44 protein-coding genes, 3 tRNA genes and 1 pseudogene are annotated in these 45,033 nt (G+C 38.8%); 10 read left to right on the forward strand and 38 right to left on the reverse strand.

Annotation, left to right across the window (positions count from 1 at the left end):
• The coding region (locus V757_RS22350) for an ATP-binding protein (protein WP_023951323.1) at positions 1–1,277 on the reverse strand (1,277 nt) is incomplete at its 3' end.
• Positions 1,278–1,624: 347 nt separating this feature from the next.
• Between V757_RS22350 and trxA the strand changes: the two genes are divergently transcribed.
• Both trxA and rho read left to right on the forward strand, forming a co-directional pair.
• Entirely contained in the window at positions 1,625–1,951 is a 327-nt protein-coding gene (gene trxA / locus V757_RS22355) for a thioredoxin TrxA (protein ID WP_023951325.1), read from the forward strand.
• Positions 1,952–2,018: 67 nt separating this feature from the next.
• Positions 2,019–3,275: a transcription termination factor Rho gene (gene rho, locus V757_RS22360; protein WP_023951327.1), complete on the forward strand. Its 1,257-nt coding sequence runs from the start codon at positions 2,019–2,021 to the stop codon at positions 3,273–3,275.
• Positions 3,276–3,434: 159 nt separating this feature from the next.
• Here rho and V757_RS22365 read toward each other — a convergent pair whose 3' ends face one another.
• The 6 genes from V757_RS22365 to V757_RS28940 all read right to left on the reverse strand — a co-directional run bounded on the left by V757_RS22365 (position 3,435) and on the right by V757_RS28940 (position 8,680).
• On the reverse strand, positions 3,435–4,400 hold the full coding sequence (locus V757_RS22365; RefSeq protein ID WP_023951329.1) for a Bug family tripartite tricarboxylate transporter substrate binding protein: 966 nt from the start codon (positions 4,398–4,400) through the stop codon (positions 3,435–3,437).
• 114 nt (positions 4,401–4,514) lie between these two features.
• The gene (locus V757_RS22370) at positions 4,515–5,438 is read right to left on the reverse strand and encodes a hydroxymethylglutaryl-CoA lyase (protein ID WP_023951331.1); all 924 of its coding nucleotides are present in this window, start codon (positions 5,436–5,438) and stop codon (positions 4,515–4,517) included.
• A 30-nt stretch (positions 5,439–5,468) separates the two neighbouring features.
• On the reverse strand, positions 5,469–6,659 hold the full coding sequence (locus V757_RS22375) for a CaiB/BaiF CoA transferase family protein (RefSeq protein WP_023951333.1): 1,191 nt from the start codon (positions 6,657–6,659) through the stop codon (positions 5,469–5,471).
• A gap of 143 nt (positions 6,660–6,802) precedes the next feature.
• Positions 6,803–7,708, reverse strand: coding sequence for a LysR family transcriptional regulator (locus tag V757_RS22380; protein ID WP_023951335.1), 906 nt, complete (start codon positions 7,706–7,708; stop codon positions 6,803–6,805).
• A 98-nt stretch (positions 7,709–7,806) separates the two neighbouring features.
• Complete coding sequence (locus V757_RS28935) at positions 7,807–8,319, reverse strand: DMT family transporter (protein WP_218184497.1); 513 nt, start codon at positions 8,317–8,319, stop codon at positions 7,807–7,809.
• A 37-nt stretch (positions 8,320–8,356) separates the two neighbouring features.
• Positions 8,357–8,680, reverse strand: coding sequence for a DMT family transporter (locus V757_RS28940; RefSeq protein WP_218184498.1), 324 nt, complete (start codon positions 8,678–8,680; stop codon positions 8,357–8,359).
• Between the two features lie 114 nt (positions 8,681–8,794).
• Here V757_RS28940 and V757_RS22390 point away from each other — a divergent pair, with 114 nt between their 5' ends.
• Positions 8,795–9,277 carry a YbaK/prolyl-tRNA synthetase associated domain-containing protein gene (locus tag V757_RS22390; RefSeq protein ID WP_023951337.1) on the forward strand — a complete coding sequence of 161 codons (483 nt, stop codon included), beginning with the start codon at positions 8,795–8,797 and terminating at the stop codon, positions 9,275–9,277.
• A 151-nt stretch (positions 9,278–9,428) separates the two neighbouring features.
• Here the strand turns inward: V757_RS22390 and V757_RS22395 are convergent, their stop codons facing one another.
• Together V757_RS22395 and clpB are read right to left on the reverse strand one after the other, a co-directional pair.
• Positions 9,429–9,671: an accessory factor UbiK family protein gene (locus V757_RS22395; RefSeq protein WP_023951339.1), complete on the reverse strand. Its 243-nt coding sequence runs from the start codon at positions 9,669–9,671 to the stop codon at positions 9,429–9,431.
• A gap of 61 nt (positions 9,672–9,732) precedes the next feature.
• Entirely contained in the window at positions 9,733–12,306 is a 2,574-nt protein-coding gene (clpB, locus tag V757_RS22400; RefSeq protein WP_023951341.1) for an ATP-dependent chaperone ClpB, read from the reverse strand.
• A 169-nt stretch (positions 12,307–12,475) separates the two neighbouring features.
• Between clpB and V757_RS22405 the strand changes: the two genes are divergently transcribed.
• A complete protein-coding gene (locus V757_RS22405; protein WP_023951344.1) occupies positions 12,476–13,078 on the forward strand; it encodes a PIN domain-containing protein in 603 nt (200 codons plus the stop codon).
• A gap of 34 nt (positions 13,079–13,112) precedes the next feature.
• On the opposite strand, the gene ftsB is transcribed toward V757_RS22405, so the two are convergent.
• The 8 genes and pseudogenes from ftsB to V757_RS22435 form a co-directional block, all read right to left on the reverse strand.
• A complete protein-coding gene (gene ftsB, locus V757_RS28025; RefSeq protein WP_023951346.1) occupies positions 13,113–13,556 on the reverse strand; it encodes a cell division protein FtsB in 444 nt (147 codons plus the stop codon).
• A 3-nt stretch (positions 13,557–13,559) separates the two neighbouring features.
• The gene (gene eno / locus V757_RS22410; protein WP_023951348.1) at positions 13,560–14,846 is read right to left on the reverse strand and encodes a phosphopyruvate hydratase; all 1,287 of its coding nucleotides are present in this window, start codon (positions 14,844–14,846) and stop codon (positions 13,560–13,562) included.
• Positions 14,847–14,892: 46 nt separating this feature from the next.
• The gene (locus tag V757_RS22415; protein ID WP_023951350.1) at positions 14,893–15,177 is read right to left on the reverse strand and encodes a DUF1330 domain-containing protein; all 285 of its coding nucleotides are present in this window, start codon (positions 15,175–15,177) and stop codon (positions 14,893–14,895) included.
• 24 nt (positions 15,178–15,201) lie between these two features.
• Positions 15,202–16,063 (reverse strand): annotated as a pseudogene (gene kdsA, locus V757_RS22420) (3-deoxy-8-phosphooctulonate synthase).
• Positions 16,060–17,703, reverse strand: a complete 1,644-nt coding sequence (locus V757_RS22425; RefSeq protein ID WP_023951352.1) for a CTP synthase — start codon at positions 17,701–17,703, stop codon at positions 16,060–16,062. The pseudogene kdsA and the gene V757_RS22425 overlap by 4 nt, the downstream one beginning before the upstream one ends.
• Before the next feature lie 77 nt (positions 17,704–17,780).
• Entirely contained in the window at positions 17,781–18,737 is a 957-nt protein-coding gene (locus V757_RS22430) for a phosphatidate cytidylyltransferase (RefSeq protein WP_023951354.1), read from the reverse strand.
• Positions 18,730–19,668 carry a lysophospholipid acyltransferase family protein gene (locus tag V757_RS29775; RefSeq protein ID WP_023951356.1) on the reverse strand — a complete coding sequence of 313 codons (939 nt, stop codon included), beginning with the start codon at positions 19,666–19,668 and terminating at the stop codon, positions 18,730–18,732. The genes V757_RS22430 and V757_RS29775 overlap by 8 nt, the downstream gene beginning before the upstream one ends.
• 3 nt (positions 19,669–19,671) lie before the next feature.
• Positions 19,672–20,322: a CDP-alcohol phosphatidyltransferase family protein gene (locus V757_RS22435; RefSeq protein ID WP_023951358.1), complete on the reverse strand. Its 651-nt coding sequence runs from the start codon at positions 20,320–20,322 to the stop codon at positions 19,672–19,674.
• Positions 20,323–20,473: 151 nt separating this feature from the next.
• On the opposite strand from V757_RS22435, the gene V757_RS22440 reads away from it, so the two are divergent.
• The 3 genes from V757_RS22440 (at position 20,474) to V757_RS22450 (ending at position 22,869) form a co-directional block, all read left to right on the forward strand.
• Positions 20,474–20,695, forward strand: a complete 222-nt coding sequence (locus V757_RS22440) for an HP1242/YdcH family protein (RefSeq protein WP_023951360.1) — start codon at positions 20,474–20,476, stop codon at positions 20,693–20,695.
• 242 nt (positions 20,696–20,937) lie between these two features.
• The gene (locus tag V757_RS22445) at positions 20,938–21,801 is read left to right on the forward strand and encodes a LysR family transcriptional regulator (protein WP_023951362.1); all 864 of its coding nucleotides are present in this window, start codon (positions 20,938–20,940) and stop codon (positions 21,799–21,801) included.
• Positions 21,802–21,810: 9 nt separating this feature from the next.
• Entirely contained in the window at positions 21,811–22,869 is a 1,059-nt protein-coding gene (locus V757_RS22450; protein WP_023951364.1) for an NAD(P)-dependent alcohol dehydrogenase, read from the forward strand.
• A gap of 57 nt (positions 22,870–22,926) precedes the next feature.
• Here V757_RS22450 and V757_RS22455 read toward each other — a convergent pair whose 3' ends face one another.
• On the reverse strand, positions 22,927–23,175 hold the full coding sequence (locus V757_RS22455) for a DUF2798 domain-containing protein (protein WP_023951366.1): 249 nt from the start codon (positions 23,173–23,175) through the stop codon (positions 22,927–22,929).
• 168 nt (positions 23,176–23,343) lie between these two features.
• On the opposite strand from V757_RS22455, the gene V757_RS22460 reads away from it, so the two are divergent.
• Entirely contained in the window at positions 23,344–25,167 is a 1,824-nt protein-coding gene (locus tag V757_RS22460; protein WP_023951367.1) for a monovalent cation:proton antiporter-2 (CPA2) family protein, read from the forward strand.
• On the opposite strand, the gene V757_RS22465 is transcribed toward V757_RS22460, so the two are convergent.
• From V757_RS22465 to scpB, 16 genes are all read right to left on the reverse strand, one after another.
• A complete protein-coding gene (locus tag V757_RS22465; RefSeq protein ID WP_147628865.1) occupies positions 25,164–25,541 on the reverse strand; it encodes a hypothetical protein in 378 nt (125 codons plus the stop codon). The two genes, V757_RS22460 and V757_RS22465, sit on opposite strands and share 4 nt — an antisense overlap.
• Positions 25,508–27,004: a Na/Pi cotransporter family protein gene (locus V757_RS22470; RefSeq protein WP_052019343.1), complete on the reverse strand. Its 1,497-nt coding sequence runs from the start codon at positions 27,002–27,004 to the stop codon at positions 25,508–25,510. The genes V757_RS22465 and V757_RS22470 overlap by 34 nt, the downstream gene beginning before the upstream one ends.
• Before the next feature lie 105 nt (positions 27,005–27,109).
• Positions 27,110–27,185: transfer RNA gene (locus tag V757_RS22475), tRNA-Asn, on the reverse strand.
• Positions 27,186–27,206: 21 nt separating this feature from the next.
• Positions 27,207–27,282, reverse strand: a tRNA-Asn gene (locus tag V757_RS22480).
• Between the two features lie 169 nt (positions 27,283–27,451).
• Positions 27,452–28,345, reverse strand: a complete 894-nt coding sequence (locus tag V757_RS22485; protein ID WP_081710679.1) for a polyphosphate kinase 2 family protein — start codon at positions 28,343–28,345, stop codon at positions 27,452–27,454.
• 84 nt (positions 28,346–28,429) lie between these two features.
• Complete coding sequence (locus V757_RS29610; protein ID WP_023951371.1) at positions 28,430–28,564, reverse strand: hypothetical protein; 135 nt, start codon at positions 28,562–28,564, stop codon at positions 28,430–28,432.
• 81 nt (positions 28,565–28,645) lie between these two features.
• A complete protein-coding gene (locus V757_RS22490) occupies positions 28,646–29,185 on the reverse strand; it encodes a hypothetical protein (RefSeq protein ID WP_023951373.1) in 540 nt (179 codons plus the stop codon).
• A gap of 234 nt (positions 29,186–29,419) precedes the next feature.
• Complete coding sequence (typA, locus tag V757_RS22495; protein ID WP_023951376.1) at positions 29,420–31,243, reverse strand: translational GTPase TypA; 1,824 nt, start codon at positions 31,241–31,243, stop codon at positions 29,420–29,422.
• Positions 31,240–31,992, reverse strand: a complete 753-nt coding sequence (gene truB, locus V757_RS22500) for a tRNA pseudouridine(55) synthase TruB (RefSeq protein ID WP_023951378.1) — start codon at positions 31,990–31,992, stop codon at positions 31,240–31,242. Before truB ends, typA begins: the two co-directional genes overlap by 4 nt.
• Before the next feature lie 39 nt (positions 31,993–32,031).
• The gene (gene rbfA / locus V757_RS22505; RefSeq protein WP_023951380.1) at positions 32,032–32,445 is read right to left on the reverse strand and encodes a 30S ribosome-binding factor RbfA; all 414 of its coding nucleotides are present in this window, start codon (positions 32,443–32,445) and stop codon (positions 32,032–32,034) included.
• A 7-nt stretch (positions 32,446–32,452) separates the two neighbouring features.
• A complete protein-coding gene (gene infB, locus V757_RS0114325) occupies positions 32,453–35,023 on the reverse strand; it encodes a translation initiation factor IF-2 (RefSeq protein WP_390621560.1) in 2,571 nt (856 codons plus the stop codon).
• Complete coding sequence (locus tag V757_RS27585) at positions 34,986–35,384, reverse strand: translation initiation factor IF-2 N-terminal domain-containing protein (protein ID WP_031274652.1); 399 nt, start codon at positions 35,382–35,384, stop codon at positions 34,986–34,988. Before V757_RS27585 ends, infB begins: the two co-directional genes overlap by 38 nt.
• Before the next feature lie 52 nt (positions 35,385–35,436).
• Positions 35,437–36,909, reverse strand: a complete 1,473-nt coding sequence (nusA, locus tag V757_RS22510) for a transcription termination factor NusA (protein WP_023951382.1) — start codon at positions 36,907–36,909, stop codon at positions 35,437–35,439.
• Positions 36,906–37,376, reverse strand: coding sequence for a ribosome maturation factor RimP (rimP, locus tag V757_RS22515; protein WP_023951384.1), 471 nt, complete (start codon positions 37,374–37,376; stop codon positions 36,906–36,908). Before rimP ends, nusA begins: the two co-directional genes overlap by 4 nt.
• A 239-nt stretch (positions 37,377–37,615) precedes the next feature.
• Positions 37,616–39,244, reverse strand: a complete 1,629-nt coding sequence (gene rluB / locus V757_RS22520) for a 23S rRNA pseudouridine(2605) synthase RluB (RefSeq protein WP_023951386.1) — start codon at positions 39,242–39,244, stop codon at positions 37,616–37,618.
• A gap of 37 nt (positions 39,245–39,281) precedes the next feature.
• Complete coding sequence (gene scpB / locus V757_RS22525) at positions 39,282–40,064, reverse strand: SMC-Scp complex subunit ScpB (protein ID WP_023951388.1); 783 nt, start codon at positions 40,062–40,064, stop codon at positions 39,282–39,284.
• Positions 40,065–40,139: 75 nt separating this feature from the next.
• Here scpB and V757_RS22530 point away from each other — a divergent pair.
• A tRNA-Met gene (locus V757_RS22530) sits at positions 40,140–40,216 on the forward strand.
• Between the two features lie 306 nt (positions 40,217–40,522).
• On the opposite strand, the gene V757_RS22535 is transcribed toward V757_RS22530, so the two are convergent.
• Genes V757_RS22535 through V757_RS22545 form a run of 3 tightly spaced genes read right to left on the reverse strand, consistent with a single transcriptional unit; the run spans position 40,523 to position 43,350 of the window.
• The gene (locus tag V757_RS22535; protein WP_036694517.1) at positions 40,523–41,521 is read right to left on the reverse strand and encodes a DctP family TRAP transporter solute-binding subunit; all 999 of its coding nucleotides are present in this window, start codon (positions 41,519–41,521) and stop codon (positions 40,523–40,525) included.
• 51 nt (positions 41,522–41,572) lie between these two features.
• Entirely contained in the window at positions 41,573–42,871 is a 1,299-nt protein-coding gene (locus tag V757_RS22540) for a TRAP transporter large permease (RefSeq protein WP_023951392.1), read from the reverse strand.
• Positions 42,868–43,350, reverse strand: a complete 483-nt coding sequence (locus V757_RS22545) for a TRAP transporter small permease (RefSeq protein WP_023951394.1) — start codon at positions 43,348–43,350, stop codon at positions 42,868–42,870. Before V757_RS22545 ends, V757_RS22540 begins: the two co-directional genes overlap by 4 nt.
• 285 nt (positions 43,351–43,635) lie before the next feature.
• Between V757_RS22545 and V757_RS22550 the strand changes: the two genes are divergently transcribed.
• Positions 43,636–44,529, forward strand: a complete 894-nt coding sequence (locus V757_RS22550) for a LysR substrate-binding domain-containing protein (RefSeq protein ID WP_023951396.1) — start codon at positions 43,636–43,638, stop codon at positions 44,527–44,529.
• Here V757_RS22550 and V757_RS22555 read toward each other — a convergent pair.
• Positions 44,513–45,033 (reverse strand): FAD-dependent oxidoreductase (locus V757_RS22555; RefSeq protein WP_023951398.1); only part of this gene is annotated, 521 nt, incomplete at its 5' end. The two genes, V757_RS22550 and V757_RS22555, sit on opposite strands and share 17 nt — an antisense overlap.

Below are 45,033 nucleotides of genomic sequence, written 5' to 3' on the forward strand. Positions count from 1 at the left end.
ACTTCGGTACGAGTGACATCACTTGACTCACAATCGGTTAACTTACCGGGTAAAACAGCCACCCCAGAGCTTTTTCTTTTTTCTACTTTTTGCGCTGACTTAGAACGAGCTTGAGCTTGTGCAATCGCAAACTCAGCCAGTTTCTTGCCGTAATCAACATGCGAATTTAACCATAACTCAAACGCAGACTTAACAAAACCACTGACTAATTTAACGGCATCACGACTATTTAAACGCTCTTTAACTTGCCCCTGAAACTGTGGATCAAGTACTTTAGCCGATAGAACAAAACTAGCACGTGAAAAAACATCCTCTGGTAACAGTTTAATGCCTTTCGGAAGTAAATTATGCATACCAGCAAACGCATTTAAGGCATGAAACAAACCCTCACGTAGCCCTGACTCATGTGTCCCGCCATTAACTGTTGGAATTAAGTTCACATAAGACTCTCGCACAACATTGCCTTCTGTTGTCCAAGCAACTACCCAAGCAGCACCTTCTCCCTCAGCAAATTGCTCATGATGGGCTCCTGCATATTCTTGACCATTGAACAAAGGGATTAACAAATCCACATCATTCAATTCTTCTTTAAGATACCCCGCCAAACCGTCTTCATAAACCCATTTACGCGTATCTCCCGTTTTTTCAATCGTCAAGCTAACTTGAACACCTGGCATTAACACAGCTTTACTACGCAGTAAATGAATCAACTCTTGTTGAGGAATAGTAGCTGAATCAAAATATTTAGCATCTGGCCAGACTCGAACACGCGTACCAGACTTACGCTTAGGTGCCGTATCAATCACATGCAATGGCGTTTGTACATTACCACCATCGGCAAAAATAAGCTCATTCACCTGTCCATCACGTGTTACGGCTACCTCTAATTTGGTGGATAAAGCATTTGTCACTGATACGCCTACACCATGTAAGCCACCAGAAAACGCATAGGCACCACCCGCTTTTTTATCAAATTTACCACCCGCATGGAGTCGGGTAAAGACAATTTCTACTACAGGCACTTTCTCTTCTGGATGCAATCCTACAGGAATACCACGACCATCATCCTCAACCGTAATACTTTGGTCTGTATTTAATGTGACTTGAATCTTTTTGGCAAAACCTGCTAATGCTTCGTCAGCCGCATTATCAATCACTTCTTGAATGATATGCAAGGGATTATCTGTACGGGTGTACATACCTGGACGCTCGCGCACAGGCTCTAAGCCTTTTAGAACCCGAATCGAGCTTTCATCGTAATTATCTTTACTCGCCACCTGAAAATCTCTACTGTGTAAAAAATCAGTATTTTATAGCCTTTTCCACTACCTCTGGGGAATAAGCTAGGTCTTAAGGAATTTTTTTTAATATTTTTTTTATGGCTTTTAACCATCAGAAAAAAAAAAGTTGTACAATACGGTACATCAGATAGATTAGACCACTAAGATTGATGACTATGAGAAAAATCTACCATCTGGTCTTATCCTCGTAACACTAATTCTAGTTCCCTCACTAATTTCCCAACAAGCTTTATTGGTGAATACTTATACGACTTATACAAAATATGTTGATAGGCAGGGACTTTCATATTTTATTTTTTTACTCTCACTATGAGGTAACAACAATGAGCGATTTAATTAAACATGCTACGACAGACAGCTTTGATGCTGATGTTTTACAGTCTGGTAAACCTGTATTAGTAGACTACTGGGCACCTTGGTGTGGTCCATGTAAAATGATTGCCCCTCTTCTAGATGAAGTGGCTAATGAGCTAGGTGAAAAAGTTCAAGTCGTTAAAGTTGACGTTGAACAGCACCCTGAAATTGCCGCTAAATTTGGCATCCGCGGCATCCCAACACTGATGATTTTCAATGAAGGTAAAACAGTAGCGACTAAAGTCGGCGCTGTGAATAAATCTGATTTGACTAAATTTGTTGAAAGTAATATCTAATAAACTCTCGTCGCGTGGGCTATTTCTTTAGCCCACCACACTTTTAATCCTCCATATTCATAACATAATGCATTTAAACGAATTAAAAACATTGCATGTTTCGGCTCTGTTAGACATTGCTGCAGGCCTAGAAATCGAAAACGCTAACCGCTTCCGTAAACAGGAACTCATGTTTCAAATTATGAAGCGTCGTGCAAAATTAGGTGAACAAATCTTTGGTGATGGTGTACTTGAAGTATTACCTGATGGCTTTGGTTTTCTACGCTCTCCTGATTCATCCTATCTAGCAAGTACTGACGATATTTATATTTCTCCTTCTCAGATTCGCCGTTTTAATTTACATACAGGTGACTCTATTGAAGGTGAAGTCAGAGTCCCTAAAGATGGTGAACGTTACTTTGCTCTGGTCAAAGTAGAAAAAGTAAACGGCATTGCACCAGAAGCGATGAAACATCGCATTATGTTTGAAAACTTAACGCCTTTACACCCTGACCAACCACTTATTCTAGAACGTGATATCAAGAGTGAAGAAAACCGTACGGGACGCATTCTTGATATTTTTGCTCCTATTGGTAAAGGTCAACGTGCTCTTATCGTAGCAAGCCCTAAATCAGGTAAAACTGTTATGATGCAGCATATTGCTCATTCTTTAACTACTAATTATCCTGATGCCACGTTAATCGTATTACTCGTTGATGAGCGTCCTGAAGAAGTAACAGAAATGCAACGCACTGTCCGTGGTGAGGTGGTCGCATCCACCTTTGATGAACCAGCTACACGTCATGTACAAGTAGCGGAAATGGTGATTGAAAAGGCAAAACGTTTAGTTGAGCTAAAAAAAGATGTGATTATTCTGTTAGACTCTATTACTCGTTTAGCGCGGGCGTATAACACTGTTGTTCCATCATCAGGTAAAGTCCTAACCGGTGGTGTTGATGCAAATGCACTACAGCGCCCCAAACGTTTCTTTGGTGCCGCACGTAAAATTGAAGAAGGTGGATCATTAACCATTATCGGCACAGCACTGATTGAAACAGGTAGCCGTATGGATGATGTAATTTATGAAGAATTTAAAGGCACAGGTAACTGTGAGATCCATTTAGAACGTCGTTTAGCAGAAAAACGCTTATACCCTGCTATTAACCTTAACAAATCTGGCACTCGTCGAGAAGAACTGTTAATGAAACCTGAGACATTACAAAAAACGTGGGTACTTCGTAAGTTTATTCATGAAATGGATGAAGTGGAAGCGATGGAATTTATCTTAGATAAAATTCGCTCAACCAAAACCAATGACGAGTTCTTTGAACTGATGAAGCGATAACGCTAGATTAAGAATAAACAAAAACATCAATTGTTTAAATCTTAATGAATTATTGCCTAAAAAAACTCGGTAAAGCTATTAGCCTTACCGAGTTTTTTATTTTTGTATTAAAACAAGCCATTCTTTGTTAAGCTTGTCTGCCGTTTTCAATACAGGAAATTACTGCTGTTTAATTCCTGCTGCATCCACTACTTTTTTCCAACGATTAACTTCTTGTTGGGTATACTTGCCTAACTGTTCTGCATCCATATACTCTGCTGTTGCTCCTAAAGTTTGTGCTTTCGCTTTGTACTCTGGTGTTTCCATAATTTTATGAATTTCTGTGGTTAACTTTTCAACCACTTCTTTTGGCGTATTTTTTGGTGCATACATAGCAAACCAAGAAGATACCTGAAGATCTGGCAATCCTGCTTCAGCCGCTGTTGGTACTTCTGGCAAGCTATCTAATTTTGTATTACTCGTCACAACTAATGGTTTAATACTACCTGCCTTAATATGGGCTAATAGGGGTGGAGGTGTAGTCACGGTAAAGTCAATCAAACCACCTAACAAGTCTGTTAAAGCAGGACCTGTGCCATTATAAGGTACATGAGTTGTCTCAATTGAAGCCATTTGATTGAGTAATTCTGTGGTGACATGCTGCAAAGAACCATTACCTGAAGAGGCATAATTCAATTTGCCTGGATGAGCTTTTGCGTACTCAATTAAGTCTTTCATTGAATTTACGGGTAAGTCTTTTTTTACCACGAGCACTTGTGGCGCAGACAACACATTGGCAACAGGGGCAAAATCTTTTACCGGATCCCATTGTACTTTCATAACACTAGGAGTAATCACTTGGTAACCTGAGTATTGCAATAATAGCGTATAGCCGTCTGCTTTACTTTTAAGTAACTGTTGTGCAGCAATATTGCCTGCTGCACCTGGTTTATTTTCTACCACTACAGACTGGCCTAATGCTTTACTTAAGGGTTCAGCTACCATGCGTGCAGCAATATCGGTAGTACCTCCTGGCGCCGCCGATACAATTAACGTAATAGGTTTAGTTGGATACGTTTCTGCATAAGCAGAATGCATGGCTAAGGCACAAGTCAATGTAGATAAGGTCAATGTTTTTAATGTCATACTGCTGTCTCCATTTAAGTAGGTCTACTATGGTTATCTAAAAATAATTAAAATTTACTCATTGTTGTGATGATGATTCACTATTTTTTAATAAAATCTATTCTGTTTAAAAAATTAAATAGTCTGGATATAATCAGGTGCTGGATATAGCCTAGATCGAGGTCCAGCTTTACTCACTTGGCTTGAAATATCATGCTGAATCAATCGTGGTAATTGTTGGGCTAATGCACATATTTTGGATAAATTAACGCCCGTATCGTAACCATTTAATGCAAGCATATGGACTAAATCCTCCGTACTCACATTACCTGAAGCACCTGGAGCATAAGGGCATCCTCCTAACCCACCCAAGGAAGCATCAAACCGTATAATCCCCTCATCTAAAGCCGCCATAGTATTAGCAAGCGCCATTCCTCGTGTATTATGAAAATGAGCGGTAATATCCGTTTCTGGAAAATGTTTTTTTACTTGTGCAAACAGATCTTGCACTTGTTTAGGATAGGCCATCCCTGTCGTATCACATAAGGTAAATTTATTCACCCCAATATGGCTAAATTTCTCTATCCAGGCTAGTACATCACTAACGGCAATATCACCTTCCATGGGGCAACCAAATACAGTAGAAAATGATACATTAATCGATACTTTATCTTGATAAGTATCAATCACTGTTTTTAATTGTTCGAACGAGCCTTCTCGGCGCATGCGTAAATTGGCACGATTATGCGTTTCACTCAGTGACATCACCAAATTAAACTCTTGAACCTGTGAATCATACGCTCTTTCAGCCCCTCGTAAATTGGGTACTAGTGCCGTATACACAACGTCTGGATTTCGATGAATTTCATGCATCACCACTTCTGCATCTTTAAGTGCCGGTATCGCTTTTGGTGAGGTAAAGGACGTCACTTCTATCTTGGCGTAACCACTTTCTGATAGTGTATTAATAAACGAAATTTTTTCGTCTGTGGGAATAAATACTGCTTCATTCTGAAAACCATCTCTAGAAGCAACCTCATTAATATATACACGTGTCATTATTAATCACTCTCTTGTTCTTAACCGTTATTAAATGATGCCCTTCGCTTTCCAATCCGCCTGTGTTGTTTCTGAAATACCTAATGATTGCAAGACAGCATGTGTATCCTGTCCCAACGTAGGCGCTGCTCGCTCAACACTGCCCGGGGTTTCACTCAGCTTAGGCAAAATACCTGGCAATATTGCTGGTGTACCGTCTTCTAATTGGCCCTCAATCAACATATCACGTGCCTTATAATGCGGATCGTTAACAATATCTTCAATATCATAAATTCGACCTGCTGGAATGCGTTGTTCATTCAATGCCGTCAACACATCTTCTAATGAATGCTGTGCAGCCCAATCACCAATTACACCGTCAATGAAGGCGGCTTCCTTGGAACGACCGTCATTATGAGCAAAACGCTCCTCTTGTGCTAAATCTTCTCTTCCGATTAGCGTCATTAATCGTTTAAAAATACTATCGCCATTGCCTGCAATTAATGCATACTTGCCGTCTTTGCAGCGATAGGCATTACTCGGTGTAATACCAGGCAAACTACTACCTGCGGGTTGACGAATTTCGTTAAAAACTGAATATTCGGCGACCATACTCTCCATCATATTAAAGACTGATTCATAAAGCGCAACATCAATTACTTGACCACTACCATTTAAGGTTTCACGATTTCGCAAGGCTAATAACACCCCAATCACACCATGCAACGCCGATAAAGAATCACCGATAGAGACGCCTACACGTACTGGTGGACGACCAGGCTCACCACTTAAATGTCGTAATCCCCCCATAGCTTCACCAACCACACCAAATCCAGGTAAATCTTTATATGGTCCTGTTTGTCCATAACCAGACACGCGTAACATAATTAACTTAGGATTAATTTTTTTAAGCTCTTCCCAACCTAATCCCCATTTTTCTAAGGTTCCTGGACGAAAGTTCTCTACTAAAACATCTACTGTAGGAATAATTTTACGTATGACTTCCTGTCCTTCTGGCGTATGTAAATTTAAGGTGACTGATTGTTTATTCCGAGATTGAGAAGCCCACCACACTGATGTTCCATTATGCAATAGTCGCCATTTACGTAATGGATCGCCTGTTTCAGGTGGTTCAATTTTGATCACTTCCGCACCAAATTCAGCCAACATTTTGCAGGCAAATGGTCCTGCAATTAATTGACCTAATTCTAAAACTTTAATTCCATCTAATGGCTTTGCCATACTTCACCTCATTGCTATTGTTAATCTATATTGCAATAAGGTTACTGTGTTGTGAATCGGTAATTTTTGAATAACCCTTTCCTAATTTTCAAGGCTTAACTTTGTACATCCATACAAAAGCGGTAATCCATTGATAATTAACGTTATTTTATTGTGGGCGTATTTTTGAGAAACTGTAATAGACTGAGAGCATCTGGGGTAAGTCCCAATAGAGATCGAACACCTATCCAAAGTGTTCGCATTGCCCATGGCTCATTGAGTGGAATATAAATTAAACGCTTACCAAGTATTTCGGGAGGAACGGATTGTAAGGGTAAGATACCAATTCCTAAACCAGCTTCGATCATACGACAAATAGCATCAAAGCTATTAACTTGTACACGTAATTTTAACGGTATTTGTGCTTGTAATGAGGCATCTTGTAAACGTTTTAATAGCGAAGCCCCCTCAGATAACCCCACCAAATCATAGGCTAGCACATCAATAAAGTTCAGCTGTTGCTTGAGTGATAATGGATGCTGAACGGGGACTAATACCACTAACTCGTCTTGACGATAAAGAAATTTCTCAATAGATGGGCTAGGTACATTATCGGCAAAAATACCTATATCTATTCTTCCTTGTGTTAAAGCAGTGATAATATCAATACTATTTCTTTCTTCTAAATTTAAATGAATATCTGGATGTTGTTGTGAAAATAATGCCAAGTCCTTGGGTAGAAATTGAATAATGGAAGACGTATTAGCCCATAATCTAACCTGACCTTTTAAACCCAAAGCATAGTCTTGCATATCGGCACTCAGCCGATTAATCGCAAATAACACTTTTTCTGCATGACTAATCAACCCTCTTCCTGCCGCCGTTAATTCTAATCCTCGTGCCTGCCTCACAAACAATGAGCAACCAAGCTCTTTTTCCAGCTCACTAATGCGTTTACTCACTGCTGACAATGTCATATGCATCTCAGCAGCCACTTTGGTCAAATTTAAGGTACTTGCTGCAGCTAGAAATAATCGAAGTGTTAAGGGATCAAACCGTGATAAATTCATAACAATCAACTATATTGATTTGCCAAGACAATACTGTCCATTAAGTGCTATTACACACCTTATTTTATACTTTCTCTATCGACTAAAAAGATTAATGTCTATTGTTGCTGTGAAGCTGGTTTTAAATACCTTGTTAAAAGACTAGACCCAATCGTTGAAAGCATAATAAGAGCAATCCCTGACCATGATAATAACGATACTTTTTCACCTAATAAAATCATGGCTAAAATCACACCAAAAATTGGCTCTAAAGCCGTTAAAATCCCTGCCACATTACTATCGGTCTGAGGCAAACCTTTGTTCCATAGTACATAAGCCAGCCAACTACATCCTATACCAAGATAAAGCAAACCAAATAAACCAGTCCAACTAAAATGGATAGTCCAACTCTGCGTTAATACTAGGCTGAATGGGATACAGGTAATCATGCCAAGTACAATAGAGATAGGCGTATAGGCTGCTGAACCTATTGTATTTAGCATTCGTTGTGTAATACGTAAACAAAAAGCAAACACAGAGCATGAAATAAACATTAATGCACAACCCAGTAGTGAAATCTCTCCACCTGTTGTATCACCCTTAACCAATAAAGCTACCCCAATAAAGGCCACTAGTCCAAATAGCCAATGAAACCAGCGTGCTTTATCTTTATAAAAAAAGTGTACCTATAAAGACAACTAATAGTGGTTCAAGTCCAATAATCGTGATAGCACTAGAGGCTGAAGTAAAGCTCAACCCTAAATACTGTAATATCCCCACCAAAGGATAATTTAAAAAGCCTAACAACCATAACCTTGGTCGTAACGATTTATCGACTTTTCGCCAATGCTTAATAAAGACAGGCAATAAAATAATACTAATAATAATAAAACGTGACTGCACCGTTAAGACAGGATCAAGCATTTCAAACGCCGCTTTACCTGCGACAAAAGAACTACTCCAGATGAGTAAGGCAAGAATAAGATACCACATAGATTTTTAAATAATAATCATGCAAAATAGCACTAAATAGCTTGAACATCTTAAACTAATTACACGACTTATAGCTTATTTTCTTTTAATTTTTCAGATTTACCCTTTGCTTTTATGTCAGAACATACTTATCAACAATTAATTTCCCTTTTAGAACAACAACATGCTAGCTTTCAAGCCCTTGAACACCCCTCTGCTGGAAAGTCAGAAGAAGTGGCAAAAATCCGTGGTACAGAAGTCGGTCAAGGTGCTAAGGCACTGGTTTGCAAAATAAAAGGCAATGGTATCAAGCAATATGTGCTCGCCGTACTTCCTGCCGATCAACAAGCTAATTTACAAAAAGTAGCCCTTGCTTTAGGAGGAACTCGTGCTTCTCTCGCTAGTCCTGATGAAGTTACCCGCTTAACCGATTGTGTCTTTGGTGCAATCCCTCCTTTTAGTTTTCATCCTGAGTTAATGTTAGTCGCCGATCCAAGTCTATTACAACGCTATCCTGAGCTGGCTTTTAACGCGGGAACATTAGAAAAATCCATTGTCTTGAAAACCGCTGATTATGCAAAAATTGCCCAACCTAAATTAATAGAATTCATTAACTAGACAAAGAAAAACCCCAACCTAAAGTAGGATTAACCATAAAAAACCAGTTAATACATAATAGGATGGGGTATATTTTTAACACTAACTATTTTGTAGCAAGTGTAAAAACAAACAATACGGATATAGCCATTCTCACAACTGTTTGAATGAATTAAGCTTTATCTTTTTCCTCAAGTACAGCCACAGCAGCTTCTAACTGCTCTACTCGGTTACGTAAGCTATCCACTAATGCACGCTGGATATCAAACTCTTCTCGAGTAACCAAATCCATTTTAGCGAAACCTTGAGCCATAAATGCTTTGACATTTTTCTCAATATCCGCCGCTGGACTTTTAGCAATGAGTTCCTGAACATTTTTCTGAAACTCTTCAAACATTTCATTTGGTTTAAACATAAAGCATATCCTTAATAATTACTACCAATTTAATCATATTGTACTTGATTGTGGCGATCTCTTACGCACCTTTTTTAGTGAAGGTAAAATTATCACCATCCACACCCACAACAATCGTATCATTGGCACCAAAATCACCTTCTAAAATACGTTTAGATAAGGCATTTTCCAAATATTGTTGAATAGCACGTTTTAATGGACGCGCACCAAACACTGGATCAAAACCATTTTCAGCAATTTTCGCTAAAGCCTCTTCAGAAACTTCTAAATGCATTTCTTGAGAAGCTAATCGTTGCTCTAAACGTGATAATTGAATACGAGCAATATTGGCAATGTGTTTATTATCTAAGCCATGGAATACCACTACTTCATCAATACGGTTTAAGAACTCTGGACGGAAAGATTGTTTTAACTCTTCCCATACCACTGTTTTAATCGTTTCATAAGGTTCGCCACTCAAAGACTGAATTTGTTGTGAACCAATATTTGATGTCATGACAATCACTGTATTTCTAAAATCAACAGTACGACCTTGACCATCAGTTAAACGACCGTCATCTAGCACTTGTAGCAATACATTAAACACATCTGGATGTGCTTTCTCAATTTCATCCAATAGAATGACGCTATAAGGTTTACGACGTACAGCTTCTGTTAAATAACCACCTTCCTCATAACCTACATATCCAGGAGGCGCACCAATTAAACGAGCAACTGAGTGTTTTTCCATAAACTCACTCATATCAATTCGGACAAGATGATCTTCAGAATCAAATAAGAAGTTTGCTAATGCCTTAGTCAACTCTGTTTTACCTACCCCAGTAGGACCTAAAAACAAGAACGAACCATAAGGTTTGCTTGGATCAGATAAACCCGCTCTTGAACGACGAATCGCATCAGACACCAAACGTACCGCTTCGTCTTGACCAACCACTCGTTTGTGCAATTGCTCTTCCATGCTTAATAACTTAGCACGCTCGCCTTGCATCATTTTTGAAACAGGAATACCTGTCGCACGTGATACTACCTCTGCAATCTCTTCCGTACCTACTTCCGTACGTAATAAAGTATTTTGAGTTTCACTTGATTCTGCTGTTTTTAAACGAGCTTCTAATTCAGGCAATTTACCGTATTGCAGTTCAGATAATTTTCCAAATTCACCTTTACGTTGATAATCTGCCATTTGAGCACGGATTTTGTCAATTTCTTCTTTGATAGATTGAGCACCTTGTACAGAAGCTTTTTCTGCTTTCCATACTTGTTCATAATCATCATATTCACGTTGAAGCTTACCTAGCTCTTCTTCAATATGTTGTAGACGACGTTTAGATGCATCATCATCCTCTTTACGAACAGCTTCGCGTTCGATTTTTAGCTGAATAATACGACGATCTAATTTATCCATCACCTCTGGTTTAGAGTCAATTTCCATTCTGATACGGGCAGCGGCTTCATCAATCAAATCAATCGCTTTATCGGGTAAAAATCTATCTGTAATATAACGATTACTTAACTCAGCTGCTGCAACAATCGCAGGGTCAGTAATCTCTACGCCATGGTGAATCTCGTAACGTTCTTTTAACCCACGTAGAATCGCAATAGTCGCTTCAACATCAGGCTCATCCACTAAGACTTTTTGGAAACGACGCTCTAAGGCCGCATCTTTTTCTATATATTGACGATATTCGTCTAATGTTGTAGCACCAATACAATGTAATTCACCTCGTGATAAAGCTGGTTTTAGCATATTACCGGCATCAATCGCACCTTCTGCTTTACCTGCACCAACCATAGTATGAATTTCGTCAATAAAAACAATATTTTGTCCTTCATCTTGTGCAAGCTCTTTAAGCACGGCTTTTAGACGCTCTTCAAACTCACCACGGTATTTTGCACCTGCTAATAAAGAAGCCATATCTAATGATAAGACTCGTTTACCACGTAAAGATTCTGGTACTTCGTCATTTACAATACGTTGTGCTAACCCTTCAACAATTGCTGTTTTACCTACACCAGGCTCACCAATTAATACTGGGTTATTTTTACTACGACGTTGTAAAATCTGAATAGCACGGCGAATTTCATCATCACGACCAATTACGGGATCCAACTTGCCTTTACGAGCACGCTCAGTTAAATCAGTGGTAAATTTTTTCAATGCTTCACGATTTGATTCACTTTCTTGATCAGTCACAGGACTTCCTCCACGAACCGCTTCAACAGCGGCACTTAACGCTTGTTTTTGTAAACCAGAACTACGTAATAATTCACCAATATCAGTCGTATCTTCTGCCAATGCAATTAAAAATAACTCCGTAGCAATAAAGGTATCACCTCTCTTGGCTGCCTCTTTATCTGTACGCAATAAAATTTGATTGAGTACACGACTAATCTGTACCTCAGCTCCCCCTTCTACTTTCGGGAAGCCATCAATTGCTTTTTTTAGCTTAGCTTGTAAGGCTGGTACTTGCACACCAGCTCTTGATAATAAACTGGCTACACCTGACTCGGGATCCGCTAGCATAACCGCCAACACATGATGAGGTTCAATATATTGATTATCATTGCGAGACGCTAGGCTTTGGGCATCACCTAAAGCAAGCTGAAATTTGGTTGTTAATTTATCCATTCTCATAATCTTAATCCTTTACACAACACCACATATAGAAGCTTATTGCCCTTCATTATGTGGATAATTTTCTATACTCACTATATTAGGGACAGATACTGATTTTCAAGAGATTTTTTTTTGAATTTTTCTTTAAACTATGCTCTTTTAGTATAAAAAAGAAAAACAATTTTTTATGACACAGGCAAAGCCTACAACGTTACCTATTTCACTAATCACCTTAGATACATGCGTACTCATGCATAGCTTTACTCGCCGTCTATTACTCAGACTTTGTGCGAGTAATAATTGCAGCCCTGCATGGAGCGATAATATTGGTGAGGAATGGCTAAGAAATGCCCCTAGAATTTGGCGTGTTGCACACGATGTTGTACTAACAGAGTGGCTATCTATGCAAGCCCAATTTCCTCAAGCAAATATGGGGAAGATTGAAGAAATTCCTGCCCTTTTTGGCAGAATTGATAAAAAAGATCGCCACGTAGCTTGGTGCGCCGTAAAAGCTCAACAACATTTTAATGTAACAGCTAGTATCTTATTAACGTGGAATACCAAGGATTTTCACAAAAGAGAACTACGTGAACAAGGTATCAGTTTATTTACTCCTGACCAATATTTAGTGCAATATTGGCAGCAAAGTCCAGATACTCTTTTACCCCAATTAGAGCAAGGATTAGCAGAGCATATTTCATTAGGGCTACCTGAGTATTCACTTGTTGAACTATTAAAACGAGACAAATTATATCGCCTCGCCAAACTAGTATCGTCATTAAACGCCTAGCACATAAGCAAAAGCGACAACATTATTATTTCACTTATTGTGTGCGAAGTTTTGGCTGAGTGACAGGCTTAGCATTATTAGCATTGTTAGGGTCTTTCGTTTTGCTAGCGTCTGTTGTTGATGTGGTAGGCACAGGGGCAACTGGTTTCGCCTCTTTTTGTGCCTCTTGTGCACCAATACGAATAGGTGCAACTGGCACTTCTTCATTAGGTGGCAAGACACGAACAAATACTTCGTTACTAGCCACCATACTCATTTCCGAGCGAGCATAATCCTCTAGTGCTTGTGTCCCTGACTTCAGGTCTTCAATCTCCGCCTGCATAGCGTTATTACGCGCTGTCATCGCTTTATTTGTTTCACGCTGAGCTTGTAACTGTTGATTGAGTTCATCAACTCGTTTATAACCAGACGCTCCCAAACGTAAGGGATATTGAATAGCGATACACGCAATCACAAGCACCAAAAGGATTAATTTCATTTTTTATACCAAGTTATAAAACGCATCACGACCTGGGTATTGTGCTACTTCGGCTAATTCTTCTTCAATACGTAATAACTGGTTGTACTTAGCCATACGATCAGAACGAGATAACGAACCTGTTTTGATTTGCATTGCGTTGGTAGCTACGGCAATATCAGCAATCGTTGAGTCCTCTGTTTCACCTGAACGATGAGAAATAACCGCTGTATAACCAGCACGTTTAGCCATTTCAATAGCGGCAAACGTTTCTGTTAATGTACCGATTTGATTAATTTTGATCAGGATTGAATTACCAATACCTTGTTGGATACCTTGTTTTAAAATTTTAGTGTTAGTCACAAATAAATCGTCACCTACTAATTGAACACGTTTACCCAATAAATCAGTCAGTATTTTCCAACCTTCCCAATCATTCTCAGCCATACCATCTTCAATACTAACAATAGGATATTTATCACACCAAGAGGCTAATAAGTTGGCAAACTCAGCTGATGTTAATGAAATACCACCCTCTCCAGCCAAGTGATACTTACCATCTTTATAAAATTCAGAACTTGCGCAATCAAGACCTAGAACAATATCCTGACCTGCTACATAACCAGCATTTTCGATAGCACGTAAAATTAATTGAATCGCTGCTTCATGATTTTCAACATTTGGCGCAAAACCACCTTCATCACCAACAGCTGTTGACATACCAGCATCGTTAATAATTTTCTTAAGTGCATGGAAAACTTCTGCGCCCATTCTTAGTGCTTCACGGAAACTAGATGCACCCACAGGTAAGATCATGAATTCTTGTAGATCTAATGTATTGTTCGCATGAGCACCACCATTGATGACATTCATCATTGGTACAGGCATACTCATTGGACCACTACCACCAAAATAACGGTATAGTGATAAACCAGACTCTTCTGCTGCTGCTCTAGCGACAGCCATACTAACAGCTAAAATCGCATTAGCACCTAAACGTGCTTTATTTTCAGTGCCATCTAAATCAATCAGAATATTATCAATAAAGGTTTGCTCTTGAGCATCTAAGCCACGGATAGCCTCAGCAATTTCAGTATTAATATTCTCTACCGCTTTTAATACACCTTTGCCTAAATAACGTGTTTTATCGCCATCACGTAACTCAATGGCTTCACGAGAGCCTGTTGACGCACCTGACGGTACAGCTGCACGCCCCATGGCACCAGATTCTAATAATACATCACATTCTACCGTGGGATTACCACGTGAATCCAAGACTTCACGTCCAATAATATCAACAATTGCACTCATCTTTATTTCCTAATAGTAAAAAACTTGTTTACGTCGTAATGACTGATTAAATTCCTTGGATAATGCTCATATCCACAATGGCAGCACCTTCTCTCGCATTACGTGCACGACGATATTGTGGTGAATTATAAAAATTTTGAGCGGCTTTGACTGAAGGAAACTCCATGATAACAGTACGTTTCATACCTTTTCCTTCCAGAACAGTTTCTTCACCCCCACGCACTAATAACTTCACATCATGTGCTTTCATGGCAAGTGTGGATAATATTTTGTACTGTTCATACTGACTTGGGTTTGTTACATCAATATGAGCCACAATATATGCTTTCATCTTGTTTTCCTTAATAAAAACAACCTAATCGTTAAACGTATTTTCTAAGAATGCCTGAGATTTCACCGTGCTATCAATCGCCTTCAAGGTCTGTAATAACGCTTGCATATGATGAAGCGGTACAGCATTGGGACCGTCAGATAATGCCTGACAAGGATTAGGGTGCGTTTCCATAAATAATCCAGCAACACCCACAGCAACGGCTGCACGAGATAATACAGGGACAAACTCACGCTGCCCACCAGAAGACGTTCCTTGTCCTCCCGGTAATTGAACTGAATGAGTCGCATCAAATACAACAGGACATTGCGTTTCACGCATAATAGCTAAAGAACGCATATCTGATACTAAGTTGTTGTAGCCAAAAGAGGCTCCTCTCTCACATACCATGATATTCTGTCCATCACCACCCGCAGCAATGGCTGCCTCTTTAGCTTTATTCACTACTTGTAGCATATCATGAGGCGCTAAAAACTGTCCTTTTTTAATATTGACAGGCTTTAAACTAGCCGCACATGCTTGAATAAAATCGGTCTGACGACACAAAAAAGCTGGCGTTTGCAAAACATCTACTACACTAGCCACATCCGCTACCTGAGAGGTCTCATGTACATCGGTTAGGACTGGCACTTTATAATGGTCCCTAACATCAGCCAGAATCTGTAATCCTTGCTCCATGCCTAATCCTCGGAAGGACTTGCTAGAACTACGATTAGCCTTATCAAAAGAGCTTTTATAAATAAAAGGAATATCTAATGCTTTGGTAATTTCTACCAAATGACCACACACATCAAATGCCATGTCACGTGACTCAATCACACACGTCCCTGCGATAAAGGAAAAAAGGTTTGTCTAAGCCAATCTCAAAATGTGCTAACTTCATTATTTTTTATCCGCTTGATACGCAAGAGCAGCTTTTATATAACTATCAAATAGTGGATGACGTGATCTAGGAGTAGACGTAAACTCTGGGTGGAACTGTACGCCTAAGAACCAACGGTGATTTGGAATTTCCATAATTTCAGGTAAATTCTCTGTCGGTGTACGAGCACTAATCACCAAGCCAGCTTCTTCTAAACGACGGACATAAACATTATTCACCTCATAACGATGACGATGACGCTCAGTTACTTCATCACCATAGATAGCGTGTGCTAATGTACCTGGTTTGATAGGCACAGTTTGAGCACCTTTTCTCATCGTGCCACCTAAATCAGAACTCTCTGTACGAGTTTCCACTTTACCTTCTTTACCAATCCATTCTGTGATTAACGCTACCACAGGATGAGGTGTTGAAGGATCTAATTCTGTACTATTTGCTCCGCCTAATTGAGCGACATTACGTGCATACTCAATAGTGGCCAATTGCATACCTAAACAAATGCCTAAGTAAGGAACATTATTTTCACGGGCATAACGGATAGCCTTAATTTTACCCTCTGTTCCACGCTTACCAAAACCACCTGGCACCAGAATAGCATCCAAATCTTTGAGAATATCCGTACCATGTTTCTCAATTTCTTCTGAATCAATGTAATCAATTTGGACGTTTGTTTTGTTATGAATACCAGCATGATTTAATGCTTCAATCAACGATTTGTATGACTCGGTTAAATCCACATATTTACCTACCATACCAATCTTGATACTATGCTCTGGATGCTCCAAATCGTTAATGATTTTATCCCAAGCTGATAAGTCAGCTTCTGGTGGGTTGATACCTAAGGCATCACACACCAGCTGGTCTAAACCTTGCTCATGTAGCATCTTAGGAATTTTGTAAATCGTGTCCGCATCCCAAACAGAAATAACCGCATCTAACGGTACATTTGAGAATAGTGAAATTTTGGCTTTCTCATCCTCAGGAATTGGACGATCGGCACGGCATAATAAGGCATTTGGATAAATACCGATTTCACGTAATTTTTGTACTGAGTGTTGTGTAGGTTTGGTTTTTAACTCTCCAGCTGAAGCGATAAATGGTACCAATGTTAAATGGATAAATGCAGCCCCATTACGACCTAAGCGCAAACTCATTTGGCGCACAGCTTCGAGAAACGGTAATGATTCAATATCCCCTACGGTACCACCAATTTCCACAATCGCTATATCTGCCTGCCCATCATACGCTTGGCTAGCACCCTTAGCAATAAAGGCTTGAATTTCATTGGTAATATGAGGAATCACCTGAACTGTTTTGCCTAAATAATCACCACGGCGCTCTTTACGTAACACAGACTCATAAATCTGACCTGTGGTGAAATTATTGGACTTATGCATACGAGCAGAGATAAAGCGCTCATAATGACCTAAGTCTAAGTCCGTTTCTGCACCATCTTCGGTAACAAATACTTCACCATGTTGGAGTGGGCTCATCGTGCCAGGATCCACATTGATATAAGGATCTAGCTTCAACATTGTGACACGTAAACCGCGAGATTCTAAAATAGCAGCTAAAGACGCGGCAGCAATCCCTTTGCCTAAAGAAGATACAACACCGCCGGTAACGAAAACATATTTTGTCATGGAATTAATTGCCCTACACGGGCTCAGTAGGAAAGTAGAATTATAACAAAGTTTTTACCTATAGTTTAGCTTATCCATTAAAAATAGGTATAGCGAACGACGTGAAAAAAAACAGGTGCCGCAAACAACACAGAATCTATTCTATCCATAACTCCCCCATGGCCAGAAATCATATGCCCCCAATCCTTCGCTCCTAAACTTCTTTTCACGGCAGATAGCGATAAGCCACCAAAGAAGCCACAGATAACAATAATAAAGGAGAATAATGCAGCATACCCCACACTAAATGGCGTAATCCACCATAAACTGGTCCCTACGGCAATAGCCATTAAACTGCCTCCAATAAAGCCTTCCACCGTTTTATTAGGGCTAACATTAGGAGCTATTTTCTTTTTACCCACTAATTTACCCACGATATATTGGAATACATCACTCAACTGTACGACCACTAGTAAATAGAGTAATAGCATCAGACCTTGCCCTTCATACTCTACATTAGTCAATAATAGCAGTGCGGGCGCATAACTTAGGCAGTAAATAGTCAGCATCATCCCCCATTGAATTTTGGCAGTACGCTCAAAGAATTGCTCAGTATTGCCTGATAGAGCAAGAATAGTAGGAATAATAATAAATCCATATACAGGGATGCCAATGACAAACATACCATACCAGTCTGTGCTAATTAGAATATATTGCAATGGAATAATCAAATAGAAACACAACACTAACGCCCAGTAATCTGAACGATCTGTAGGAGTCAGCGTCATAAACTCTCTCAAGGCAAGAAATGATAAAACAGCATATAGTATGAGTGTCGCTGTCTTACCAAAAATAAAACAGGCCACTAAGACAACTACCATTGCCCACCACGCATTGATGCGCTGATTCAAATTGACAATCACTTCTGAATTATTTTTGGCTAATAATCGTCTACCAATTAGCGTTGCAATAGACAAAATAACAGCTATACCTAAGAGAACCCACCAAAATTTATCCGGGACATTCACAAACAACTTTTGCCAAAAACTAAACATTTTCTTTCTCCGTTGCGTTGTCTTTCTCACTGATTAGATGAGAATCATCATGATGTTCAGCATGCTCTTTGCCTTTGATAATAGCAATTCCCTTATTAAGCAAATGCTCTAGCGATCCTTCTTGATCTGAGCCTTCTTTCGCTATATGTGCTACTTCTGGCGATAATACATTGCTATTTAAGACGATATTGCTCACACCATCTACTGGTGATTCGACTATATTTGTCCTAGCTTGCTCAGTTATTTCCTCGGCTGTCGCATTAAGCTCCTCAATCTGTGCATGATTTTGAATCTCAATGACATCCTCTTCATCCTGTTGCCCTAAAAGACTTTCAGGCTTGGATAAATTAATCACGGCCTCTCTGGCTCTAGACAAGAAACTCTCTTTGGATTCATTTAAATCAATGCTAAGAGGTGCACCAAAGGTCACTGTACACGTTACTGGCAATGGTACAAACACTCCCTTAGGCAGGCTCCGGCGAGTATTATCTAAATAAACGGGGACATACTCAACATTGGGGTATTTGCGTGATAAATGAAATAGACCTGATTTAAATGGGGCAGGCATTGCTTCGTAACGCCTTGTTCCTTCAGGAAAAATAATTAATGAATCCCCCTGATCTAATGCCTCATATAAAGGTTTTAAAGGATCATCTTCCCCACCTCCTGAGCGTTCAATCAATACAACATTTAATGCTTGATGAGCAATAATACCTTTAATCCCACCCTTTCCCCAATAATCTTTGGCAGCGACAGGACGGGTAATTTTTCTTAGTTCTGATCCTAATGCTGACCAAATAGCAAGCGTATCTAAATGACTTGAATGATTAGCAAAGTAAACTCGCTGTGTTGTACTTGGTATGGAATGGCGCCAATAAGGATAGGCACCTATCATTATTTTGGTTAGACTAGATAAAATTGTCGCTAACATATTTTATTTTCCAGATTGATTTAGAAGTGTAGCTATATCGATTAAACGCACGATACACGTGGCAATAGATCCTATCACCAATAAAATTAGTGCTAAATACAAACTATAATTTGTCTTAAACATATACCACTCAATAGCACCTATTATACAAACAGCCGTCATCACGGCCATACGATGCTGTTTCGCCATTGGACCTTTGAAAGACTGAGGTAACCCTAACGCCCCCCCTAAATTACGTATATAGGCTGTCATCATAGCAAGCAATGCTAAGAATAAACCCCATGATAACTCAGATAAAGCAAAACCAAGGGCAACAAATAAGACCGAGTCTGCTATCCTATCTGGAACCTCATTATAAAGTGCACCCAAAGGACTTAGCTTGTTTCCCTCAACAGCTACCATACCATCAAAAAGGTTACATAATAACCGTAGTTGGATACATACAGTGCATATGATTAACTTCCACTCTACATAGTCACCCGTAATAATCAGACTTAATGCAATGGCACCTAATACAGCAAAAAGTATACTAAATAATGAAATTTGATTAGGGGTTGGAAATGAACGCTTAGCTAACCAACGTGCTATTTTTTGTACTATTTTATTAGAACGCACAGCCAATGGTCGCCTATCCGTGCTTCGATAGTTTTGCATACCTGTCCTATAGTTATATTTTTTAACGTCTTGTTTATTCAGGGTTACATTCTATACTGAAAACCCTATTTTTATGACCAAATTTACAATCATCAGCTATAATAATAAGTAGAAAAAAGCTTATTTTTTACTATAACTAAAAGGAGTTGTTATGTTTCCAGAATATCGCGATTTAATCTCTCGTCTTAAAAATGAGGATTCTCATTTTGCTCGTTTATTTGACGAACACAACGATTTAGACCACCAAATTATTCGTTTAGAACAAAATCCAGTTACCAGCAATTCTACTGAAATTGAGACACTAAAAAAAACAAAAATTAGCGTTAAAAGATATCAGCTTTACGTTATCCTTAAAAAAGCTTCTGGCGAATAAGCAAAGCGATATTCCGCTTGAATCATTTGGGAGATTCAACTAAGCTTAAGCAGTTTAAGTAAAAACTTAGACTGCTCTGATATTGAAAAAGTTGTACTTTCGGCGTGCGGATTTTTATCATCAATTTTGTGCTTTTTGTCACCTCACATAAAAATCCGCACGTCAAAATCAAATATAAAAGTTTGTCAGCAATCTAAGCAGTTTAAGTAAAAACTTAGACTGCTTTTTTATTGAGGATTAAAATGGACTCTCTACAAAGTATTCGGGTATTCTGCCAAGTAGTGCGATTAGGTAGTTTTACTGCCGCCGCTGATTTTTTAAATATATCCACGGCTATGGCAAGTAAACACATCACCAGTTTAGAGCAAAAAGTTCAAGCCAAACTTTTACATCGCACTAGTCGTAAAATAAGCCTTACCGAATTAGGCGAACACTATTACCAACAATGTTTGAGTGCATTAGAAACACTGGATAATGCTCAACTAGAAGTTCAACAAGGCACTATCGCTCCTAAAGGTATTTTAAAAATTACCGTCCCCTTAATTTGTTGTACCCCCTATTTTGCCAATCTACTTCGTCTTTTTCGTGAAAAATACCCCGACATTCATTTGTCTATTTACCTTGAGAACAAACATACTAATTTGGTCGAAGAAGGCTTTGATTTAGCATTGCGTTCTACTGAAACATTAGAACCTGGTCTTATTGCTCGCCCACTTTGCAAAGTAAAATTTCGTTTTGTTGCCAGCCCTAACTACTTGAATAAGCATGGAAGACCAACTCAACTTGACGATTTAAAAAATCATGGTGGACTACTACCAAACTATACTAATCTTCCTATTAATATGCCAGCCGTCGCTGATTCCAATAACACACTATTACTGAAAGAAATGGCGCTAGCGGGCATGGGAATTGCTTATTTACCTGACTGGCTTACAGAGAGCTACTTAAAAAATGGTCAGCTTATTTCTCTGCTTGATGCTAGAAATACCTTAATGTTCCCAACAATTTATGCTGTCTATGTGGATAGAAAATTTTTAAGTGCCAAAGTACGTGCTTTTATTGATTTTCTTGTCGAAAAGACAGCGTCTAAAACCCTTCAATTCTAAAGGATACTTATGCCTATATTTAGTCGAGGTTATGCGGCTCGTGCTGCTAACCAACCTTTATCATTATTTTCATTTGAACGTCGAGATTTACGTGATGACGATATCGAATTTGACGTTCTTTATTGTGGTGTCTGCCACTCTGACTACCATCATGTGACGGGTGATTGGAAGACAAACTATCCTTGTGTGCCCGGACATGAGATTGTTGGTATAGTCAAAAATATTGGTAGCAAAGTCACTCGTTTTGCTATCGGCGATAAGGTCGCCGTAGGCTGTATGGTTGATTCCTGTCGCCATTGCCAACCTTGTTTAAATCAACTGCAACAATATTGTGAAGAAGGGTCAACACTTACCTATAACGATACTGATCGTATTGATGATCGTCCTATGTTTGGCGGGTATAGCGACAATATGGTGGTTAGTGAAGCATTTGCACTACGTGTTCCTGCTAATTTAGATTTAGCTGCCGCTGCTCCTCTACTGTGTGCAGGTATTACAACTTATTCCCCTTTACGTCACTGGAATGTAGGTAAAGGTAGTAAAGTTGGTGTGGTAGGACTTGGCGGTCTAGGTCATATGGCGATTAAATTTGCACACGCCATGGGAGCAGAAGTCACTCTTTTTACTCGCTCACCAGGCAAAGAGCAAGATGCACTTAAATTAGGCGCAGATCATGTTGTCATATCAACTGATAAACAACAAATGAGTGCTATTGCTAATACATTAGATGTCATCATTGATACCGTTCCCTATTCTCATGATTTACAGGGATATTTGCGTACATTAGGTATTGATGGCCACCTAGTTTTGGTGGGGTTGATTGATAAAATTGAACCAACAATTCATAGTGCACCTCTAGTTTTAGGACGTCGCTCTATTGCTGGCTCTTTGATTGGTGGTATTGAAGAGACTCAAGAAATGCTAGACTTTTGTGGTCAGCATAATATTGTTTCTGATATTGAGTTAATCGCTATTCAAGATATTAATCAAGCCTTTGAACGTATGTCTAGAAGTGATGTCAAATATCGCTTTGTCATTGATATGAGTTCCTTGAAAAAAGAAAGCTAAATAAACTAATCCACTTTATATCCATCATCCTTATTATGTGCCATGTGCTTTGTTTACTTACTGATGAGGATGATGGTGTGGATTTTTAATAAGTTTACTGGTTAACTTAAAAATTAAAGGAGACAAGACAAAGACTGCCACAAATGCAGCAGGCCATGCACTTAACCATGCTTTTAACCATTTACTTAAAAAACCTTCCGAAAAGCCCATATGTAACCAAGTGACCCAAAGTGTCATCAAAAACGATAAACACATTGACATCAGTGCAGTATTTAATAAGCGTAATTTAACTTGATAATTATCCATATGGTTTGGTGGTAAAAATAGATAGTTTATATATAAAAAAATGTTAACTTATAAATTATAAAGAAACTTCGTATTATACTTAAAACATTAGCTTAAAATAAACAAATTGGCGCATCAATTTATCTAAGCCGTTTTTTACCGACCCTCATAATTTTAAATCAATAATATATGGCAACCGTTTCCAGTAGTCTTCTTCAAGTTGTGCTTCTCTTAGCAGCAACTGTTATTGCTGTACCCCTTTTTAAACGTTTAGGTCTAGGCTCTGTGCTGGGGTATCTAATTGCAGGGATTGCCATCGGTCCTTATGGATTACAACTCTTTTCGAATATTAGTACGATTTTTCATATCTCCGAACTTGGCGTAGTCATGTTTCTATTCATTATAGGTCTAGAGATGAAGCCATCTTACCTATGGGCACTACGTAAACAAATCTTTGTTGTAGGTGGATTACAAGTGCTTACAGGAGGAACATTATTAACGTTTGTTGGCATTGGATTTGGCGCCAATTGGCAGGTGGCTTTTGTCTGTGCTGCTGGCTTTGTCCTCACTTCTACCGCCATGGTAACCTCTATTATTCGTGAAAGAAATGAGCTGAATACACCAAGTGGTCAAAAGATTATTAGCATCTTATTATTCCAAGACCTAATGATTGTTCCTCTATTATTCGTGATTTCTCAACTATCACCTACCAAGATAAAAAGCACGGTGCCTTTATGGGAAAGTATTGGGATTGGTATTGCCTGTATTGCCATCCTTATCGTTTCCGGCTTATGGCTTCTCAATCCCTTATTTAAAAAACTTGCTCGTTACCAAGCACGTGACATTATGACCGCTGCGGCTTTATTGGTGGTACTAGGGTCAGGTATGTTACTAGAATTTGCTGGTTTATCTATGGCAATGGGAGCCTTTTTGGCAGGTGTCTTATTGTCTGAATCTAGTTTTAGACATCAATTAGAAGCAGATATTGAACCGTTTAGAGGTTTATTACTCGGCTTATTTTTTGTTAGTATAGGCATGTCGCTCAACCTAAACTTGGTCCAAAAATATTGGTATTTATTACTAACAGGTGTGTTAGCACTTATGTTTACTAATATGTTGGTTGTTTACTCAATCGCTCGCCTAACAAAATCATCTCATAAAGAAGCATTTAATCGAGCCTTTATTATGAACCAAGGAGGGGAATTTGCATTTGTACTTTATACCTCTGCCCTATCTTTTGGCATTATTAACGACCAAGAAAATGGATTAATGACGGCTGCTATCGTGATATCCATGGCATTTACGCCTATTTTCTTAAGACTTAAAACGTGGATTTTTGATAAAAAAGCCCCCAAACAGACTCAAGAAACACCGACCATTGATGAACAGCATGAGATTATTTTAGTTGGTGTAGGACGTTTTGGGCAAATTATTCGACAAATGCTTTGGACATCAGGGTATCAAAGAACCACTATTATTGATATAGACCAAGACTTAATCAATAGCCTTGCCCATTTTGGTGTGAAAACTTATTTTGGTGATGCGACACGACCTGAGCTTCTACGAATTGCAGGAATTGAAAAAGCACGTCTTTTGATCGTTGCTATCAACAACCCACAACATACTAATGCAATTGTCGCCTTTGCTAAGTCAGTCAATCCTAACCTTAAAATTGTAGCTCGTTCCTATGACAGAATTCACACTTATCATTTATATAATCTAGGTGTAGAAAAAATTGTCAGAGAAACATTTGATAGTGCAGTACTAAGTGGGCAACATGCACTAGAATTGTTGGGAACGGAGCTTGAAACAGCGCAGGAAATTAGCCAACTCTACAGTAAACTAAATCGACAAGGCATGAAAGCAACTGCTGCGTTATATGACTCCAGCATTAAAATGTTTAATAATAAAGCACTGAATGCAGAAGCCAAAGCACAAGAACAAAAAATGTTTGAAGCCATCCAGGAGCTTATTGCTAGTAAAAAATTGCTCAAAGAAGAAAACGAGGACTAGTCATTTTTTTCAGGCATTAAGGCATTTTGATCTAATAAATTTAACTGGTCAATTTCTACCAAGTTTTGGTGAATTTTTCTAACATGCACAAGAGTAGACATCAGCTCTAAGAAACTATGGTTATCAATAAGTTGCTCTCTTAAATGGCGTAAACTATCTTCTTGTAGTTTAAGTAATAAATCTTGCTCTTGTCGCAATAAATTATCAAATTTCACTTCTACTGATCGAGTCTGATACCCATCTGCATTAGCCCAAATAAAATGTTGTATGAGCAAAAACACATACTCTCTAATACTCATATAACTCTCTGACAATCGCTGCTGAATGACTGTTGATAATATTAATCCATCAGAAGTACTTGGAGATACAGACAAATTCTGAGCCATATTTTTTTTGTGCTTTTTTTTGCTTCTTTGCCGATATCAACAATTAATGATCCTAAAACATTCAATTGGAATAAATGATCTTCATCGCGAGGGTTATTCGTTTGCAATTGACTCGTAAAATATACTATCTGTGCATACAACTCTTTTACCTGAGTATCATAAAAAGCTTTAGCATCAGCAACTAATAACTGCTGATCTGTTAACGTGGAAACTTGAGGATTATCAAACTGATAAACTGTATCAGGTTTAATATAAAAAGCATGGCAAAGCTCCTCAATACAAACTCTCATTAAATGTTGGGTTTCCAAATGCACAGCTCGAACAGCTGAGTCTCCAGAACATAACATATTAGGGGTCAAATATTTAGCTTTGATCGATGTAAATTCTTTCCCGATGCGACTAGAAGGTTCTTTTTTCTCAGGTAACCATTGATATAACATTTCTGATAAACGAGACTGTATCGGCCAAAATAATGAGACCCCTAGCACATTAAATAGGGTATGAAATAAAGCCAATTGCAACAAAGAATTCATAGAAAACTCAGCGGCAATTGCTTTTACCACACTCACAAGTGGAATCCAAATCATCAATGCCAACAAGGCAGTAACAATATTGAACAGTACATGTACAATCGCCAAACGTTTACCATCTCTAGAGCTTTCCAATATTCCAACAAATGCTGTCACCACACTACTCCCTACATTAGAGCCAAGAGCAATAGCAAACGATTGATCTACATTGATTTGTCCTGCACTTAAAGAGGCTAACGTCAAAATCAACGCTGCATGTGTGGATTGTAAAAGAATCGTAATGATAAAACCAATTAAGCTAAAGGTAAGAATATTGAGTAAACCATCTGTCTGAACTCGGCTAAAGTCCATATCATTACCTAGCGTTCCAAAGCCTTTTTGCAGTGTCTCAATCCCAATAAAGATTAAAGCTATCCCAATAAAAACCCTGCCAATAGATTTTGTTTTACCTTTAAAAAAACTCGCTAATACACCTAATACAAAAATAGGTGTTGCAAAAACACTTAAGCTAATATTTTTACCTAATAAGGCTAATAACCAGATACCACTTGTAGCGCCTAAATTAGTTCCTAAAATAATACTGATACCACCTGCTAGCGTAATTAAACCAGTACCCAAAAAGGCTATCGTTAGCAAAGACACAAGTGTGCTTGATTGCAAAATAAATGTAGAGAACATCCCGAATAGCAATCCTTTAAATGGAGTTTTCGTACCACTTGCCATTAGGCGCTCTACTGTCCCTCCCGTACCAGCTTGCAAACCATCCTCAATACATTGCATACCAAATAAAAACAGTGCAATACCATAACTTAATTGAGCAAATGCATGACTATGCCCAAATCCAACTACCGTAGTGATAAGACATAGCACCATCACTAAATATTTAATAATAGTTTGAGTTTTCGGTGTGAAGACTTGCATAAGGTTTATACAGTTAATTGGGAAAGATATCTAATCGCTAAGAATAGCATAAACGCTAAGAATAAACGTAAAAAAGCCACTTATATTCAATAAGTGGCTTTAACTTGGCTGCCCCAACTGGGTTCGAACCAGTGACCTGCGGATTAACAGTCCGTCGCTCTACCGACTGAGCTATGGGGCAAAATTCTATTGTTTTTGATGCTGGCTGCCCCAACTGGGTTCGAACCAGTGACCTGCGGATTAACAGTCCGTCGCTCTACCGACTGAGCTATGGGGCAACATCAAGAATGTAATTATGACAAAGTTTATTTAGTAATGCAAGAAATTATCAAGTATTCACGAATTTATTTTTATTTCGTCTTATAAATGCAACTAATAACTCTTGCATGTCTCATCACCATAAACCTCTCATCACATACTATGTAATCCTTATCGTTACACAAGAACTTATTCCTCGTTCTCCAATAATTTCCTACACTCTTCAAGATAACTCTGTTCAGTAGGATGCAGACTAGGATATTGTAGTTTGAGTGACTTTAGCGCCTGTAATACGGCATCAGCAACTACAATACGGGCATAAGGCTTACTATTACCAGGAATAACATACCAAGGAGCATATTCTGTCGCTGTATGTTTAATGGTTTCTTCATAAGCATGCATATAGTCATTCCAAAACTTACGTTCATATAAGTCATTTTTATCAAATTTCCAATTTTTATCAGGATCTTCAATTCTCGCAAGTAAACGCGATTTTTGCTCCTCTTTAGAAATATGCAGATAAAATTTTAATACCACTACACCATTACGACTAATATGTTTTTCAAAGTCTTTAATAGATTCTAAGCGTTCATCCCAAATATGCTTTGTGACTAATTTTTTAGGAATCGGCTCACTCTCAAGAATATCTGGGTGTACTCTCGCTATCAGAGTTTCCTCATAATAAGAACGATTAAAAACGCCAATATTCCCTCTTTCAGGCAAATCACAAGTTGTACGCCATAAGAAATCATGCGATAACTCTTTATAACTTGGTCGCTTAAATGAGAAAACCTCTATGCCTTGCGGGTTCACACCAGAAAGAATATTTTTAATAGTTGAGTCTTTGCCTGCCGCATCCATTGCTTGAAAGACGAGTAGCAATGACCATTTGTTATCCGCATATAAAACCATTTGTTGCTTAGCAATTTGCTTAACAATATCCTCTAAGATTTCAGCGGCTTCTTTCTCATCTACATCAAACCCTGGTGATACTGGGCACTCGGAAAGGTCAAATTTTTTGCCATTCTCAACACGATATTTAGCAGAAATATTTTCTTGATAAATATCAGACTTGTTTTTTATCGTAAGAAGAGTTCTTTTTCCTTTTGATCAGAATCTTTATTATTTTTGTCTTTACTATCTTTAGATGCTTTATCTTTGTGATTTTTATCTTTTAAATTCTTCTTTTTTAGAAGATTTAGTAGGGTTTACCGCTAATAGAACATCATCTTCAGCGTAGTGTTGATGCTTTTTATGAGAATCTTTTTTAGATTTTTTCTTATCAGATTTATCTTTGCTCATGGTAGTTATCCTTAACTCTGTTAATCGTTTCTATAACATACCACAGAATGAGCTTTTAAGCGTTACAAAAAACAATCCGTATCAACTTTGGATATGGTGATAAGCAAGATTAGAGGAGAACGCAAATCTATCCAAACCGATACGGATTGTAGTGTCTGAATCACATAAGAGGCAAGATGATTCAGACAGTGCTTGGGGTGAAGTCAAGCTAACCCAAGCAGACATTGGAGGAGCTCTAGACCCTAAAGGTGGACCTAAATACTGTTTAGGAAAAATTTGACTATATTGTGCTAATACATCTGATAAGAAACTGCTATCTATCAATGCAAGAGGATTGTAACCCCATCCAGAGGCCATACCCATATGATTGATAGAAAAGAAGGCACACGTATAAACATCAGCCTTATCACTTGCCACAATCCCCTCTAAATCGGAAGACGTAGCATTAGTTAAATCCTGATTGGTAGAATTATCATTAAGATTAATCCATGTATAGGCTTTATGCCCACTTGGCAAACAAATCTCAAGACGAATTTGTTCATCATGAGAATTTTGGCTTGGCATAAAGCCAATCGGCACTAAGCTTCGAACTGAAAAAAGTACAAGCATAGCCCACAGCATAAAATGCTGCTGTTTAGGACTTAATTGAAACTTATACTTTATAGAATGCACTGTAATACTCAAAAACTTAGTTTTCGTTGAATTAGAGATATATTACCAAACTTTTACATAAAAACTAATGATAAAAATCAAATTCATTTTTTTAATTAAAAAAGACCTGATGGATACCATCAGGTCTTGACACTTTATAAGTATTACCTTAATAAAATGGCATATACATCTTAGCCGTGAAAATTACACAGCGGCTTCACGTGCTGCACGTTTACGCTCATGCTCAAGTAAATAACGCTTACGTAGACGAATGCTCTTAGGGGTTACTTCTACTAATTCATCGTCATCAATAAACTCAACCGCATATTCAAGTGTTAATTTGATAGGTGGAACTAAACGAACAGCCTCATCAGTACCTGACGCACGGATATTAGTTAATTGTTTACCTTTAATTGGGTTAACGACTAAGTCATTATCACGGCTATGGATACCAATAATCATTCCTTCATAAAGTGGTTCACCTGGCGATACAAACATACGACCACGATCTTGTAGTTTCCAAAGAGCATATGCCACCGCATCACCATTATCTTGGCTAATAAGCACTCCGTTGCGACGCTCACCAATACTACCTTCACGGACTGGTGCATAATCATCAAAAATATGGCTCATTAAACCTGTACCACGTGTCATTGATAAGAAATCACCAGAAAAACCAATTAAACCACGTGCTGGAATACGGTACTCTAAACGGGTACGACCACGACCATCAGATTCCATATTAAGCAATTCGCCTTTACGACGACCTAACTCTTCCATCACGCCACCTTGGTGCTCGTCCTCAACGTCAATAGTTAACAATTCCATTGGTTCACAACGAACACCATCAATTTCTTTAAATACAACTCGTGGACGTGATACGGCTAATTCATACCCTTCACGGCGCATATTCTCAATTAAAATTGTTAGGTGTAATTCACCTCGACCATTCACTTCAAATACAGTATCATCATCAGTATCTTTTACACGTAAAGCCACGTTTGATTTTAATTCAAGATTTAAACGATCACGGATTTGGCGACTAGTTACGTATTTACCTTCACGTCCTGCTAATGGTGAAGTATTTACCATAAAGTTCATTGTTAAGGTTGGTTCATCAATCTTAAGCATTGGTAATGCTTCAGGAGTGGCTGGGTCACAAATTGTACAACCAATTCCAATCTCCTCAATACCATTAATCAATACAATGTCCCCTGCTTCTGCAGAATCAACAAGCTCTCGGTCTAATCCTTTGAATTTTAAGACTTGATTAATGCGGCCTTTAATTGGTTCTCCTTCTGGGCCAAACTTCACAATAACATCTTGACCTGGACGTACACGGCCACGATTAACACGACCTACACCAATTTTACCGACATAGCTGTTGTAGTCTAAAGAAATAATTTGTAATTGCAATGGCGCGTCTGCATTATCATTACGTTGTGGCACGTATTTTAAGACAGTATCAAATAAAGGACGCATATCTCCGCTACGAACGTCTTCAGTTAACCCAGCGAAACCATTTAAACCAGAAGCATAAACGATTGGGAAATCTAATTGTTCTTCTGTAGCACCTAATTTATCAAATAAATCAAATGTGGTATTCACTACATAATCTGGACGAGCACCAGGGCGATCAATTTTATTCACCACTACGATAGGCTTTAAACCTAGAGCTAATGCTTTTTTAGTCACAAAACGAGTTTGAGGCATAGGCCCCTCAACTGAGTCCACTAACAGTAATACACCATCAACCATCGATAGCACACGTTCTACTTCACCACCAAAGTCTGCGTGTCCTGGGGTATCCACAATATTAATATGTGTACCCTCATACTCTACGGCACAGTTTTTAGAAAGAATAGTAATACCACGCTCTTTTTCAATATCATTAGAGTCCATCACACGTTCAGCAACGTGTTGATTTTCACGGAAAGTACCTGATTGGCGAAGTAATTGGTCAACCAATGTTGTTTTACCATGGTCAACGTGGGCAATAATAGCAATGTTGCGGAGCGCACGGCTCATAATATTTCCTTTGTACGTAATTTTTCCGGTAATAAGTCCGGAGGTAAATCATTTAACGATAACAATATACGTTGAGGTTCTTCCAATGCTTGAAACGCCTCCAATGTAATCGCATCACTTAATTTAAATGGTCCGACTGAGGTTCTTCTCAACGCACGCAAATGTGCAAAACAACCTAAGGCACGACCTATATCCTGTGCAAGGGTACGAATATAAGTACCTTTGCTGCAAAAAATATCTAATACCACTTCTTTCTCAGAAAAAGTCACTATAGATATGTCATATATAACAACTTTTCGGGGCGCTCTTTCTAACTCAATGCCTTGACGAGCATACTCATAGAGTGGTTTACCATCTCGCTTTAAAGCAGAATACATAGGGGGTATCTGCTCTATTTCACCTACAAACTGAGGAATAATAGTATTTAACTGCTCTTTCGTAATTCCTGTAAAAGTTGAACAGTGTTGTACAACCTCTCCAGTTAAGTCTCCTGAGTCAGTTTCACTTCCTAAAGTCAATGTGGCTCTATAGCTTTTATCTACATTAAGCATTGCACCACAAATTTTAGTCGCTTTACCAAAGCAACAAATTAAGAGACCTGTAGCAAACGGATCTAAGGTTCCAGTATGACCTGCTTTTTTTGCATCAAGTTTACGACGAGCTCGTTGAAGTGCAAAATTACTTGATCCACCCTCTGGTTTATCAAGTAATAGAACGCCATCAATATCTTGTCCTTTTCTTTTCCCCATACTACGTTGACACCTTAGTCTAGTCTAAGCATAAAATAGTTAGCCTCGAATTTTAGGGGGTTCAAAATTGGGAATATCACCCTCATCAGGAAAATCTTCTGGATGATTAGCACGATCAATCAGTCTACTCATCTCAATCCCATGTGCTAATTGATTATCATGATGAAAATGTAGGGTAGGTACAGTATGAATGTGCAACATTTTGAATAGCAATGAATGTAAATATCCTGCTTTTTCATTTAGTGCAGCAGTTGCTTCCTCAGGCTCTGCACCTAATACCGTAAAAAAGACTTTTGCATGGGCATAGTCCGGACTTAACTCTACTCCAGTCAGTGTAATTAACCCTGAGCGAGTTCCTAGCTCCCGTTGAATTAATTGGGCTAAATCTTTTTGAATTTGGTCAGCTAGTCGAATATTACGACTAGCTGGTGCTTTATTTTTATGTCGACTCATAACTTATCTATAAAGTACGGGCAATTTCACGAATTTCGAAGACTTCGAATTGGTCACCAATTTCAATATCATTTTGACCACGTAAAGAAATACCACAATCAAAGCCTGATTTGACTTCTTTAGCATCGTCTTTGAAACGTTTTAGTGAATCTAAAGATCCCGTCCAGATGACAACATTGTTACGTAATTGACGAACTTGAGCATCACGACGTACAAGTCCTTCTAGAACCATACATCCCGCAACGGTACCAATACGAGAAATACGATAAACCTCTCGCACATCTACTAAACCAATAATTTCTTCGCGTTTTTCTGGCGCTAACATGCCAGATAAAGCACTCTTCACTTCATCTACAGCATCATAAATAATATTATAGTAGCGAATATCAATACCATTGTGCTCTGCCAATTTCTTAGCATTTTGGTCGGCACGTACATTAAACCCAATAATAACTGCTTGAGAGGCAATCGCTAAGTTCACATCACTCTCTGAAATACCACCTACGGCTGCATGCACAACTTGTACACGCACCTCATCACCGGAAAGTTTCAATAAGGATTGAGCCAATGCTTCTTGAGAACCTTGTACATCGGTTTTGATAATCAAAGAAAGTGTTTTCACACCATCTGTCGCCGTACCATTTAGAATATTTTCTAAATTCTGTGCTTGTTGTTTAGCCAATTTCACATCACGGAATTTACCTTGACGGAACAAAGCGATTTCACGTGCTTTACGCTCATCTAGCAGAACTTGAACCTCATCACCAGCGGCAGGTACTTCTGTTAAACCTTGAATTTCAACTGGATACGAAGGACCTGCTTGATCAATATTGCGACCATGTTCATCTTGCATGGCACGAACACGACCAAAAGTAGCTCCTGCCAGTAATGCATCACCACGTTTTAAAGTACCACTTTGAACAAGAATTGTCGCTACTGGACCACGTCCTTTATCTAGACGTGCCTCAATCACAATTCCCTTGGCCGGGGCATCAACAGGCGCTTTTAGCTCAAGAATTTCAGCCTGTAATAATACATTTTCAAGTAAATCATCAATACCTTGGCCTGTTTTAGCTGAGACAGGAACGAATGGTACATCGCCACCATATTCCTCAGGAACAACCTCTTCTGCAACTAACTCTTGTTTGACACGTTCAGGGTTTGCTTCTGGTTTATCAATTTTGTTAATGGCAACTACAAGAGGCACTCCAGCTGCTTTGGCATGATGAATCGCCTCACGTGTTTGTGGCATAACACCGTCATCAGCTGCTACTACAAGAATAACAATATCAGTTGCCTTGGCACCACGTGCACGCATAGCCGTAAAGGCCTCATGTCCTGGCGTATCAAGGAATGTGACTACACCACCTTCTGTTTGTACTCGATAAGCACCAATATGTTGGGTAATACCACCTGCTTCCCCTGAAGCAACTTTAGCACGACGAATATAGTCTAAAAGTGATGTTTTACCATGGTCAACGTGTCCCATCACAGTAACAACTGGCGCACGTGGCAATGCTTCACTCTCTTGGACTGTGCCTTCATCGGCTAAGAAGGCTTCTGGGTCATCCAGTTTTGCTTGAACAGCTGTATGACCAAACTCTTCAACCACAATCATGGCTGTGTCTTGATCTAATACTTGGTTAATAGTCACCATCTGACCTAGCATCATCAATTTCTTGATAACTTCAGTCGCTTTAACAGACATCTTGTGTGCTAAGTCCGCCACAGTAATCGTTTCTGGCACATGAATTTCACGTGCAATAAATTCAATTACCTGTGGTTGTTGGCGTTGTTCTTGTTGCTGTTTATTTTTGTTTTTATTGCGACTACCACCTGCTCTCCAGCCGTCCTCATCACCACCTAAGCCATGACTACGTTTGTCATTATTGGCTGATTTTTTACTGCTACGAGCGCCATCATTCCAGTTCTTTTCAACATCCGTATTTTTCTTAGCTGATGCTTTAACATCTTTTTTGCCTAATTTTTTAGTTACGCCATCTGGATTAATCGCCTCAATAGGCTCTGCCTTAACAGTACGAGCTGGTTTACGTAATAAATCACGGATAGCAGCAGCCTCATGCTCAACTTTTTGACGAGCATTTTCACGATCAGCTGAAGAGTGCTGTGGTTTGTTGCTAGTTGATGATTTGTTATTTTGTTCGAATTTTGGTTTATCCGATTTTGGCTTATTAAATTGATTTTTATGCTCAGGCTTACGCTCTTGTCTATAACCAGATGTTTTATTTTCTGATTTAGCTGTTTGTGAGTTGGGCTTACGAGCCTGAGTATCATCAGCCACTTTAGCGCTTGTTTCTTTAACTGATTCTTTATTAGCATCAACTTTTGGAGCTTCTTTACTATCTTGTTTGGATGTTTCTGCCTTTGTCGGTTCTTGCTTTGGTGATTCAGTCTTTGATACATCAGCAACTGATGCGTTCTCTGTTTCTGCTATTGCCGCTACTTTTCCAGTAGATGCCATTACAGGTGCTGTTGACTCCTGTTCATTCACAATTGTCTCTGCTGCCTTAGTAGCAACATTAGTTTTTTCTATAGCAACTTGTTTTTTCAGCCTCAACCACTGCTGAAGGTGGTTCAGCAGTAACTTTTGCTTCTTCTTTTTGAGCAGCAGCTTTAATTTGCTCTTTTGTAATTTCGGGAGAAACAACTACTCGTTTTTTGCGTACTTCTACCTGAACTTTTGATCCGTCAGCTTGACGAATTTCAGAGACTTTTTTACGCGTTAACGTAATTTTTTTCTTCTCTTTACTTTCACCGTGATCATTTTTAAGCATTTTATAGAGTTTCGCTTTATCTTCTTCCGTCACAACATCATCTGCCGACTTAATCTTTGAGCCAGCAAGACGTAGTTGCTCAAGCAATACGTCTGTGGATAGTTTAATTTCTTCAGCAAACTGTGAAACAGTGGTATTTGGCATTCGGTTCTCTTTTCTAACAACTAAAATAATTTATATAACTAATGAGTACATCTTACTCAAACCAATGAGCTCTGGCTTCGAGAATAATTTGTCCTGCATCATCTTCTGAAATAGACAATAACTCTGCCAGTTCATCACTTGCTAACTCAGCAAGATCATCTCTGGTTTTAATATTGGCTGCTACTAACTTAGCAATTTTCTCAGCATCTAAGCCTTTTAAGCCCACTAAGTCTTGAGCACTTTCAACAGCTTCTTCACGTGCAATAGCCTCTGTTAATAAAGCCGCACGTGCACGACTACGCAATTCAGCTACTAAATCCTCATCAAAGCCCTCAATGTCGAGTAACTCTTGTTCTGGAACATAAGCAACTTCTTCTAAGCCACTAAAGCCCTCTTCAATCAAAATAGATGCCACTTCTTCATCAACATCTAATTTTTCTTCGAACAATTTCAATAATTTTGAGTCTTCTTCGGCTTTACGATTTTTGCTTTCTTCTGGCGTCATGATATTAATTTGCCAGCCTGTTAACTCAGAGGCTAGACGTACATTTTGACCTCTAGTACCAATAGCTTTAGCTAGATTCTCATCATCAACGACAACATCCATCGTCTTTTTATCTTCTTCTACAACAATAGACTCTACTTGTGCAGGTGCTAACGCTGAAATAACAAACTCCGCAGGAACATCAGACCAAAGAACGATATCCACTTGTTCGCCACCTAACTCATTACGAACAGCACTTACACGTGAACCACGCATACCCACGCAAGTACCAATAGGGTCAATACGTTTATCATAAGCAACTACAGCAATTTTGGCACGAATACCGGGGTCACGAGCAGCCGCTTTAATTTCAAGCAAGCCTTGTTCAATTTCTGGTACTTCATTTTCAAATAATTCACGAATAAATTCAGGCGCAGTACGAGAAAGAATTACTTGTTGTCCACGTAAATTATGATCAACGGTTTCTACCCATGCGCGCACTCTATCACCTGTACGTAGATTCTCTTTTGGAATCATTGATGCACGAGGTAAACGAGCCTCAATTTTACCGATTTCAACAATCGCATCACCTTTATCCATGCGTTTAATCGTGCCAGAGACGATACTATCACCACGCTCCAAGAATTCATTTAATACTTGCTCACGCTCAGCATCACGAATGCGTTGTAAGATAGCTTGTTTTGCCACTTGTGCACCGATGCGTCCAAAATCCTCGATTTCTAGCTCTTCTTCAATGTATTCACCAACTTGAATACCCGGTTTGATTTCTTGCGCATCAGACAATAACTCTTGGCGCTCAGGCTCTTGTAAACCAGCCTCATCAGGAACAACTAACCAACGACGCACCCCAGTGTGGGCACCTGTCTGACGATTAATTGTTACAACAATGTCCACATCTTCTTTAAAACGCTTCTTCATTGCTGATGCTAATGCACCCTCTAAAGCCGTAAATACGATATCTGCTGGTACGTTTTTTTCGTGCGCTAATGCATCAACAAAATGGAGGATCTCACGACTCATTTCTTTTTACCTTTGAAATCTAATACAGGATCAAGCTTAGCTTTATCAACATCTTCATAAGCAAACTCAATCACTTTGGTTTCGTTCTTTTTTTCTTCAAACGTTAAATTAAACACATTTGCTTGCCCTTCTTTAAGGGATAAAATCCCATTAAATACCTTGCGATTATCAATGGGTGTATGCAATTTAACTTCTATTTTTTCTCCTGCAAATCGTTGAAAATCTGCAAGATGACGAAGTGGACGATCCACACCTGGCGATCCCACTTCTAAGCGTTTGTAGTCGATATTCTCAACTTCATAAACACGTGATAATAATCGCGACACTTGTTCGCAATCCTCAATATTGACTCCACCCTCTTTGTCTATCGTAATTCTCAATAGACCAAGAGCAGCTCTTTCCACATCAATTAGTTCAACACCAAGACCAGCAATTGCTTGCTCAGTTAATGTATATAAATCAGCCATAAAAATATTAAAAAAAAATGGGCTGAACAGCCCATCATTTTAAAAATGAGGTGAATGAATCACCTATCAAAGCACTTCAAAATTTCGCAACACTCTTTTGCAATGCAAAATTTTAATTTCTGGTAAATTGTACCCGAAATTTCTTTTATTTTCAAGCAATAAGCAAAATTCTCTATTAATGTGTTGGCATTCTTTGACACCCAACTACATTCAAAGAGGCAGCCAAGTATATTTAAAAATTACCTCATTTTTTTAGGTCGAGGCGACAAAAAGCCCAACTGAGACTCATGTGCATTTTGTCCCTTGGGTTGCCAATCATCTCTTGTACGAGAAGATTTTTTACCCCCTAAATAAGAGGAACGGGATGTTTTATTAGCTTTTTTAGCGGTACGCACACCATCTGTTGTTCTATCGTAGGTAGTAGAATTACCAGACAAACCACCTCTTCTTGTGCGAGACCCATTTCGCAATGGTTGACCACTACGACGAGTATAGACACTAAATTCTGATGCTACATCAACAGCATTTTCATACCCCGGAGGCATGGCATTATCGTGAGAAATACGACGAGGGGCGCGACCAACCCTTTTCCCTTTACCTGATTTTTCTTCGGTATCAACTGGTCTATTCAAACCTAGTTGCTCCATTAAGGCTAATACAATAGTCGCATCTAATTCCTCCCAACGTCCACGGCGAAGATTGCGAGGAAGTGATATATCACCAAAACGCGAACGAATCAGACGACTCACTAGCAAACCAACAGCCTCAAACATGCGACGGACTTCACGATTTCTACCCTCATTAATCGTTACTCTATACCAACGATTACTACCTTCACCACCAATAAAGTCCAGACAACCAAATGCCGCCATACCATCATCTAACTGAATACCTTGCAATAATTGTTGACGTTGCTCTTCAGTCATTTCACCCAAAACACGTACCGCATATTCACGTTCGCTACCGTAACGTGGATGCATTAAACGATTGGCTAAATCACCAGAAGTTGTAAAAATCAATAAGCCTTCGGTATTCAGGTCTAAACGCCCTACGGAAACCCATTTACCTGTTTTCATTTTAGGTAACCGTGAAAAAACAGTCGCCCTATTCTCTGGATCATCCATCGTAACAATTTCACCAGCAGGTTTATGATAAAGAATAACTCGAGGAGGACGATTTGCTTTAGGGCGAGCCACTAGACGTCCATTGACACGAACAACATCCTCAAGACTTACGCGCTGTCCAATATGAGCTGGCTCACCATTGACGGAAACACGGCCTTGCAAAATCAATTCTTCCATATCACGACGTGAACCCACACCAGCATCTGCCAACACCTTGTGTAATTTAGGCATCACTTGATCAGAGCCTAAGAATTTACCTAAGCGCTTTTCTAATGGGTCATGTTTTTTATCAAGATAAGAAAAAACTTGATTTTGTTCCTTTTCGGAAACTTCTTCGGCTAACAATAAATCAGCATTACTAATACTGTCGTCTTCAAATGAAGGGATAGTATCACTACTAAATTTATCTTTTTTACGGCTAGTTTTGCGAGGTGTTTTTCTTGTTCTAGCTGGTTTTTCTTCACTTGTCTCAACAGCGACTGATGCTTCTTGTGAAGATAATTTTCTGGAGGATCGAGGTGCTCGTTTAGGTTTACTAACTACTTCCGCTTGCTCAACAGAGACTATCTCTGTATTCAATTCTGCTATCACGCTTTCATTATCTGTATTTTTATCAGCAGGATTAACCCGACGTCGTCTGAACGGCGTGCGTAATTTACGCCCTTTTTTGCCTATTTGCTCTGTTTGCGTCTGGTCATTAGCGACACTTTCAATATTTGACGTTTCTTCGTTTTCGTCCATCATTCTCTACCGCCTCAAAATGAATTGAGGTCTTTGTTTGTTAGTCCAAGAAATTCTTGTTATCTTGATTGTCGTCATCATCAATAGGTTGCGTGGATTCATCATTCTTTAATGAATCATTTTCACCTTCTCTAGCAGTATTTTCACTAGCATCACCAGTAGGCTCAAGCGTTGGCTCTTTTACCATATCAGATATCACTTCGCCTTCTGTTGTGTCAGCCTCCTGTTCTTCATGGGGCAAAGACAATTGAGGTGATTGCTCTTGTAGTAATTGGGCTAACGTTGGATCATTTGAGAGCATATCTGGATTAGTTTCAAGCTCTGGCAATTGTGCCAAAGATTTTAATCCCATATCATCAAGAAAATGCTTTGTTGTCCCAAATAATGCAGGTCGGCCTGGTCCCTCTCGATGACCAATAACCTCAATCCAATCCCTATCTTCCAAGGTTTTTATAATCTGTGAAGAAACAGAAACACCACGAATATCCTCAATATCCCCTCTAGTAACAGGTTGACGCCAAGCAATAATTGCTAAGGTTTCCATTACAGCGCGTGAATATTTAGGAGGTTTTTCAGGATTTAGACGTTCAAGATACTTTTGCATATCTGGGCGACTTTGAAAACGCCACCCACTTGCAAGTTCCACTAATTCTAACCCTTTATTTTCCCATTGGCTCTGTAAATTTAATAATTGTTGTTTTATAGCATCATTTGAGACCGCATCCACCTCAGCAAAAAGCTTTGCTAACTCTGCCACTTTCATTGGCTCATTAGCACATAAAAGTGCTGTTTCAATGACTTTAGAGATTAAATCCTCTTCCATATTGGTCTCTTTTTAAAAATTTTCATAAAACACTTGCATAAAGTATATCATTAATTATATAATAATTCTTTCTGACGCGAGGTGGAGCAGTCTGGCAGCTCGTCGGGCTCATAACCCGAAGGTCGTAGGTTCAAATCCTGCCCTCGCAACCATCGTTAAATATTGTTGATTAGTTAGCAATTTACTAGCAGATGTCCAAATATGGGCATATACTCTACAATAAGTGATGGTACAGCTCCAAGATATTCTAAAAAGCAGGTCTGATTTTATCAGTCCTGCTTTTTATTTTGTCTGGCTACTTATCACTGTACTTTATAAAGCTTCTCAATATAGTCGCTCAAAAAGACTTGTTGATTGCTGATCACCTCTTATATTCTCCCGTAACTTGATAAGTCGTCTACGGGAGATAAACAAAATTGCATTAAAAACCAATCTTCATTAACTTAGAAAAATACTACCTATTTTTTACGATTTTCAATATCTTTTAGAGCTAAATCAATCAAATCAGCACCAATGCGATCTTTCCATTTAGCAAAAACAGGCTGCGTTGCTTTAACAAAAGCTTGATACTCTTCTGCTGTTAGTGAGACTACTTCTACTCCTTGACCTTGAATATCTTTAATTAAACCATCATCACCTGGTGAAATTCCTTTGCGAGCAATAGCAATCTCTTGTTTACCAGCATCAATAGCCGCTTGACGGACAATTTCACGATCTTCTTTAGACCAAGAATTCCATACCTCTTTATTAACCACAAAAACTAAAGGATCATTTACATAATTCCAAAGTGTTAAATATTTTTGACCCACATTATAAAGTTTAGAGCCATTATAAATAGCCAGTGGGTTTTCTTGTCCATCAACCGCTTTACTTGCTAAAGCTGGTTGAGCATCTGCCCAGCTCATTTGCACTGGATTAGCACCTAATGCCGTAAAGGTATCCATAAACAATGGTGAACCTACCACTCGTAATTTTAATCCTTTTAAATCTTCTGGTTTACGAATCGCTTGTTTAGAATTACTCACTTGACGATAACCATTTTCACCCCATGCAAGAGGAATCACACCTGCTTTTTCAATTCGTTCAAAGATCTTTTTACCAACCTCTCCCTGCGTTAAAGCATCCACTGCTGCATAATCAGGCATTAAAAAAGGCATTGAAAACAAATTTAACTCTTTAATCTGTGGTGACCAGTTAATTGTCGAACCAACAGCCACATCAATAATACCTTGTCGAATAGCCGGAAACTCTCGTGTTTGATCTCCTTGTACAAGTGAAGTACCCGGATAAATCTTGAATTTAATGCGACCTTGTGTACGTTCACTGACTAAGTTAGACCAAATTTCAGTAGCTTGCCCCCATGGAAAAGTCGTATTTACCACTAATGATAATTTATATTCATCCTTATATTTACCTTCAGCATGAACTATTGGTGATAGTGCCACCATACCCATCATTAATGTAGCACCTAAGCATAATTGTTTAACTATTTTTCTCATGTTATCTCCTTAACTATTTAAATATCTTGGTAATGCTGTCACTAAATCTGGAAAAATCACTAATAACAATAAAGCGACACACATTCCTCCTAACATCCACAATACCCAACGAACAGTACTCTCAATAGGCACTTTCGCAATACGACATGACACCATTAAATTGACAGCTAAAGGGGGAGTAAATTGACCAATCGCCACCATCATGGTTAACAGCACCCCAAACCATACTAGATCCCACTGAAAATGCTCTGCTATTGGCAATAAGATAGGAACAAAAATTAAGAAAATTGAAATCCCATCCAAGAACATACCAAAAATTATCAATAGCAAAATAAGTAATAACAAAACGGTATACTCTCCCAATCCTGAATTCACCACAAATTTTGTAATAGGATCGATAATACTTAAGGTTGATAATGCCCAAGCAAAAATTCCAGCAATCGTCACCACAAATAGAATAACAGCTGATAACTCTGCCGAGTCACGTAAAATAATCAATAAGTCTTTGAATGTAATCGTACGATAAATCACCATACCAATAAAAAGACCATAAAACACAGCAACAACAGCTGCCTCTGTCGGTGTAAACCAACCTAAACGCATGCCACTTAAGAGTAAGGCAGGTGCTGTTAATCCCCAAAATGCTCGCACAAAACTAGGCCAAATAGCGGGACGTTCAATATCCTTTTCCAAAAGCCCCATCTTGTATTTACGAGAAAGATAAATCGCAGGAATAATAATTGATATGCCCGCTAATAAGCCTGGTATTGCTCCCGCAACAAATAAATCTAATACAGATGCTTGCGGAACTAAAATAGCATAGATAATAAACGCTACCGACGGTGGAATTAAAATATCCGTTGCAGCACCAGCAGCGACTACTGAAGCAGAAAATTCTGGCTTATACCCCGCCTTAGTCATAGCACCAATCATCACACCACCAACCGCTGCTGCACTCGCTGGCCCTGATCCCGAGATACCACCCATAAACATAGCTACTAATACTGAAACCATTGGTAGCATTCCTGGCCCTCGCCCAATAACAGCTGTCGCAAAATTAACAATACGCAGTGCCACACCTGAACGCTCAAAAATTGTGCCTAATAGAACAAACATAGGAATAGCTAACAAAGGATATTTAGAAAGTCCTGCATAAAAACTTTGAGGAACACTCATCAATCCAAACCATGTTGTATCTAAATTATTAAAGACAATCGCCACAATACCTGAAACACCTAAAGCAATGGCAACGGGCACACCAATGATGAGAAAAATAGCAAATAAAATAAATAACAAGGCAGCAATCATGCATCACCTCGTTTTAACGCAACTAACATTACCCACCACTGCCGAAGTAATCTGAAAGTAATTAATGTTGATAATATAGGTAAAAAAATAGAATACCACCATGTTGGTATACCGATGGCAGGAGAGACATCTCCATATTCCATCTCATCCAAACAAAGTTTGGCTAGTAATACAGTAAATAAGATAAAGAATAACAGGCAAATTGTTCCTGATAAAAAATCAAGTACCTGACGTGTCTTTGTAGTAGCTCGATTTAATAAAAGCTCAATACGGATATGTTGGTAACGTACAAAAGCCGAACTAGTTCCCAACATAGTAACTAGGATTAATAAAAAAATTGAGATCTCTTCGGTCCACGCAAATGATTGTGTAGAAAAATAACGTACTAATACGTTACCCATAGTAATGCAGGCTAATGCTGCTAATAAAATGACTTGTAGTGTATCCTCAAGCACTAACCACTTCTTTTGTTCAAACATCAAAAATCCAATACTCTATGTAGACGTATTACTACGTCTTGCTACAATCAAGAAATACAAAACTTTTGTGCATAGTCAATTCAGTAGTGGTAATACTGTGGCTATTCTTGACCTTGTGAGTCAATATAAAGATCGCCGTTGAAACTATCGCTACATTGCAACATATTACTCTGAATTATCTGTTCGTAAAACCAAGGTAAACCCTTAAAATACTTCCGATATATCATATTAAAATCAATTATTTCGTATAATTGTTCAGTTGTACTTTATTAAATGTGAATGTATATGAGAAAAATTGCTGCCAGCAAATTTCCTTCCATGACCTCCTTGCGTTGTTTTGAAACCGCGGCTCGTCACTTAAGCTTTACTCATGCAGCAAAAGAACTTTATATGACACAAAGTGCTGTAGGTAAACAAGTTGCTTTATTAGAAAGCATTCTAGACTGCAATTTATTTATACGTCACAAACAGCGTCTTGAGCTCACACCTATAGGCGAAAGATTTTTTCATGATACACAAGATGCCTTAAATAAGGTTGAGGAATCAGTATTAAATGTTCTGGCTCATAGTCATGCCATTGCTACCTTAAAAATTGTCTCTCATCCTACCTTCTGTGCTAGATGGTTAATTCCTGCTTTAAAAGGTTTTAGCAAAGCTAATCCTAATATCCACCTTGATGTACACGATCAAGTTGGTGATTTTATTCATACCGATGCCAGTGAGCTTGATGTGGGTTTTTTGCATGGGCATGGTGTATGGCCCGGCATGGCAAGTATTAAATTATTTGATAGTCATTTTGTCGCCGTCTGTACGCCCGAACTCAATCCATTACCAATGTCTGATCCAAATTGCATTGATAGTGTCACACTTATACAATCTCGTATCCGTCCACATGGTTGGCTTGACTATTTTGCCTCAGCTAATATGTCTTGGGAAGGTGTCTTTGCTGGACCTCGCTTTGATTCTTTTTATGACGTAGTTCATGCAGCTATTTCAGGATGTGGAGTAGCTCTTGTTCCTGATATTTTTGTCAAAGAAGAATTACAAACGGGCAAACTGAAACTTGCTTGGTCACATATGTTGGAACGAAATGGTGCTTATTATATGGTACATCCATCTAATAAGTCAGATGTACCTCATGTCAAAACACTTATTGAATGGATTAAACAACGATTTTAAGGCATTGTCCTGCGTGATAAAGGGCAATACCAGTGTCATAAAGCGTCGCTCTCATCTTTCTGAAAGAAATAATGCTTTCCTCTATCGTTTTAAATGGCAACGGTAAAACACTTCTATCATCTGTATGTAAATAATCTGCAAATGCTTTGCCTAACATTGTCCCTGTCGTAATACCCCGACCATTAAATGCGGTAGCAGCTACAACCCCTGGCGCTGGCTCAAAAATACGCATAATATGATCTGTAGTAAAACCAAAGCGACCACACCAACGATATTGCCACTTGATCTGATCCATATACTCAGGAAAATATTTTTTTAGCATAGTATTAGCCCAAGCCACATACAAACTTTCTTTATTTTCAGACAAACCAACTGTACCTAATAACAAGCGATTATCTTTATCTCGTCGAATACTAGAAAGGGCTAATCGAGTATCCCAAGAACCATTTCGATAAGGCAAAATTTTATCTGAAGCGTCACCTACTAAAGGCTCCAGAAGCCTGA

This window comes from Pelistega indica (assembly GCF_000506865.1).
GTDB classification, from domain to species: domain Bacteria; phylum Pseudomonadota; class Gammaproteobacteria; order Burkholderiales; family Burkholderiaceae_B; genus Taylorella; species Taylorella indica.

What these genes read in the sequence shown, in the direction of transcription:
- trxA (WP_023951325.1), top strand. Translation starts at nt 1,625, where the DNA reads ATGAGCGATTTAATTAAACATGCTACGACAGACAGCTTTGATGCTGAT.
- rho (WP_023951327.1), top strand. Translation starts at nt 2,019, where the DNA reads ATGCATTTAAACGAATTAAAAACATTGCATGTTTCGGCTCTGTTAGAC.
- V757_RS22365 (WP_023951329.1), bottom strand. Translation starts at nt 4,400, where the DNA reads ATGACATTAAAAACATTGACCTTATCTACATTGACTTGTGCCTTAGCC.
- V757_RS22370 (WP_023951331.1), bottom strand. Translation starts at nt 5,438, where the DNA reads ATGACACGTGTATATATTAATGAGGTTGCTTCTAGAGATGGTTTTCAG.
- V757_RS22375 (WP_023951333.1), bottom strand. Translation starts at nt 6,659, where the DNA reads ATGGCAAAGCCATTAGATGGAATTAAAGTTTTAGAATTAGGTCAATTA.
- V757_RS22380 (WP_023951335.1), bottom strand. Translation starts at nt 7,708, where the DNA reads ATGAATTTATCACGGTTTGATCCCTTAACACTTCGATTATTTCTAGCT.
- V757_RS28940 (WP_218184498.1), bottom strand. Translation starts at nt 8,680, where the DNA reads ATGTGGTATCTTATTCTTGCCTTACTCATCTGGAGTAGTTCTTTTGTC.
- V757_RS22390 (WP_023951337.1), top strand. Translation starts at nt 8,795, where the DNA reads ATGTCAGAACATACTTATCAACAATTAATTTCCCTTTTAGAACAACAA.
- V757_RS22395 (WP_023951339.1), bottom strand. Translation starts at nt 9,671, where the DNA reads ATGTTTAAACCAAATGAAATGTTTGAAGAGTTTCAGAAAAATGTTCAG.
- clpB (WP_023951341.1), bottom strand. Translation starts at nt 12,306, where the DNA reads ATGAGAATGGATAAATTAACAACCAAATTTCAGCTTGCTTTAGGTGAT.
- V757_RS22405 (WP_023951344.1), top strand. Translation starts at nt 12,476, where the DNA reads ATGACACAGGCAAAGCCTACAACGTTACCTATTTCACTAATCACCTTA.
- ftsB (WP_023951346.1), bottom strand. Translation starts at nt 13,556, where the DNA reads ATGAAATTAATCCTTTTGGTGCTTGTGATTGCGTGTATCGCTATTCAA.
- eno (WP_023951348.1), bottom strand. Translation starts at nt 14,846, where the DNA reads ATGAGTGCAATTGTTGATATTATTGGACGTGAAGTCTTGGATTCACGT.
- V757_RS22415 (WP_023951350.1), bottom strand. Translation starts at nt 15,177, where the DNA reads ATGAAAGCATATATTGTGGCTCATATTGATGTAACAAACCCAAGTCAG.
- V757_RS22425 (WP_023951352.1), bottom strand. Translation starts at nt 17,703, where the DNA reads ATGACAAAATATGTTTTCGTTACCGGCGGTGTTGTATCTTCTTTAGGC.
- V757_RS22430 (WP_023951354.1), bottom strand. Translation starts at nt 18,737, where the DNA reads ATGTTTAGTTTTTGGCAAAAGTTGTTTGTGAATGTCCCGGATAAATTT.
- V757_RS29775 (WP_023951356.1), bottom strand. Translation starts at nt 19,668, where the DNA reads ATGTTAGCGACAATTTTATCTAGTCTAACCAAAATAATGATAGGTGCC.
- V757_RS22435 (WP_023951358.1), bottom strand. Translation starts at nt 20,322, where the DNA reads ATGCAAAACTATCGAAGCACGGATAGGCGACCATTGGCTGTGCGTTCT.
- V757_RS22440 (WP_023951360.1), top strand. Translation starts at nt 20,474, where the DNA reads ATGTTTCCAGAATATCGCGATTTAATCTCTCGTCTTAAAAATGAGGAT.
- V757_RS22445 (WP_023951362.1), top strand. Translation starts at nt 20,938, where the DNA reads ATGGACTCTCTACAAAGTATTCGGGTATTCTGCCAAGTAGTGCGATTA.
- V757_RS22450 (WP_023951364.1), top strand. Translation starts at nt 21,811, where the DNA reads ATGCCTATATTTAGTCGAGGTTATGCGGCTCGTGCTGCTAACCAACCT.
- V757_RS22455 (WP_023951366.1), bottom strand. Translation starts at nt 23,175, where the DNA reads ATGGATAATTATCAAGTTAAATTACGCTTATTAAATACTGCACTGATG.
- V757_RS22460 (WP_023951367.1), top strand. Translation starts at nt 23,344, where the DNA reads ATGGCAACCGTTTCCAGTAGTCTTCTTCAAGTTGTGCTTCTCTTAGCA.
- V757_RS22470 (WP_052019343.1), bottom strand. Translation starts at nt 27,004, where the DNA reads ATGCAAGTCTTCACACCGAAAACTCAAACTATTATTAAATATTTAGTG.
- V757_RS29610 (WP_023951371.1), bottom strand. Translation starts at nt 28,564, where the DNA reads ATGAGCAAAGATAAATCTGATAAGAAAAAATCTAAAAAAGATTCTCAT.
- V757_RS22490 (WP_023951373.1), bottom strand. Translation starts at nt 29,185, where the DNA reads ATGCTGTGGGCTATGCTTGTACTTTTTTCAGTTCGAAGCTTAGTGCCG.
- typA (WP_023951376.1), bottom strand. Translation starts at nt 31,243, where the DNA reads ATGAGCCGTGCGCTCCGCAACATTGCTATTATTGCCCACGTTGACCAT.
- truB (WP_023951378.1), bottom strand. Translation starts at nt 31,992, where the DNA reads ATGGGGAAAAGAAAAGGACAAGATATTGATGGCGTTCTATTACTTGAT.
- rbfA (WP_023951380.1), bottom strand. Translation starts at nt 32,445, where the DNA reads ATGAGTCGACATAAAAATAAAGCACCAGCTAGTCGTAATATTCGACTA.
- V757_RS27585 (WP_031274652.1), bottom strand. Translation starts at nt 35,384, where the DNA reads ATGCCAAATACCACTGTTTCACAGTTTGCTGAAGAAATTAAACTATCC.
- nusA (WP_023951382.1), bottom strand. Translation starts at nt 36,909, where the DNA reads ATGAGTCGTGAGATCCTCCATTTTGTTGATGCATTAGCGCACGAAAAA.
- rimP (WP_023951384.1), bottom strand. Translation starts at nt 37,376, where the DNA reads ATGGCTGATTTATATACATTAACTGAGCAAGCAATTGCTGGTCTTGGT.
- rluB (WP_023951386.1), bottom strand. Translation starts at nt 39,244, where the DNA reads ATGATGGACGAAAACGAAGAAACGTCAAATATTGAAAGTGTCGCTAAT.
- scpB (WP_023951388.1), bottom strand. Translation starts at nt 40,064, where the DNA reads ATGGAAGAGGATTTAATCTCTAAAGTCATTGAAACAGCACTTTTATGT.
- V757_RS22535 (WP_036694517.1), bottom strand. Translation starts at nt 41,521, where the DNA reads ATGATGGGTATGGTGGCACTATCACCAATAGTTCATGCTGAAGGTAAA.
- V757_RS22540 (WP_023951392.1), bottom strand. Translation starts at nt 42,871, where the DNA reads ATGATTGCTGCCTTGTTATTTATTTTATTTGCTATTTTTCTCATCATT.
- V757_RS22545 (WP_023951394.1), bottom strand. Translation starts at nt 43,350, where the DNA reads ATGTTTGAACAAAAGAAGTGGTTAGTGCTTGAGGATACACTACAAGTC.
- V757_RS22550 (WP_023951396.1), top strand. Translation starts at nt 43,636, where the DNA reads ATGAGAAAAATTGCTGCCAGCAAATTTCCTTCCATGACCTCCTTGCGT.